This is a genomic window from Bilifractor sp. LCP21S3_F8, assembly GCF_052117805.1.
In the GTDB taxonomy this organism is placed as follows: Bacteria; Bacillota; Clostridia; order Lachnospirales; family Lachnospiraceae; genus Bilifractor.
In genome coordinates this window covers 115,344-164,965 of the sequence record NZ_JBQKIK010000004.1, presented here as the reverse complement: position 1 = coordinate 164,965, position 49,622 = coordinate 115,344, and the positions used below count along the sequence as shown (strand labels likewise).

The following is a 49,622-nucleotide window of genomic DNA, read 5'->3' as shown; positions in this document are numbered from 1 at the left end:
TATGCCGTTATAATAAGTATACACGAAATAAGGAGGTAGTATAATGGGTTTTCAGAATACAGGCTATATCTATTGTGGTGCTCCGCCTGCGGGGCATGGGGGTTTACTGTATAAGTCCAGTCGCAATGTTCTTGGCCCACAGGGAGCTTGCTCACCAGTGGGCAAGAACATTAGCGACGACAACCGGTATATTCTCTCTTATTCCAGTTCAAACGCTCCGGTATAGAGCTGGTAGTACGTTCCCCTCTGCTCGAGCAGCTGCTCGTGCGTTCCGCGCTCGATGATGTGGCCGTGATCCAGAACCATAATCGCGTCACTGTTCCGTACGGTGGAAAGTCTGTGTGCAATGACAAACACCGTCCTGCCCTTCATCAGATTATCCATTCCCTTCTGAACAAGCGCTTCTGTTCTGGTATCAATGGAGGAGGTCGCCTCGTCCAGAATCATGGCCGGCGGGTCGGCTACGGCGGCTCTCGCAATAGAAATCAGCTGTCTCTGTCCCTGTGAAAGCTGCGCCCCGTTTGCAGTGAGCATTGTATCATATCCATCCGGAAGTCTTGTGATGAAATCATCCGCGTTCGCCAGCTTTGCCGCCGCGATGCATTCTTCATCCGTGGCGTCCAGCCTTCCGTATCGAATATTTTCCATAACCGTGCCGGTGAACAAATTTACGTCCTGCAGGACGATTCCGAGAGAGTGTCGGAGATCCGGTTTACGGATTTTGTTGATGTTGATGCCGTCATACCGGATCTTGCCATCCGGAATATCATAGAAACGGTTGATCAGGTTCGTAATGGTTGTCTTACCGGCACCGGTTGCTCCTACAAACGCAATTTTCTGTCCCGGCTTCGCATAGAGCGATACATCATACAGCACCTGCTTCTCCGGCGTATATCCAAAATCCACATGCTCCAACTCAATATCACCCTTCAGCATGGTATAGGTCGTCGTACCATCCGCCTTGTGGAAATGCTTCCAGGCCCAGAGATCGGTCTTCTCCTTTGTCTCAACAAGGGAGCCGTCCTCTCCTTTTTTGCATCTGACAAGCGTCACATATCCGTCATCCTTTTCGGGTTCCTGATCAATCAGTTCAAACACACGGCCGGCGCCGGCGATACCCATGGCGATCATCGGCACCTGCATGGAAATCTGACCGATTGTCTGTGACAGCTGACGGGCCATGCCGAGATAGGAAATGATGATACCTGCCGTCATCAGTCCAAAACCGGAAAATCCGACGTTTGTGGCTCCCTCAAATACCATGATCGCGCCGACAAAGGCGATCAGCACATACATAAGGTTGCCCATATTGGACAAAATCGGCATCAGCACGTTTCCCGCCTTATTTGCCTCATTGCTGTCCTCAAAGAGCTGCTCGTTAATTTTCAGGAAATCCTTTTTGCTCTCCCCTTCATGACAGAAGACCTTAATTACCTTGGTTCCTTCCATCATTTCCTCAACAAATCCCTCTTCCTTTGCAAGTGAAATCTGCTGCCGCATCATGTATTTCGAAGAAGCGGCGGCATATTTCCGGGCCACTCGAAGCATCAGAACAATGGAAAGAGCTACCAGAAGCGACAGCCAGAAGCTATAGTACAGCATCATAAAGGCAATCGCAATAATGGTAAGAACCGATTGTGTAACCATCGGAAGGCTCTGTCCGATCAGCTGGCGGATGGCATCGGTATCATTCGTGTAGGTACTCATGATATCTCCATGCGCATGCGTGTCAAAATATTTGATTGGCAGAGACTGCATCTTATCAAACATATCATTCCGGAAGTTCATAAGCGTTCCCTGCGTCACTGTTGCCATGCTTCTCGTATAGAGAAAGGATGCGACAACTCCGGCACCGTAGATGACCGCCATCCCTATAACCGTACGGACAAGCTTTGGCCATACCGCAGTAAGTCCGGTCTTCATGCCCGGGGTGATGACATCATCAATCAGTCGCTGCAGAAAGAACGTAGCTCCGGTAGAAGAAACGCCCGCGATCACGATACAGATTATAACCAGAATCATTCTGGCCTTGTAATGGGAAAAAATATATCGAAACAGACGTCCGGCTGTTCCCTTTTTGACCGGTGTAATCTTTGCTTTTCCTCTCGGCATATCAGTTTTCCTCCTTTCTCATGGTCTGCGAATCAAAAATTTCTTTATATATTCCATTGGCTGCGATCAGCTGATCGTGACTGCCCTGCTCCACGATCCTTCCGCCGTCCAGCACAATAATGTTGTCACAATCATGAACGGAAGAAATACGCTGCGCGATGATGATTCTTGTCGTATCCGGGATTTCCTCCCGGAAAGCCTTCCGGATCAGTGCATCGGTCTTTGTATCTACCGCGGATGTGGAATCATCCAGAATCAGAATCTTCGGTTTCTTCAGAAGCGCCCGCGCAATGCAGAGTCTCTGCTTCTGTCCGCCCGATACATTTGTACCGCCCTGTTCAATATAGGTATCATACTTCTGCGGGAACTGCTGAATAAACTCATCGGCCTGCGCAAGCCTGCAGGCATGGACAATTTCCTCATCCGTCGCGTTTTTATCGCCCCAGCGCATATTGTCCTTGATGGTACCTGAGAAGAGGACATTCTTCTGAAGCACAACCGCTACCTGATTGCGCAGCGCGTCCAGATCGTACTGACGCACATCCGTTCCGCCGACCTTCACCGCTCCTTCTGTCACATCATACAGTCTGGAAATCAGCTGAATTAATGTGGTCTTTGAAGAACCCGTGCCTCCGATGATTCCCAGAGAGGAACCAGAGGGGATCTGCAGATTTACGTCAGACAGCGCAAATCTCTTGCTCCTCTCGGAATATTTGAAGGATACATTTTCAAACACAACCGATCCGTCCGCAATTTCAGTCTTTCCGTTCTCCGGTGAGGTCAAGGTGCTCTGGTATTTCAGGACCTCAACGATTCGGTTGGCAGACTCCTGCGAGATAATAATCAGGACAAAAACCATGGAAAGCATCATCATGGAAATCAGGATCTGGATTCCATATGTGATCAGCGAAGATAACTGGCCCGTACTCAGGGACGATCCCTTTGTGGTAATGATTATCCGGGCTCCGATAAAGCTGACCAGCACCATTGTGAGACTGATGCTGAAGACCATCGTCGGATTGTTCCACGCAAGAACCTTTTCAGCGAAAGTGAAATCCCTGCAGACATCCTCGGATCTCTTATGGAACTTCTCTTTTTCGTAATCCTCCCGGACAAACGATTTTACCACTCGGATTCCGCCCACATTTTCCTGCACGGAATTGTTCATGGCATCATATTTCTTGAAGATTCTTACAAAAACCGGATGAATATACAAAACAATGCCAAACAGAACTAAAGCGAGGAAAGGTATGACCGCTATAAAAATCAGGGCCATCCGGACATTGATCGTAAGAGACATCACAATCGAAAAGATGATCATCAGAGGCGTCCGCACCGCGCCGCGAATTACCATCTGAAAGGCCGTCTGCACGTTTGTAACATCTGTCGTCATACGGGTTACAAGCGAAGCTGTGGAAAACCTGTCTACATCCGCAAAGGAAAACGACTGAATGTTAAAATAGATGTCCTGCCGAAGATTTTTCGCAAAACCGGCAGATCCTTTTGCCGCCTCGATGGCTGCTCTGCGTCCGCAGTACAGGGAAGCCATTGCCAGAATAATCAGGACAATACCGTCCTGAAACACAGGCGTCAGGGAAGCGCCCTTCATGTGGTCAATCAAAGAAGCCATCACCAGCGGGATGATACATTCCAGAATAACCTCGAAGGTAACAAACAGCGGTGAAAGCAGGGAGGGAGTCTTATACTCTCTCAGACTTTTCATTAATGTTTTTAGCACCTGTAAATCCTCTCTTTCTGTATGAATATCTATTGCGAACAGAGATTCCCTTCCCTCTTTATACAGATAATGAGATCTCTGTAATTTTTACTTATTGCTGTACCTTCTCTTATGCACGGCCCTCTTCCCAGTCCTGGACATTGCGGTACATCCTTCGAAGCAGTATTTCGGCCTGCCGAATTTCTTCCTCCGTCATACCCCGAAGCAAATGATCATCCACATCCAGATGCTGCCATCGCAGACTTACCTTATGCCTGTATGCTTTTTCTGCAAAAGATACGATTTTATTCCTATGGTCCTTTGTATCAATCGATATATTCACAAATCCATTCTTCTGCATTCTCGAGACCAATCCCACCACTGTAGGATGGGAAACCTCAAGGATCCGCTCCAGTTCTCTTTGCGCGACGCTGCCCCCATGTTCGCCAATCACATGGAGAACACGCGCCTGCGAAAGCGTCAGACCCCATTCCTCAAGATTTCGATCCGCGCTTGCTCTCAGCTGCTGGTTGATTTTCATTAACAGAAGCGGTATCACAGATTCCTGCCGCTCCTCCTCACCCGCCGGACGTCCTGAATCACAAGCTTCCTCCCTTCTCCTTTTCGGCAGTCTCTCTTCCGTTACTGTTGCTTCTCTTTTTTCCATCTTTGTATACCGTAATTTCTGATTTATATTTGTTATGCTTTCCATCCTATGATTGATAGGCCAGCATATCTGCGCACAAATGTAGCGTGCTACATTTATTGTGTAGCACGCTACATTTTAGTGATTAAGGAATCGATTGTAAAGACACATTTTGCATTTCATTCGCTAAATTTTGCAGTCCCATGTGAGTCTGAGAGAACTTCCTCCTTACCGGGTCAGGCACAGACAGATAACAGCACCCATCCCGTCTGGCGAAATCCTGCAAAACGTATCCTCTGCGGATTATTCCGTTTTTACACCTTGACTCTGGTTCCCCTGCTGTCCCGCTTCATCAGACGGATTTTATTCAGAGAGATTTTCTTTCCCCGGTATTCGATATCCAGCTCTTTATGTCCGGTCACGAGATAGCCTTCCTCCACCTCGTCTCCTGCCGTAAGCTTCATGGCGCGCACCCCGAGCGCTCCCTTTTTCTTCTCCGGAATCTCTGCCATGGAAATCCTGAGGAAATAGCCGTCCCTGCTCTGCAGGACGAGATAGTCCCCGGCATCCGCATAGGCGACAAACGCCGCCCGGTCCTTGTCGTCCGCCAGCTTTGTCGCGGCGATTGAACGCCTGGTGACGTTGAATTCATTTCCGTCGGTCACCTTCGCCATGCCTCCGGCAGTCACGAAAATCAGCTTCCTGCCGATGACCTCAGTCATGGGTGCCGCGAAAATAACCTGCTCGTTTTCCGTCGAATAGTTGCAGAGATTATCGATGGGCGTTCCCTTGTCGCGGAATTTCGTAAAAGGAAGATCCTTCACCTTTATCGTGTGCATCACACCCAGGTCGGTGAAGATGCAGATCTTATCCGTATTCATGCAGTGAAACAGATACCGGCTCTCCGCGTCCGCCGACTCCTTGTTCCGCTCGTAGACTGACACGTCAATCGTCCTTGCGTAGCCGAAACGGTCCATAAGGAACACCAGCTCGGTCTCCTCCTCTTCCGGTTCCTCCGCGACCACCGTCTCCGCATTCGTGATGAAGGTTCTTCTCGGACGGCCATATTCCTTTTTGATTGCGGCCAGATCATCGAGGATCACCTCCGCCATCGTATCGTAATCGTTCAGGATCTTGTCATAACGGGCGATTTTCTCCAGTGTCTCCTCATTTTCCTTATACAATGCCTCAAGCTCCAGACCGATCAGCTTTGCCAGGCGCATATCGAGAATAGCCTGCGCCTGCCGCTGGGTGAAGCAGAGCTGACTGGCCTGCTTCTCACTGTTCTTATGACGGAAGGTAATCCCTTCCGTCACACCCATGGTCAGACAATCCTTCGCCATCTTCTGGTTTTTACTGCCGCGCAGGATCTCAATGATCAGATCGATGACGTCAACCGCCTTGATCAGTCCCTCCTGGATCTCCTTCTTCTCCATCTCCTTCGCCAGGAGCTTCCGGTACTTCCGAGTCGACAGATCAAACTGGAAATCCACGAAGTGATCGAGGATCTGCTTCAATCCCAGCGTCTCCGGCTTCCCGCCTGCGACTGCGAGCATATTGACGCCGAACGTATCCTCCAGCCTGGTTTTCTTGTAGAGAAGGTTCTTGAGCCGTTCTACGTCCGCGCCTTTTCTAAGTTCCAGTACGATCCGGATGCCGTCCTTGGAGGACTGATTTGAAATGTCGGTAATTTCCGGTGCCTGCCGGCTCTCTACCAGATCCGCCACATCCATCAGGAATTTCCCGATGTTCGCTCCGATCATGGTGTAGGGAATTTCCGTGATGACGAGGAGCTGTTTCCCGTTCTTGCCCTTCTCCACCTCGACCTTCCCGCGAATTCTGATCTTGCCGGACCCCGTCTCATATATGGACGCCAGATCCTTCTGGTTCACGACAATTCCGCCGGTCGGAAAATCCGGTCCCTTGATGTATTTCATCAGCTGTGTGCTCGTGAGCTTATTGTTCCGGATATAGGCACGGGCCGCATCGATCACTTCTCCCAGATTATGTGGAGGTATGCTGGTCGCCATGCCGACGGCAATTCCGTCAGAGCCGTTGACCAGAATGTTCGGAATGCGGACCGGGAGCACCTCCGGCTCTTTTTCGGTCTCATCGAAGTTCGGAACAAAGCTTACCACATCCTTGTCGAGATCCTTCAGATAGACCTCCTGCGCAATCTTCGCAAGACGCGCCTCCGTGTAACGCATGGCAGCTGCTCCGTCTCCCTCAATGGAGCCGAAGTTTCCGTGGCCGTCCACCAGCACCTGCCCCTTTTTGAAATCCTGTGCCATCACGACGAGTGCATCATAGATGGAACTGTCGCCGTGCGGATGATACTTACCCATGGTATCGCCGACAATACGTGCGGATTTCCGGTAAGCCCTGTCATAGTAGGTCCCGAGCTCCATCATGTCGTACAGCACCCGCCTCTGCACCGGCTTCAGGCCGTCGCGGACATCAGGCAAGGCTCTGGCGATGATGACGCTCATCGCGTAGTCGATGTAGGATTTCTGCATCAACTCCGAATATTCGGTTCTGATAATTTCTTCCATTTAATGCTTCTCTCCCTCTTAGACATCCAGCTCTGCGTCCGTCGCATGATCATAGATGAACTTCTTTCTCGGCTGAACATTTGTGCCCATAAGTATCTCCGTTGTCTCAGAAGCCATGCGCGCGTCCTCGATCTCCACCCGCCGCATCCGTCTTGTTTCCGGATTCAGTGTGGTATCCCAAAGCTGCTGGGGATCCATCTCTCCGAGACCCTTGTACCGCTGCAGCGTGAACTTCTCTCCCGCATGATTTTTCCTGTATTTTTCCAGCGCCTTGTCATCGTACAGGTACTCCCCCTCACCCTTCGAGGGAATGGTCTTGTAAAGCGGCGGCATGGCGATATAGACATGTCCCTGATAGATCAGCTCCGGCATAAAACGGTAGAACAGCGTGAGCAGCAATGTCGATATATGAGCTCCGTCAACATCCGCATCGGCCATAATGATAATTTTGTCGTAACGGAGCTTTGTAATGTCGAAGTCGTTGCCGTACCCTTCGGAAAATCCACACCCGAAGGCATTGATCATTCCCTTGATCTCCGCATTTGCCAGAACCTTGTCCATGGTTGCTTTTTCCACATTCAGGATCTTTCCGCGGATCGGGAAAATTGCCTGAAAATTCCGGTTTCTGGCCATCTTCGCGGACCCTCCGGCCGAATCTCCCTCGACGATAAAAATCTCACACTTTGATGCATCCCTGCTCTCGCAGTTCGCCAGCTTCCCGTTGGCATCGAAGGAATACTTCTGCTTCGTCAGCATATTGGTCTTGGCCTTTTCCTCGGTACGCCGGATCTTTGCCGAACGCTCGGCGCACTCCAGAATAGTCTTCAGGACCGGCAGATTGCGGTCAAAATATCGCACCACCTCATCGCCGGTAACCTTACTGACCGCCTTCGCGGCATCCGGATTATCGAGCTTCGTCTTTGTCTGTCCCTCGAACCTCGGATCCGGATGCTTGATAGAAACCACAGCAGTCATCCCGTTGCGGATGTCTGCTCCGGTGAAGTTTGCGTCCTTGTCCTTCAGAACACCCAGCTCTCTCGCATAGCTGTTCATCGTCAGCGTGAACTGCGTCTTGAATCCCGTGATATGAGTACCGCCCTCGGAGTTGAAGATGTTGTTGCAGAATCCGAGAACATTCTCCTGAAAGGCACGGATGTACTGAAAAGCAACCTCCACCTGGATTCCGTCCGCCTCTCCCTTGAAATACACCGGGTCGTGAAGCGTCTCCTCGTTCTTATTCATTTCCTTTACGAATCCGACGATTCCCTCCGGCTCGGAGAAGGTGATCTTCTCATCCTTCCCATCCCTCTTATCTTCAAATTCGATGACAAGAGCCGGGTTCAGATAGGTTGTCTCATGCAGCCGGCTCTTCAAATCCTCCGCCGAAAATCTGGTTTTCTCAAAAATCTCGCCGTCCGGAAGAAAATTAATCCGTGTCCCCGTCTCTTTCGTTTTTCCAAGCTTAGGCAATAGGCCGCTGCTGTCCAGCTCCAGCACGGGCTTTCCCTTTTCGAACCGGTCGTGCCAGATATAGCCGTCTCTGCTGATCTGCACATCCATATATACGGAAAGCGCGTTTACAACAGAGGAGCCAACGCCGTGAAGTCCGCCGGAGGTCTTGTACACCTCGTTGTCAAACTTTCCGCCGGCATGCAGAGTGGTAAGCACCAGCCGTTCCGCCGGCATTCCTTTTTCATGCATCCCGACCGGAATTCCGCGCCCGTTATCAGTTACGGTGCACGAACCGTCCGCTTCAAGCACCACACTGATTTTCGAGCAGAAGCCTGCCAGATGCTCATCCACGGAGTTATCCACGATCTCATAGATCAGATGATTCAGGCCCTTACGCCCCGTACTTCCGATATACATTCCGGGACGCATGCGGACCGCATCCAGTCCTTCGAGAACATGAATACTCGATGCATTGTAACTGTCTTTTTTTGCCATGTCATACTCCATTTCAAAATAAATCCGTTTGCTTTGCGGAAATCAGTCCGCCATCCGGTCATCTTCAAAATACATCCGCACGCTTTGCGGAAATCAGTCCGCCACCCGACCATCTTCAAAATACATCCGCGCGCTTTGCGGAAATCAGTCTGCCATCCAGTCATCCGGCAGCAGTTCACGGAACGAGAAAATAAACTCGTCCGCGATCTCCATCATCTCCGGGTGCATCCGGTAATTCGCCTTCTCGTATACGCCGATCGTGTAGAAGCCGCCGGCATTCGCACCCTTAAGGCCTTCCGCAATATCCTCAAATACCATGGTCTTCCCGGGATCGGTTCCAATCGCGGCCGCTGCTTTCAGATATATATCCGGAAATCCCTTGCCTCTTTTTACATCGTTGCCCGTACAGTAATCATCGAGGAGCCTCATCAGTCCGGTTCTCTCCAGGCATGGCCGGACCAGCGCATCATCCGAAGAAGTAGCCACAGCGATATGCAATCCGGATTCTTTCAGATATTTCACGAAGTTTAACGCGTAAGGCTTCAGGGGAAGATGGCTGCTGTACGCCTCCTGCGCCATATCCAGCCATTCGCGGACAAGCCCCTCAGGTGTGTCATTCTCCAGATGGAATCTCCGTATTGTGTACCTCGCTGCTTCAAGGGCACCGAGAGGCGTGATAGCCTTCTGATAATCATCGGGTACCTCGATACCCCTCTTCGCCAGAAAATCAACATCAATCTGATGCCACACGCCCATCGAATCCAGCAGAGTACCGTCCAGATCAAAAATCGCGCCTTCAAAATCCTGTATTCTCATGCCGTCTTCCTCATACCACCTCTGCCATTCGCATATGTCCAATTCTGAACACTAACGCTTTACAATTTGCCATGGAACCGGATTTTTGTCAACCCGGCCTCTCTTAACTTCTACTGGCTCAAAGCCGCTTTCATCTTCCACCGGCTCATCTTCCACCGGTTATCAGCCGCCTTCATTGTCCACCGGCTATAAACCGTCTTCCCACCGGATAAATGCCGCCTTCATTTTTCACCGACACGCATCCTTCCGCGCACAATGACTCCCTGCAGCCCCAGATTTCTGTCCAGGAGAACCACATCCGCCATTTTTCCCTCCTCGAGAGTACCGTAATGATCAAGAATTCCAAGAGCCTCTGCCGGATTTCTCGTCGCGCAGGTAACCGCCGTTTCCAGCGGTATTCCTGCTTCCCGCACGGCCGTACGCAGGCAATTCATAAGATTTGTCACAGAACCTGCCAGGGATCCGTCCCTTACAAGCGTTGCTCTTCTTCCTCTGACATCAACCTCCTGCCCGCCAAGCGTATACCTCCCGTCCGGCATGCCGGTTCCTCTCATGCTGTCGCTGATTAAAACCATCCGTTCCTCACCCATCATCCGAAAGGCCGCCCGGATCGCGGACGGATGGACGTGGATGCCGTCACAGATGATTTCACACATCACCTTCGGGCTGTCAAGGGCCGCCCCGATCACGCCGGGAGCGCGGTGTCCGAACGGCGGCATCGCATTATACATATGCACCAGATGATCCGCTCCCGCCCGGAACGCCGCAAGTGCTGTCTCGTAATCCGCGTCTGTATGCGCCAGCGCCACATGAACCCGGTCCTTCACCCGGCGGATGAAAGAAATGGCATCTTCTGACGCTTCCGGCGCTATCCCGATAAATTTCACCAGTCCCCCGGAAGCCTCCAGAAATCGATCGCAGACAGATGCGTCACATGGAATGATATATTTCGCGTCCTGCGCACCCCGTTTTGCAGAGCTGATAAAAGGTCCTTCCATATTTATGCCCACAAGTCTTGCTATGCCCTCGTCACAGACTTCTCTTCGATATTCTGCGGAGGTGCGCAGGATGCTGACGAGCTTCGAAACCGGAAGTGTCATCGTAGCCGGAGCAATGGCCGTCACACCGACAGACGCCTCATATTCCGCAATTCTTTTGATCGCTTCCATCGAACCGTCACAGAAATCATCTCCTCTGCATCCATGAAAATGAAGATCAATCAGGCCGGGGATCGCATAAGCTCCCCGGCCGTCAATAATATCCTGTTTCTCCCGGAAGCCCGGCTTTCCCCTCCAAATGGAGAACGCATCTTCCATGAGGTTCGGATCATCCATTTCCCCTGATCCTTCCTCTTCTTTCTGTGTATATATCCGCTCTATTTTATCATCCTTCGTGACGATGCATCCTTTACGGAAGCTCTTGTCCGGAAGGAATACCTGTATGTTCGTGATAATCATGATCTCGTTTATCTCCAGCAAAAACAGCTCCTGCTCAGAATACGTTAGATTCTCGGTGAGCAGGAGCCAGCATGATCCAGAAATACCTATTCAGCTATCTGAACATCTGCAGTCAACTGATTTACAAACATGCGACCCGATGTTTCAATATTTGTATAAAGAAAAAGCAGAACACCAAGGTGTTCTGCCGCAGTCGATAAGGGAATCGAACCCTTGTTTTCGCCGTGAGAGGGCGACGTCTTAACCGCTTGACCAATCGACCGTTTATTATAATACCAGACGCAACCGTTAAATGCAAGTTATTTTTCCATTTCGATAATCTTTATTAGTAACAGAGAAGTTCACTTTAATTTTTACGAACGCATAAGAGTTTCTCCGGATTATTTCCGATTCCATCCGGGCAAACGGCCCGCCTCTTCTTCCGCCCGGCTGAAAAAAAGCATTCCTCTCCTTCCGCGCGTGCGAAACTTTCTGTTCGAATACAACTTCCCAATGCTGCAGTTCCCCAATACGAACGAGATAAAACACGCTGCGCGAGTTTTATCTCGCTATCGCAACGCTCGCCGCACACGAATACTTCGCATTCGGCTGCGGCTCACTGTTCGCGTAAAAAAAAAGCAGAACACCGAGATGTTCTGCCAGCAGTCGATAAGGGAATCGAACCCTTGTTTTCGCCGTGAGAGGGCGACGTCTTAGCCGCTTGACCAATCGACCGAGGACTATGATAGCAGAGACCGTGAGAAAAAGCAAGCACTTTTTTCAAATTGAAGGAAGACTTTTTTCGACTCATTTTTCGACTTTTTTTCGCAAATCGAATCAGTTATACTTGTTACAGTTAACAGGAGGTTTTATATGAATAAAAAAGAAGTACTTGAAATCAGGAAACTATTTAAGCCCGACGACTGCCGGGTTGACCGGATCTGCGGCTGCTATGTGGACGGTCACAAGAATAAGATCTCGGAGATGAAGGAGGCGTTTCTCTCTCTTCCCGAGGAAGAGATCCACAAATATACAGATATCTTCAAGAAGACGCTCTCCGGACAGGTCGGAAAAAATCTGCTGAACCTCGAGTTTCCGCTCAGTGAAGAGGCGGAGGGCGGCCATCAGAAGGACCTGATGGCTCTAAGAGACAGCCGGCTGGAGGACGACGAGCTGATCTCCGCCTTTTACGACAAGATCATCAGCTCCTATCTCTACGCAGAGAACTATCTCATCCTTCTGATCCACGGAAATTACGATGTTCCAGGTCACGGAACAGATCACGAAGAGATGTTCGATGCCTCGGACTACGTATATTCCTTTATCATGTGCAGCATCTGCCCGGTGTCTCTGTCAAAGCCCGGCCTGGTGTTCGATGCTCCCACGAATTCCTTCATCGACAAGACACAGGACTGGATGGTTCAGATGCCCGAGACAGGCTTCCTCTTCCCTGCCTTTAATGACCGCAACACCGACATCCACTCCATCCTCTACTATTCAAAAAACGCAGAGCTTCTACATCCCGAGATTCCGGACGATATCCTCGGGTGCAGTCTTCCGATGACGGCCGGTGACCAGAAAGAAACCTTTGATCAGATCATTGAGGACACCTTCAGCGATCACTGTGATTTTGAGGTGGCAAAGACGGTACACCGGAATCTGAATGCGCTTCTGGAGGGAAAAAAAGACGATCCGGAGCCGACGCCTCTCGACAAGAACGAAATTCGTCACTTCCTTGAAAGCTGCGGAGCCGAGCAGGAGCAGATCGAACATTTCGAAGAAACCTACAATGACGATCCGTCCGGGGATAAGCACATCCTCGCCTCCAACATCGCCACTCCCGGCAAGTTCGAGGTGAAATCCGATGATGTGAAGATCTCCATTGATTCCTCCAGGGCAGATTTGATCGAGACCCGGATGATCGACGGCATCGAATATATTCTGATTCCGGTTACCGACAACGTTGAAGTCAATGGTATACGGATCAGTTCCGGACACATCTCCGACTCCCAAAGCGATTCCTGATCCTGCATGCCCGGGGATTCCGGCAATCCCCGGACATGTGCCGCTGCGGGCATGATGAGCATCCTTTGCCGGAGATCGTTTACAGAAAGTCCTCTTTGACGGCTTACTCGTAAATATTCTTCGTCGTAAAGACACCGCCTCTGCACGGGATTATGGGATTAGCCACCTTGCTGCCGTACTGTTTGCCCGGGAGAGCCCGGTTACTTCGCAGAACCCGAATGCTCCTTCACCAGCATCAGCCCCGTGTATGTTACCGTATCCTTCCCGTAGTAATACCCAAGGTTGTTGTCCTTGCAGACCTGGCTCACCAGAAGGCCATAGGCCTCCATGGATGAATGCGCCTTCTCCGGGAAGCGGCACGGAGAATCCGGATACGAACATTTGCGGCAGATTCTGCATCCGCCGCTTGACAGCGCCAGCACGTCAATATGCTTCTCTCTCAGCCTCTGAAGAAAATCCGAGAAATGTTCCTTCTGGGTCTTCTCTCCCTCCATCATACCCTCATAATCCATGGAATCTTCCAGCATCTGTGTTGTCTGAACCAGAACGCCCCAATCATACTCCATCATCCTTGCCTGACACTCTTCAATCGTCCCGCAGGCAGGCGGGCAGGTCCAGCTATGTCCATATGCATTGCATTTATCCGCCGCGCACATGTCACGCACTTCCTTCATGGTATGCCAGGTTGCTCTGTCCGCCAGCGCCATGTGCGAAAATCCGGCATCCTCTGCCATCTTCAGCACTTCCTTCTGAAGAGTATCTCTTATACTATCCGCTTTGCTGTTTTCCTGAACAAATTCTCTTTTTTCCTGTCCGCTGCTCTCCATCATAATTACCTCCTCGCATCAATCATATAACAGGCATCACCAGATCCACCCGATGCTCTCAACTTCTTATACAATCAATCCCAGTGCCTTTTACATTTCCATCATATAACCCGTCCCGGTGCCCTTTACGCTTTCATCATAAGATCAGCCCCAGTTTCTGAAAGGCATGCATCAGTCCGTCTTCATCTACCGGATCTGTGACGAGATCCGCCGTCTTTTTGAGCGCAGGCAGAGCGTTTCCCATCGCCACTCCCACCTGCGCATAATCCAGCATCTCAAAATCGTTCGGTCCGTCACCAAAGGCGATGGTATCTTCTCTCCGGCCCCCGTTCGCGTCAAGATACCGCTGCATGCCGAAGGCCTTGTCATATCCGTTCATCGTGATTTCGCCGTCCACCGTATCTCCGAGCTTGAAGCTCGTCTCCACAACAGTGAAATATTTGCTGAGGTCCTCCTGCATCTGCCGGATTGACCGGCCCGCACCGTAGAAAACAAATTTATTCACCTCGGGGCTATCCTTCGGCGCATCGGTAAAAGTAATTCTGCCAAGCAGCTTTGATTTTTCTTCCAGGGTCTCCTCCGTTCCGCCGAACAGCTGCAGGACCTCTTCCCTTCTGTCCCGCGGGCAATAAATTCCGGAATCTCCCTGGAGAAAATAAAGACTTCCGATCTCATCCAGATAGTCCAGAAGCATGCTTGTTTTCTCATGTTCCACATATCTGCGAAAAACAATCTCTCCCCGACTGCGCACCATGGTTCCCGCACCGCTGACGATCCCCTGAAACAAATCGCTCTCCCGGATCCACGCGTAAATCTGCGCGTATGTCCTTCCCGAGCAGATCACCATATCATGTCCACGTTTTGCCGCTTCCCGGAGGGCATATTCCGCCGATTCCGGAAGCTCTCCCCGAAAATTTGTAAGCGTTCCGTCAATGTCCAGAAACACCGTTTTCTTGTTCAACTTTTTCACCAATCCTTATATTCTCAGAGCTCATTCAGTACCCCCTGAATACCCTTTTCTCTGAAGAGTTTTTTATAGTACGCAAGCTCATCATTGATAATCTGATCGATTGCGCGCATGCTCAGGAGCTCCACCGGTGCCTTATCGTCGGTGAGCAGAAGGTCTCCCCTCCGGTATTGTCTGAGATTTCCGCAAACCTTTTTCAGCAGCGCCTTTAGATCCGGATCTCCAATCCTGTCCAGACGATCATTGAGGGTATCCATATCCAGATCCTCATTGAGTGCAAAAAGCTCGCGGTTTGTGTATCCCTTCACATCGACCGTATACACAGAAGGAAATACAGCGGAGATTGTGTCAGAGAGATAGCTGTTGATGGATTTTTCGCCCGATGCGCGCATATTCATGTTCACTACCATGACTCCGTTCGGTTTCAGATGTTCCTTTACCATGTTGAAAAATTCCACGGAGGACATCTGAAAAGGCACCGAAATATCCTGGTAGGCGTCCACCATGATTACATCATAGGTGTGCCGGTCCGCCTCCAGATACGCCCGCCCGTCGTAGGCAGCGACCTTTACGGAATCCGGCATGTCAAAATACCTGCCGGCAAGATCTGTGATTTTCTGATCGATCTCCACTCCCTGAATCTTCGCGTCCGGGAAGTAATTTGCGCACTCCTTTGCGTACGTTCCTGATCCGTTTCCAAGAATCAGGATGTCACAGGCATCGCCCGCACGCGATTCTTCCCGGTCTCCCGCATCCGATTTTGCCTGAGCTCCCGCATCGGATACTGCCTGTGCTCCCGCGTCCGATTCTGCCTGCGCTCCCGCATCGGATACTGCCCGCGCTCCCGCATCCACGTCTGCTGCCGAATCGTCACCTGACCCGCTCTCCTTATCGGAAGCCTCACTCACCTCTTCATCCGGCACGAATCCTGCCATCACAGGCGCAGCCATCGCATAATCGTAATACATTCCTGTCAGCGACCCGTCCTTTCTGCTGATCGACTGAATGCCGAAAAGGACGTTGGTTGAGAGGATTACTGTATCCTTGTCCTCCTGAACCTGCAGATAGTTGTAGATGGATTCGCCTTCGTAAGCCAGAGAATTGTTCCAGAACGCAAAATGTCCGGAATGGCCGAAGACACTGCACACCACAAACAAGATCACCGATACCAGACAACGGATTCTTCCGGTGTTGGCGCTGATGAAATAGATCATGGCAAGTGCCAGAAGAATACCCGAGAAAATCAGGAATGTCACCGACGTTCCAACCGTCGGAATTGTGATGAAGGTCGGCGTGAAGGTGCCGATGATGCTGCCCACGGTATTCGCGGCGCCGAGCCTTCCCACGGTGCTTCCGCTGTCATCCAGACTTCGGACCGCATATTTGGTAAGAGACGGCGTCACAGTACCGAGCAGAAAGCAGGGAAATACGAAAATGACCATACACGCGAGAAAGCCCGCAGCAATCAGAAGATTGCTGCTGATCGTGACGATCAGAATGCCTGTGATCAGAAGAATAATGTATTTGCCAAGTACCGGTATGGCTGCCGTCCATACCGCGGCGATCAGCAGCCGGCGATAAAGCCTGTCAGGATCCGGATTTTTGTCCGCGCTTCTGCCCCCATAGATATTTCCCAGAGCCATCGCGATCATGATCGTGGAAATGATGATGGTCCAGACGATCTGTGAGGACGAAAAATAAGGAGCCAGAAGACGGCTAGCTCCAAGCTCCACGGCCATGACAGCCATGCCCGCGAAAAATTCTGTCAGGTAAAGATATGCTTTGTTCTTGAGGATTTTTCTTTCTTTCATCTCGTCAGTTTTCCATATTTAAATCATCTGAAAATTTTACAGGGATCCGCCTGTATCTTCTCTTGACGTGTCTGTTCTTGATGTATCCGCTCCTGATGTATCCGCTCTTGACGTGTCTGTTGCTGATGCATCTGTTTTTCTTGAAAGGACTGCTTTTTTTCTGATCTCCTCGCTGAAAGTCCGATGCTTATTCTCATGCATGATCCACCGGATAATTACATCGTAGCTCTCCGGACGGTGAGGAAAATTGCAGTCGGTGCAGTCCTTGATGATTTCATTGTTCCCGCGGCTGACAAAGACAGGATTCCCCGGACATTTCTCACTGAGATAGAAGGGACAGTAGCAGAACATGCAGTTGAAGTTCTCAAGCCCTTTATGACACGGAAAGTACTGGCAATCCCGATTTTCAAAAAAACGATAGGAATTTTTCATTTAAATCTTTCTCCTTCATCTTCCTCTGTATATTCAGCATTCTTCTCAGCGGCAATTCTGCCGCGAACTGCATACAGAATTCTTCTCAGCAATACTCCTGCCGCAGATTGCATACAGAGTTCTTTTTCATGATATTCCAGCTCTGTGAAAATGTAAAGCAGATCAGCCAGAAACGCCGCAGGAGCAGATCAGCCGCGAACGACGCCAGAGCAGATCGGCCGCGAACGACGCAGGAGCAGATCGGCCGCGAACGACGCCAGAGCAGCAGGTCACAGCCTTGGAAGCGGATACAAAAAAGAAGCCGCAGGGTAATCGGCAACCGGCCGTCCCCAGGCTTCTGTTCGGTATCTCATTCCGTATCTTGTTCTTTATCACATTGTATATCTTGTTCCGTATCTCATTCTGTCAGCAACCGTCGTGACTCATCCAATTCTGATGTAAGACCCGCGCCTATGCCTTCGGCTTCTCCTTCACGAGCTTGAATCTGTTCCGGAGAAGCTGATCGACCGCATCCGCGTCCTTCCCCAGAGCAATGGAAAATTCACTGCAAACAATCGCTTCTGCTTCTCTGAGATACTTCTCATCCACCGTCGTGAATTTCCTGCCCTGCTCCAGTCTCTTCTTCCGCTTTACAAACAATGTCTTGATCATGCTGATACAGTCTCTGACATTGTTGTTGCGGATAATATCCTTGTACTGTTCTTCGCGGAACTTTTCACTCTCAACCTCGAGAAATTCGATATCGGGGATTTCATCGATGATTGCCTCCGCGGACTGACGATCCAGTATTTCACGCATCGCCACCTTATCATTGTCTACCGGGGAATAAATCGTACTCTTGTCTGAATTAACCGGTCGTAAAACGTAATACTTACGTTTTCTGTCGCAGCCCGGCATGTGTAGCCGAGTCACATCCATTACGAGGCATGGTCCATTTGATCCATAAACTACATAGTCACCTTTCTGATACATTTTTTGCCTCTTTTCTATATGTGCTTAACCTTCAGCTGCTGAAAAAAATTCACCCATTCGTCATCAATTATGAGTATATTATAGCAAAAATCCAAAAATTTTTCCATGGTGAGTTACTGCGGGATTGCGGGAGTACGAATATGCGCGGGCAGTGAGCCACATCCGCTCACACAAAGTGTGAAGCGGTGGGGCGAACGCCGCGACAGACCGACGAAGTCGGTCACCTGTTAGCGGCACGGAAGCTGCGAAGCAGCGAAGTGACGCGGGGACTTGTACAGTATGTGGCACGACTTATCGTACGGGCATTTACTGTGGTATAATAGGAACCGGCGAGGAGTGCACAATGGTAAAAGTAAAAGAACAGATTCTGAGAGAGCTGCAGCAGAATATAGGAAATCCGGTTTCCGGGCAGGATCTTGCGGACCGGTACGGTGTCTCCAGAAATGCCATCTGGAAGGCCGTCAATTCATTAAAAAGCGAAGGATATCCCATCCTCTCTGACCGGAAGAGAGGCTATTATCTGAGGGAATCCTCTGACATTGTTTCCGAGGACAGCATCCGTTCCGAGCTTCCGGATGACATGTTTCTCGCGGATGGTTCCTGCCGTATCAGGATCTGCCTCTTCCGGGAAATCGATTCCACGAATCTGGAGGCGCAGCGCATGATCGCAGATGGCTTTTCAAGCGCCGCCCTTATCATCGGTGAACGGCAGACACAGGGACGCGGACACAACGGATCCGGCTTCTACTCTCCGGCTTCTACCGGTCTCTACATGACGCTTCTTCTCCCTTTGAACCTCATTCTGACGAAGTTTCAGCTGGTAAGCCGTGCCGCCGCTGTCGCGGCTGTCGAAGCAGTGAGGGAACTGACCGGCCGGTCTCTTCAGATCCGCAAGGTAAATGATCTCTATGACGGATCTCACAAGATAGGCGGGATCCTCTGTGAAGCAACCAGCACCGATCTGGAATCCGGAAAACTTCAGGAGGTATGCATCGGCATCGGTCTAAACCTCACAACCTCGATTTTCCCGGAAAAAACGCCGGTGCAGTATGCCTCGATCGGAGGCGGCTGTACGCGCAGTCAGCTGGCCGCAAACATCACCGCAAGGCTGATGCACACGGATTTCGAACACCCGGATGGTTTTCTGCAGAAATACAAGGAATACCACCTGAGCGAAGAGGGCAATCCGGAATGAAAAGTAAAGCCGCACCGTTCCAGAGAACGATGCGGCGATGTTTTTTCTTCAAATCTCAACTTTGCTTTCCAGCGTGAAGGAGAAGGCCACGCCGTTTTTGTAGTTGGTGGCCCAGCATTTCTGCTGATGCGCATCCATGATCGCCTTCACGATGGACAGACCTATTCCGCTGCCGCCGTAGGCTCTGGTTCTTGCCTTATCCACCTTATAGAACTTCTCCCAAATTTTGTCGAGCGACTCCTCAGGTATCGGCTTCCCGCTGTTGAACACCGTGGTTGTAACGATCCCGTCCTTCTCGGTGCAGGTGATTTCTATTCTGTCGTCACCCTCCAGATGATTCAGCGCATTGGTCAGATAGTTGGTAATCACTTCCTCGATCTTGAACTCATCACCCCAGACGTAAATCGGAGCCTTCGCGTTCAGGATAATCCGCGCTTTCTTCTGCTCGATCATCAGCTTCTCATGCGCCACGGCTCCGTTTATCAGCTCGACGAGCTCAAACCGCTCCATGCTGAGCTGGTCATTGCCGTTCTCCAGCTGGTTCAGTGTCAGAAGCTGGCGCACCATATGGTTCATCTTCTTGGATTCATCGATGATGACATCGCAGTAAAAATCCCGGCTCTCCGGATCGTCATTGACATTATCCTTCAGTCCTTCCGCATATCCCTGAATCAGCGCGATCGGCGTCTTCAGTTCATGGGACACATTTCCCAGGAATTCCTTCCGCATCTCATCGATCTGAATTTTTTCCGCGATATCTCTCTCCAGTCTGGCGTTTGCGCTCTTCAGGTCGCTCACCGCCGTCTCCAGTTTATCCGACATCACGTTGAAGTTTTTCCCCAGCTCTCCGATCTCATCTTCTCCGCCGCTGGTATAATGTGCGTCAAAATCAAGATCCGCCATTCGCTTGGACAGGCTGTTCAGCTCCAGGATCGGCTCTACAATCCGCTTTGTGACAAACCAGATGCTGATCGCGCCGATGACAATTGCCAGGAAGCCAAGGTACAGATAATAGCGGACAGAGATCTGCGCGGCCTCGGCAATGCTCTGCGCCGGAGTCAGCACCAGATAGTAGTCGCCGTTTTCCAGCGTTCCATACAGCTCCAAATACTCAATGCCGGCAAAACGGTCCTGAATCCGGATGACCGAATACTTCTCCGTCTCCTTTACCTTCGCGTAATTCCCCTCTTCCTTCCCCATGATCACGCCGAAAAGGCGTCCCGACATGGTCGAGGAATTCCTTGAATTGGTATCCAGAACACGTGAAATATTCGCGTCGGTGATTCCGTACGTCAGATTGTTGATATTTGCGAATTTATTAAAGGATTCCGGCATGGTGTCGCTGTCCGCCTCATTCGCCATGTTGTAGCTGTCCACCAGCTTATTCATCTTGACGCGCATATAATACCCGTCAACAAAAAAATACTCAAACACACCGATCATCGCTATGAACATAGCCATGATCAGGATAAAAGTCAGGGCGATCCTCTTTCTCAGTGATTTCTTCATTTATTCATTGTCCACTTCAAACTTGTACCCCATGCCCCAGATGGTCTTGATATAGTTGCCCTTGCTCCCCATCTTGCTTCTCAGCTTCTTCACATGCGTATCAATCGTCCGCGCGTCACCGAAATAATCGTAGTTCCACACATTATTCAGAATCTTCTCCCGGGACAACGCAATTCCCTGATTCTCGAGAAAATATGTGAGCAGCTCAAATTCCTTGAAACTCAGCTCGATGGGCTGCCCGTTCACAGACGCCTGGTGAGCGGATTTGTTGATCTCGATTCCGCCCGCCTCCAGAATATCGTTCTGGTTCATCTTATTCGTCCTGCGGAGGATTGCCTCAACCCTTGCCACCAGAATCTTCGGACTGAAGGGCTTGGAGATATACTCGTCAACCCCCAGATCAAAGCCCAGAAGCTCGTCTCTCTCGTCGCCTCTCGCTGTCAGCATGATAATCGGAACCTTTGATTCCTTCCTGATCTCGCGGCAGACCTGCCATCCGTCCATCTTCGGCATCATGACATCCAGCAAAATCAGTGCAATATCCTTATCCTCATAAAATTTGCTCAGAGCCTCTTCCCCGTCTGCAGCCTCAATGACATTAAAATTATCTTTTACGAGGAAATCTCTGACCAGTTTCCTCATCCTTGCTTCATCATCAACTACCATTACCTTCAGTTTATCCATATCGCATCTCTCCTTACCTGATATAATTCAGGGATGGCCTTCTCATGCAATGCTGCGTATCCTTCCGCCTGTTATGATCAAATGTAACACAAACGGCGCCTGCAATGCATGTCATTCTTTTTTCAAACAAACACCAGCTTCTGATCGGCTGTTATATACTCATCGAACCCATACGATTTTAATTATAGAGAAACATTGTGTAAAAAATGTGATGAGTCGCGGGGCAAATGATCATTTGGCTTCAGCCTGTATACTTCCGGAACATTCTGAAGTCTTTTCGCGCCTGCCAGCCGATCTTCACAATTTTCTTTACGTTCATGGAATTCTTTCCTCCCTGACGCGGTCCGAATGTAATCGGAATGAACTTCACCCTTTTGTGAAAGCGGACGCCAAAGGTCGTCAGCATGACATTCGGAAGATTGTAGTTCGCCGGCATCATCGGAAGAAACTCCTCCAGATAAGCTCTTGTCATCAGACGGAACGGCGCGTTCGAATCCGGAACAGACACCCTGAAATAATACTTCAGTATCCGGCAGAGCACCTTCTCTACAAATGCCCGATTCTTCCCGTCTCCGCGCTTCGTGCGGTTCCCGAAGATGGCATCGAAGGATTCCCGCTGCTCCCAGAACGCTTCAAATTCCGCAGGATCTGTCTGCCTGTCCGAATCTGTCTGAAAAATATAATCCGCTCTCTGATCAACCGCGTACCTGTAAGCAAATAAAACGGCCGATCCATGTCCCCCGTTCGGTTTCGTCAGCGGCTGCAGAAGAGGCCGATCCACGGCAAGTTCCTGCAGAATCTCATAGGTATCGTCCCGGCTCCCGTCATTTACGATCACCAGCCGTGATTTTTGCCCCGCGCTGTGTCTTTCTACGACCGGATACCAGTCGCTCACCAGCTGCCTGATATTTTCTGACTCATTGTACGCCGGTACAACAATAAAAAGTATGTCACCCATCTTCTTTCTCCCCTTTGGTTGCAGCCCATCCTGCAGGATTTCTGCCCGCAATATTCATCGCATTAAGCTTAACGGAATCTGCCGGTCCGATCAATACCCGAATCTTCCCACGGGCAGGAATTCCGCCCCATTGCCACGGATCCGATCGTTTGCATTTTTTATGGAATCCTGTATACTGAATTACGCAAATTACGAGAAAAGCATGGCTGTCCAACACCAGCCTGCTTTAAGTATTCTGTGGTGCGGACAGAGCCCGGACCGCTGTTGTTCTTTGTTTTGTCCGGTATTTACCCTTCATTCATTACCTTCTTCTTGTTTTCGGAGCAGTCCTTATGAACGACATCAATAATTCTCACAGTGCTTTCCGTTCCGCCTTTCCCCATACCATACCGGTAATGGCGGGCTATATCTTTCTCGGGATCACCTACGGCATTCTCATGCGGACGTCTGGTTTTCCCTGGTGGTATCCGACTTTGACGGCGCTGATCGTCTATACCGGGTCTATGGAGTTCCTTCTGGTCTCCATGCTTCTGTCTGCCTTCCATCCCCTGTCCGTCTTTGTCACGGCAATCATGGTCGGTGCCCGCCACCTGTTCTACGGAATCTCCCTTCTCAAAACTTACCGGAACGTCGGCTGGAAAAAGTTTTATCTCATTTACACCACCAGTGATGAAACCTTCTCCGTTATTTATACCACTCCTGTTCCGGAAGGCGTAGACCGCGGCAGTTTTTATTTCTGGATTTCATTTCTGGATCAGATGTACTGGACGCTTGGAACAACTCTGGGAGGCCTTCTGGGAGGTCTCATTACCTTTGATGTCGAAGGTCTTGATTTTGTCATGACTGCCATGTTTGTTGTAATTCTGATGAATCAGTGGATGAAGGACGGCACGCGTATGAAAACCCTGATAAAGGATCATATTCCCGAGCTGATCGGCATCCTCGGTTCCGTGGTGGCCCTGATCATCTTTGGCGCGGATCATTTCATCATACCCGCCATGATACTCATACTGGCACTTCTCATGAGCTTCCGCAGATTTCTGGATCCGTCCGGTGCTCCTGCTGAACTGCAAAAAACAGCGGCACGTACAGACACAGCAGACACAGCAACGACAAGTATAGAAGCATCAGACGCAAGCAAAGACACAGCAAAGACAGGAATAGTCACAGCAGGCACAAGTACAGACACAGCAAAGACAGGAATAGTCACGAAGGAGGAACGCCATGACTGATATGCCGCTATACCAGCAGTTCATAACCATCGGAGTTGCCGTTCTCGGCACCGTCCTGACCCGGTTTCTCCCATATATCCTGTTCCCGGAAGGGAAAAAAATCCCCCGGGTCATCAATTATCTCGGCAAGGTGCTGGCGCCTGCCGTCTTCGGGCTTCTGGTCATCTACTGCCTGCGAAATGTGAATTTCGCCGGCGCACACCACGGGCTCCCGGAGCTTATATCCATCGCTGTAGTCATAGCGCTCTTTGTCTGGAAGAAAGGGATGATTCTTCCCATGGCCGGTGGAACCGCCTGCTACATGCTTCTGGTACATTTTGTGTTCTGACAGGGATTCTGACAGCATAATAAAAGAGCCGCAGACAGCGCGTTATAAATGAACACAGGTAAGCGAGATAAAACACGCTGCGCGAGTTTTATCTCGCTATCGCGACGCTCGCCGCACACGAATACTTCGCATTCGGCTGCGGCTCACTGTTCGCGTAAAAAAACAGCTCCGCAAATTCTTTATAGAAAATGCGAAGCTCTTCTTAAAGAAAGAGTATGAAGAAAAAGTATGCGAAGCTCTTTCGTACGGAGCAGACGAAAGAATAAAGCCCATTATGATCTAACAATTTGCAAACAAACAGAAACAAAAAATCCCGGAAACCCTTGTAAATAAAGGATCTCCGGGATTTTTTCAAGTGGACCAGGCGGGAATCGAACCCGCGTCCGAAAACCTCTCTGTCCGGCTTCTTCCATCACAGTCAGTCTATTGACATTCCCTCTGCCGTATGCCGCCTGACAGGCTTACGGTTTCAGTAGCTTCATAAAATCCGCCATACCTCAAAGCTTTGGCATGACAGTTCCCCGTCTTGGATAATGCCGAAACAGGAAGGCACGGGAACCCTCCTGCCCGACAGCTGCTTTAGTTAAGCAGCAAGCGCGTAACTATCGTTATCAGCGTTTAAATTTAATTGTCATGTTTTTACGTGGTCACGGCTTCCACGGATGGCTTCCCGAACTTCAAAATCCCCGTCGAAACCAGTACTAGCCCGTATAATAATCATACAGCTAATAACGGAACCGCCTTCCGACACGGAAAGCGTCCCTCTGGTATATGATTCAGTATTCCTTAATATACCACAGCTTATTGCCGATGTCAACGGGTTGCTCTTACAGTTTCCCCTTTCTCCGTGTTCTCAATTGCAAATAGTATAAGGTATCTTGACAGCACGGCTATGCATGATAGAATCATCAACGGCGCCCGATCAGGCCTTTTCATTCGCAATATTACACAGCTGATCTATGCGTTTTAATATATACATGGGACTGCTTGATCTATGCGTTTTAACATATGCATGGGGCTGATCCATTTGTTTCAATAATAAGCTGCCGGCGACTATAGAAGGGAAAAAATATCATGTCAGAAATCATGTCAGATACCAATACACAGATTTCCGGGGGAATCCGCCGCATGACAGAGGGAAGTCCATTCCGTCTCATCCTGCGTTTTATGATTCCGGTCCTGCTGGGACAGCTTGTACAGCAGACTTACAATATGGTTGATTCTATCATCGTCGGAAGACTTCTCGGCGCGAGCGCACTGGCGGCGGTCGGCGCCTCCTCCAGTGTCCAGTTTATGGTAATCGGATTCTGCAGCGGTGCCTGTGACGGGTTCGCCATACCGGTTGCCCAGCGTTTCGGCGCCCGCAAAATGCAGGAAATGCGCCGGTACATCTACCACACCGTGATCCTCACCATTCTCTGTGCCGCTGTACTGACGACGGCTACGGCCATTTTATGTCCGCAGATCATCCAGGTCCTGCACACGCCGGAAGGCATCCGCCGTGACGCGGATCAGTATCTGCTCATCATTTTTCTCGGCCTGCCCTTTACGTTTTTCTATAATATGCAGGCTTCGCTTCTCCGTGCAGTGGGGAACAGCCGGGAGCCGTTTCTGTTTCTTGCCATTGCCGCATCGCTGAATATCTTTCTGGATCTGTTCTGCGTAGCTGTTCTGAAATGGGGCGTTTCCGGAGCTGCTGTCGCAACCATCACCAGCCAGGCGCTCAGTGGTCTGATGTGTCTTCTGTACATTGCGCGCAGCATGAAATTGCTGCATCCTCAGAAGGAAGATCGGGTATGGAGCGGAAGATACGCCAGAAACCTGCTTGTCATGGGGCTTCCGATGGGACTGCAGTTTTCCATCACAGCAATTGGAAGCATGGTCATGCAGGCCTGCAACAACAGTCTGGGCAGTCTTTATGTCGCCGGATACACGGCGGGTGACCGGATCGAGCAGTTTGTCATGTGTCCGTATGTTGCTCTGTCTTCTTCGATCGCCACCTATGTGGGACAGAACTTTGGCGCAGGAAAATATGACCGCATACGGAAGGGTGTCCGGGAGGGTTTCCTCATGGGCCTGCTGTATGGCGTGATCTTTGGTTCACTCATGGCTTTAACCGGAAGAGAGATTGCTATGCTCTTTCTAAATAAATCCCCGGATTCTGCCCGGATACTGGATATCACAGCTCAGTTTCTGAAAACCGTGGGATTCACGTTCTGGCTGGTCACCTCTGTCAATGTATTCCGCCCCGCGATTCAGGGAATGGGACAGCCCGGCAAGGCGATCTTCTCCGGTGTCATCGAAATGATTGCCCGCACGGCTTTCGCACTCGGAACGCTCCCGGTTCTTGGATTCACTACCATCTGCTGGACCCATCAGGCAGCATGGATTACCGCTGGTCTGTACGTTCTTCTCATGTTCCGCGCAATTATCCGGAAGACATCTTCCTGACCGTCAGCCCCGCCTGTAATCGGGTCGTTCTGATGTGTCCGGATCTGTCACAGATTCCGGATCTTGAACTCGCGCTCCGTCTCGCGGCGCATGTCCTTCTTCGCGATATCCGCCCGCTTGTCATAGAGCTTCTTGCCTCGCGCAAGTCCGATCTCGACCTTGATTCTGGAATTTCTGAAATAGACCTGAAGCGGAACAAGCGTGAAGCCCTTCTGGGCAGATTTCTGCTGAAGTTTCAGAATCTCATTTTTATGCATGAGAAGTTTCTTGACGCGGAGCGGATCGCGGTTGAAAATATTTCCCTTTTCATAAGGGCTGATATGCATTCCATAGATAAAAATCTCTCCGTCCTTGATTCCTACGTAGGATTCCTTGATGGAGCATTTCCCCATACGGCAGGATTTTACCTCTGTGCCGTGCAGCTCAATGCCACACTCATACTTTTCATCGATGAAATAATCATGGTAAGCTTTTTTGTTATTCGCAATCAGCTTCGTTCCCTTTTCCTTTGCCATTTCCGTTCTCTCCCTCGTCATCATCTTCCGCAAGGACAAAATCTATCTGGCGGAGCCTTGCATCTGCCCGGACCGCCTTTACCCGGAGCTTCTGTCCGATTTCAAATATCCTTCCGCTGTTTTTCCCGGTCAGCGTCATGGCGCTCTCATCGAAGATATAGTAATCGCCCTTCAACGTTGACACATGCACCAGCCCCTCAATTGTGTCCGGACGCTGTACGTAGATTCCCCATCCGGTGACACCGGTTACCTGTGCTTCCGTCACCTCTCCGAGATGTTCGCCCATGTATCTGGCCATCTCGATTTTATTGGTCTCCCGTTCTACCTCAACGGACCGCCGCTCAAGCGCGGAGGATTTCCACGCGACATCCTGCATGATCCGGTTGTAATACGACAGTTTTCTTCCGGTCAGATTCCCGTGAAGATCATCCTTGATGATCCGGTGGATCTGAAGGTCCGGATATCGCCGGATCGGTGATGTGAAGTGGCAGTAGTACTGTGAGGCAAGACCGAAATGACCGCCGTTTTCCGGCGTGTATCTGGCCTGCTGCATGGATCTCAGAAGCATGGAGCTGACAAGCGATTCCCGGGGCGTCCCCTCTGCACGGCTGATGATCTTCTGCACTTCAGAAGGCGTGATGTGATGTCCCGCCTTTTCCGCAGAGATCCCCATGGAGCGCACCAGCTTCAGCGTATCCTCAATTTTATCCTCATCCGGGCTTTCGTGCGTCCGGTACAAAAACGGCACCTGCTTGTCAAAATACGTTTTCGCAACCACCTCGTTTGCGGTCAGCATGAACTGTTCGATCAGCTTTGTCGCAGTTGTCGGATAAGACGGACGGATCTCCACCGGGTATCCCATCCGGTCGATCCGGATTTTGGTCTCCGGAAATTCGAAATCAATCATGCCGCGATCGTGGCGCTGCTGCTCAAGTTTTGCCGCCAGGTCACGCATATCAAAAAGCATCGGAAGAACATCCGCGTATTTTTCCCTGAGCTCGGCCGGATTCTCCGTGAAGATCCGGTCCACTTCGGAATAAGTCATGCGATGCGAGCTGCAGATCACGCTTTCCACAATCCTGCTGCCGCGGATATTTCCCTGCCTGTCCATTTTCACGATGCAGGACAGCGTAAGTCTGTCCTCGCCCTCGTTCAGAGAGCAGACCCCGTTGGAAAGCTTTTCGGGCAGCATCGGAATCACACGGTCCGCGAGATAGACAGAGGTTCCTCTCTTCAGCGCTTCCTTGTCCAGCGCGCTGCCAGCCACCACATAATTTGTGACATCCGCGATATGCACACCAAGGATATACCCCGATCCGTCCCGCTCGAGCGAAACCGCGTCATCAAAATCCCGGGAATCATCTCCGTCGATCGTAATGATCTGCCGGCTCCTCAGATCGAGACGACCGGCGATGTCCCCCGGACCCGGGCAGGCGGGAAATCCGGCTGCCTGATCCAGAACCTTCTGCGGAAATTCAGCGGGAACCCCATATTCCAGCACTACCTCGGTGAGTGCTGTCGCCGGATCATCCGGATCCAGCTTGCGGATAGCGTTCCGGATCTCCGCGGTAATAACCCTTTCGCTGCGAGAGTTTCCGCCCGCCTCAGAACCCCTGCGGCTCCTCCCGCGGGATTCCCGGTCGCCATGACGGGCATCAACGCGCTTATGGCCGTTCAGATCATCGCGGCGCGAATCGGCGCCCTTATGGCCGGTCAGATCACCTTGGCGGGAACCGGACTTCTCATGACCCGCAAGAAAAGCAGACTCCCCGGATCCGTTTTTTTCTGCCTGATCGCCGGGCCTGACCATTTCATAGCGGCCCTCTTTGTCCTTTCGGATCTTGTGCTCCAGAACCAGAGCGTCAAGCGCCTCCATCATATCCTTAACCTTTGCCTTCGGTACGTCCAGAAGAAACGCGATATCCTTCGCGCGCATCGGCTTGTAATTCTTTGATCCGATCAGATCGGCAAGTACCTTCCGTTCCTTTTTTCTTGCAGCCTGTCTTCTGCCCGCGCGGCGGCTGTATGTCTTTTCTCTTCCTCGGTCCTCGGAATTTTTTATGTTTCTGTATTTTTTCATCATTACCCTTTTTAAAATAAGCTCAACCGCCTGGTCTCATTGTCTCAAAAACAAAGAAAGGCTGCTGCAATGATCTGCAACAGCCCTACTATGTCTTATTCATCAGAAGCTCATATTCAGAACAACCGCAAGTCCGACAAAGACAATCGCCATGATCCTTGTCAGACGGATCAGATTGCCCTCCTTTGAACGGCCCTTGTTCTTGCTCCAGTACGTATCAGAGGTCGTTGCCATACCGGCGATCGCGCCAAGACCTCTGTCCTTGCCCTGCTGCATGAGTACGACAATGATCAGCGCTACGGAATCTATTGCAAACAGAACTGTCAGTACAGTGCGAAGAATAACCAAAACAAACCCTCCTGTTTCTAACCAAAAAACTCACGAATATGATATTAGCATACCTATTCAGGAAATTCAACCCGCTAATTTCATGAATTACGCAGCCTGATTCATGAATTCCGCGCATTTCGGCAGCTTCTTTCTCTACAGATCCTCCAGAATGATCGTAAACGGACCGTCATTTACCAGCGAGACCTTCATATCCGCACCGAAAATACCCGTCTGAACCACCGGTACCTGTTCTCTGGCCTTCCGTATGATGTACTCGTAGAGCGCATTTGCCTTATCCGGATTTCCGGCTTCCAGGAAGCTCGGCCGGTTTCCCTTTCTGCAGTTCGCGTACAGGGTGAACTGGGATACCAGAAGCAGTTCTCCTCCGACATCCTGAAGGGAAAGGTTCGTCTTGCCCTGACTGTCCTCAAAAATACGCAGCCCGATCAGCTTCTTCAGATATTTGTCGGCGATTTCCTCCGTGTCGCTTTCGCCGACGCCGATCAGTACCAGAAATCCCTTCCCGATCTCACCGGTCGTTCTGCCGTCCACCTGAACCCTTGCCTCTGTGACTCTCTGTACCACAAATTTCATGCGCCTTCTCCCTGTTTCTCTGCCTCAGTATGCATCTGTGCCGCGTGTCTTCGCCATTCAATGAACGAGATAAAACACGCTATGCGAGTTTTATCTCGCTATCGCGGCCCTCGCCGCACACGAATACTTCGCATTCGGCTGCGGCTCACTGTTCGCGTAAATAAAGCCGTTTCCGCCGCTCTGCTGTCTCCGGAATCCCATCCGTCCGATTTTCTGTCTCTGTCTCAGGCACTTATCATGAGCACACCGTCAGTCAATTCTTCTCAGAGAACCTTTGAGAGAAAATCCTGCAGCCTTCCCGCCTTCGGATGATTGAAGATCTCATCCGGGGTTCCCTGTTCCATGATGATGCCATCCGCCACAAACATGACGCGGTCCGCCACCTCTCGGGCGAAGCCCATCTCATGCGTAACCACTGCCATCGTCATTCCGTCATCTGCCAGTTCCTTCATTACATTCAGAACCTCTCCTACCATCTCCGGATCAAGAGCAGATGTCGGCTCATCGAAAAGCATCACCTTCGGGTGCATGGCGAGTGCCCGCACAATCGCAATTCGCTGCTTCTGTCCGCCTGACAGACTGGAAGGATAGGCATCCGCCTTATCCAGAAGCCCGACCCGTTCAAGCAGCTTCTCTGCCTCGGCATCCGCCTCGGCCTGATTCATACGTCCCGTACGCACCGGAGCGAGGGTGATGTTTCTCCTGACGGTTTTGTTCGGAAAGAGATTAAAATGCTGGAATACCATTCCCATCTGCTGACGCATCTGATTGATATCCGTCTTGTCCGACGTGATGTCCGTTCCGTCAAAGATGATTTTTCCGGACGTCGGGATCTCCAGAAGATTCAGGCATCGCAGAAAAGTGGATTTTCCCGATCCGGACGGACCGATGATCACGACCTTCTCGCCCTCCGAGATATGATCCGAAATATCATTTAAAACCGTATTGTCACCGAATTTTTTGACCAGGTGCTCGACCTGGATCAGTGCTTTAGCGTCTGTCACTTTTACGCATCCTCCTCTCAAGGATTCCCAGAAGCCAGGTGAGAATCATGACAACCACCAGGTACATGAGGGCAATTCCGATTAAGGGCATAAAGGCCTGATAGGTCTTCGCCTGGATCTGCATCGCAACCTTCGTCAAATCCGTAAGTCCAATGACCGTTACCAGGGATGTATCCTTAAACAGTGTGATCAGCTCATTGCCGAGCGCAGGGAGGATATTCTTGACCGCCTGCGGGATAATGATGTCCTTCATTACCGTGGTATAGCCCATTCCAAGCGACCGTCCCGCTTCCATCTGCCCCGGATCGATGGACATGATACCGCTCCGGATGATCTCGGATACATAGGCTCCCGAGTTGATGCCAAGAGCAAGGATGGCAACTCCCACAAGGTTCCGGCTCGCCGCAAAAATAACAAATCCCATAATCAGAAGCTGAACCATCATCGGGGTTCCGCGAATCACCGTCGTGTATACCTCACAGATAATGTTCAGAACTTTCAGTCCTCCGCTGACCTTTCCGATTTTCTGCTGATCGTGCATGGTACGCACAACCGCGACCAGGATCCCGAGTATGATACCGATCGCCAGCGCGCCAAGCGTCACAATAATGGAAACCCTCAATCCATCCAGATAACGTTTCCATCTGTCAGCCGCCACAAAGCTCTGATAGAAATTGTCGCGCACACCGGCCCAAAATTCTGCCACTGCTTTTTCCTCCCGACTTGAAATTCATCATGCAACACAGAGACATGCATAATTATTCATATATTACTAAAAAAAACGGGATGGTGCAAGCCCATCCCGCCAATAATTCAATTCTGTAAGCCCGTCTGTCAATTCTCCCATCCGGACAAGCTTCTCCATGCGGGTGCTTCCCTCATTTCCGTCCGGACATTTTCTTTATCTCCGTCAGGGCAGTCTCTTCATTCTCCACATTTCCTGTCAAATGAAGGGCTGAAAGCCTCGAAATCACCGCTATCAGCCGGCAGTGGCTGCTGAGCTCGTGCTCACGGAAGCGGAGGAAGAGCTTACCGCCTCAGAGGAGGAATCTGTATTAATGTATTTGTCGATAATGGACTGTACGGTTCCGTCTGCGATCAGCTTCTTCAGAATGCTGTTGATGGCGTCACGAAGCGCAGGATTGTCCTTGCTGACTCCGATGGCGTAATCCTCGCTCACATAGTCGGTATCCAGAAGCTTCAGTCCCTTGTTCTGCGCTACAAACGCCTTCGCCGGCTCATTATCGATGATCACGGCATCGATTTTCCCACCGAGCAGAGCCTGAATCGCCATGGCTCCGTTCGTATACGCAACGACATGGTCCTCACCGAAGCCTCCGTTTTCCGGTGTATCAGAAGCATAGATATAACCGGTGGTTCCCTCCTGGCATCCGATCATCTTGTCATTGGAAAGATCATCAACCGATTTGATATCAGAATCCTCCGGAACGATGATGGACTGAACGCCCTTCGCATAGCTGTCAGTGAAATCCACGTTCTTCTTTCTCTCTTCATTAACCGTGATTCCCGCCATTGCGATATCTTCCTTGCCGGACTGAACCGATGTGATGACAGAGGAGAAATCCATATCATCGACAACCAGCTTCAGGCCAAGCTCTTTTGCGATCTCTGCAGCGATATCTACATCGATACCGGTATAGCCGCCATTATCATCCGTCGTCTCATAGGGCGGGAACGCAGCATTCGTCGCCATATGGAGCTCTCCGGAGGTGACGGTCTTGATGTCGCCGTACGAAGAGGCGCTCACAGATGCTGCCGCTTCCGTTGTACTTTCTGCTGATGATCCGGAAGCGGATGCCGCTTCCGAGGAACTGGAACTGCCTGCTGCAGAACCACATGCTGCCAGCGACAGTGTCATGCCGGCAGTCAGTAAAAGAGCCATTGCTTTTTTCATCATTTCTTCTTCCTCTCTTCCTTAAAAATCTCTACTAATTTCCTTCCTTTATAACAGAGCATACGCTGCAGTGCTTTCATATGCTGTGCTTTCATCTATGCGATAAACAGCGCTATACACAGCACTTTCATCTGCACTTTCACGCGGTGCATTGTTATCTGTTCATCTCATCGCAGGAACGATCTCTGAACGTTCAAGATTATAGCCTCTGCTGTTTCTGTAGTCAAGACTCACCTCACGCCGTCCGGCGGACACGAATTACGCATATCAAAACAGACAGCGTGACCTTCCCCTCCAGGGGTAAAGACCACGCTGTCTTTCCATCTGACTTTATACTTATGATGACGCCCGGTTTACCGTATGGAGTATACAGCGCCACATACAAACTCTTTATTTTCTGACAAGAAGAGACTTCCCGGTCATCTCCGCCGGCTTCTCCATACCCATCAGCTCAATCAGCGTCGGAACAATGTCACAGAGCGCTCCGCCTTCTCTGAGGGTGTAGGCGGGATCACAGTTCACAAGCAGGAACGGAACCGGATTTGTGGTATGAGCAGTCCACGGCTCTCCTGTAGCGGGATCCACCATCAGCTCTGCATTTCCGTGGTCTGCGGTGATGAACATCTGTCCGTCGACCTCCTTCAGAGCCTCTACTGCTCTCCCGACGCACTCATCGACCGCTTCGATCGCCTTGATCGCAGCAGCCTCGACTCCGGTATGGCCGACCATATCCGGGTTCGCGAAATTGATGATAATCACATCATACTTCTGAGAACGGATCGCCTCACAGAGCTTATCGCACACCTTCGGCGCGCTCATTTCCGGCTGAAGGTCGTAGGTAGCTACCTTCGGAGAAGGGATCAGGAAACGATCCTCTCCTTCATTCGGCTCCTCAACGCCTCCGTTAAAGAAGAAGGTGACATGCGCGTATTTCTCAGTTTCAGCGATTCTGGCCTGCTTCATCCCCTTCTTCGCGAGCCACTCCCCGAACGTATTTGTGAGTTTCTCGTTCTTAAAAGCAATGTACTTGTTCGGGATGGTCTCATCATAATCCTTGAAGCACACAAAGGTAAGATTCTCGATTCTCTTTCTCTCAAACCCCTTGAAATCCGGGTCGCAGAAGGCTCTCGTAAGCTCTCTCGCGCGGTCGGGGCGGAAGTTGAAGAAGATCACACTGTCCCCTTCCTTTACCGTTGCAACAGGAGTCCCGTCTTCGTTCTTCATGACCGTTGGAATCACAAACTCATCCGTGATCTCCTTGTCATAGGAAGCCTGCATCGCGCGAAGCGGATCTGTTCCGCCATCGACGCCCTCTCCCTTTGTCAGAGCGTCATATGCCTTCTCCACGCGATCCCAGTTCGTATCACGGTCCATCGCATAGTAACGTCCGGAAATGACACCGATCCTTCCGACTCCGATCTCTCTCATCTTGTCCATCAATTGACGAATATATTCGATTCCTGAGGTCGGCGGCGTGTCACGTCCGTCCAGGAAACAATGCACATAAACCCGGTCAAAATTTTCCTTCTTGCACAGCTCAAGGAGCGCATACAGATGTGTAATATGGCTGTGCACACCGCCATCGGAAAGAAGGCCCCAGAGATGAAGATCTCCGTTGTTCTTCTTTGCGTTGCTGATCGCAAGCAGAAGCTCCTCGTTCCGGAAGAAATCGCCGTCATTAATTGCCTTTGTGATCCGGGTCAGATCCTGATACACAATACGGCCGGCACCCATATTCATATGTCCAACCTCGGAATTTCCCATCTGTCCGTCCGGAAGCCCTACATAATGGCCGCTTGCCTGTCCCTGAACATACGGGCACTGGCTCTTCAGCTGATCCATCACCGGTGTTCTCGCCTCACAGATCGCATTGTGCTCGCAAACCGGATTCTCACCGTAGCCATCGAGGATCATCAGAACAGTAGGTTTCTTTGCCATAATTCATTTCTCCTTATATCTTATCTATCTGTTATCTATCTGTCAGCGCTTTGCCGACTGGTTCATTCTGCCAGTCCCATCCAGGCTGTCTCACCGTCAAACAGTCTGTCATTACGTCAATGCTTATCATACTAATACTGTCCGAAAAAAACAAGCAGATATTTGCCGGACAAAAGCCAATATGTTATACTTCATGACAGACTCATGATTCTGCCTGTCGGGCGCATCATCTGGCCCGGCAGACGCGCACACCTGTGATGCCAGCGTCCCGCTGAATCCCGGAATGAGATGAAAGCGGTCCAGCAGCATCTTCCTATGATATCCACCGGATATCAGTGAGGCATCCGAGTCCAAAAAAGTTCTTGCTTAATGCTTTAAAATCCCGAGACCTTAAAATCCCGGGCCTTTATACCCCGAAGCTGCAGCCTTTAAAATTTTAATTCCGAAGAAAGTCAGGAGTTTTACCTATGCTGGAATCCGGTACATCACTGTATAAGCTTATCATACTGTTCATGCTCGGAAAGGTCACCTTTCCGCTCACCAACGCCCAGATCTCCGATCTGATCCTGAGCCGCAAATATACCTCCTATTTTCATCTTCAGGAGGTCCTGTCCGAAATGATTGATACCGGTCTCCTCGAAATCGAGACCACCAATCACACGACCTATTACCGCATGACCGATCAGGGGAAACAGACACTGGAATACTTCAGAAATGAAATCCCGCCGGAAATTCGCCGGGAAATCGCCAATTATCTGGTTCTGCACTCCTATGAGATGCGCAACGAATCATCGACTCTTGCCGATTATTTCCGCAATTCCAACCAGGACTATACCGTGAACTGTATGGTCAAGGAAGGAAAACAGACGCTCATCGAGCTGAAGTTCACGGTTCCCACCGAGGAGGCCGCACGGACGCTTTCGGAAAACTGGAAGAAGAAGAGCCAGGAAACCTACGCGGCGATCATGAAGATTCTTATGTGACTCCGATGTCCAGCATGAGGATACGCATGTGACACCGGCGGTCATCATAAAGATTCTCATGTGACACCGGTGATCATCATGAAGATTCTCATGTGACGCCGATATGGAGGGAAATCCGGAGATCCCGGTTACTTCAGATTTTTCTCCCGTCCGATTTTTTCAAAATACTCTCTGATCTTCTCTTCATAACCGTTTCCGGTCGGATGATAGAATACCGCATCCTTTATCTCGTCCGGCAGGTATTGCTGTTCTACATAGTGGTTCGGATAGTCGTGCGCATATTTGTAACCGATGCCATGGCCGAGCTGCTCATGGCTTTTATAATGTGCGTCCTGCAGATGAACGGGCACCGTCGTCTGCTTCTTCCGCACTGATTCCATCGCCTCGAAAACCGCCTCTGTGCAGGCATTGCTTTTCGGCGCTCCGGCCACATAAATCGCAGCCTGGGCGAGGATGAGCTGGGATTCCGGCATCCCCACACGTTCCACCTCCTGCGCCGCAGACGCAGCCACTACCATGGCCATGGGATCCGCATTGCCGACATCCTCCGATGCGCAGATCATGATTCTTCTCGCGATGAATTTTACATCCTCCCCCGCGTAGAGCATTTTTGCAAGATAGTAAACGGCAGCGTCCGGATCCGATCCCCTCATGCTTTTAATAAAGGCAGATATCGTGTCGTAATGCTGGTCTCCCGCCTTGTCATAGCGAACCACTCTCTTCTGAATGCACTGCGAGGCAGTCTCCAGATCGATGTGGATTTTCCCGTCCTCCGGCGACGGCTCAGTCGTCAGAATTCCCAGTTCTATCGCATTCAGCGCCTCTCTGGCGTCACCGCCCGCAATGTCCGCGAGGAACTCACAGGCGTCCGGCTCCAGAACGGCATGATAACTGCCCATTCCTTTGACCGGATCGGTCACCGCTCTGTTCAGAAGCTCGCGGATGTTCTCCGTCGACAGCGGCTTCAGCTCAAAGACCACAGACCTTGAGATCAGGGCAGAATTCACCTCAAAATAGGGATTCTCCGTCGTGGCGCCGATCAGAATAACCGTGCCGTCCTCTACATACGGAAGAAGGTAGTCCTGCTGCCCCTTGTTGAACCGGTGAATCTCATCGATGAACAGAATCGTCTTTCTGCCGTACATTCCCCGGCGATCCTGTGCCGCCCGTATCGCGTCTTCCATATCTTTCTTCCCGGACGCGGTCGCATTCAGCTGCACAAACTCCGCGCTCGTCGTATTCGCAATGACATGGGCAAGCGTTGTTTTTCCCGTTCCGGGCGGTCCGTATAAAATCAGCGAGCTCAGCTTGTCCGCCATGATGGCGCGGTAGAGAAGCTTTCCCTTCCCGATGATATGTTCCTGACCCACCACCTCGTCCAGCCGTTCCGGCCTCATCCGGGATGCCAGAGGCGCTTCCTTCTCCATGTTTTTTTCCTTCATGTAATCGAACAGATCCATTCTTATCCCTCAGCTGTTTTCACGATAAATGTACCATTGCTGCTGTATACGACCTCGCCAAGCTCTGCGATGCCCTCCGTATTCACGGTTCCGTACTTCGCGTATTCCTCGCTTCCCACGAAAATATAAGAGACTCCATACTTTTCAATCAGGCTTCGGACCTCTTCTGCGTCATCTGAGGTATAAATCGTCTTGATATCCGCGGACCTCTGATTCAGGTCCTCCGGATCGCTCCGCCACAGCCATTCATGGACATACCAGCCGAGCACGGTCGGAAGTCCGGTCATCGCCGATACCCGGCACGCGGTGCTGTAGCTGTCTCCGTCCGCTTCCAGGACGACCGGCTGCCCCGGAACGTTCTCATTCAGCCACCGGATTGCTCCCGCGTCAGCCGGATAGGCGCTCTCCAGAAATGATGTGGCATCCAGACCCTGATAATTATCATAATGGAAAATATTTCCGGTAAACTGACGCACCGATACAGGGAAGTACCCGAGCGTCAGTCCGAAAAACGCCGCAGCAGCAATTCCTGCAATCCGGCGCAGCCTCTGTCTGGAAGCCAGAAAACAGATGACGGCATACGCCATCATCATCCCGTAGAGTATAAACGCCTGATAGGTCATCTTGAACATCGTATTGGACCTCGGATATCCGCTGGACTCGTAGATGTCCCTGACATACACGATTTCCGGCACGAGCACAAGACCGAAGGCACACAGTCCGAGAATCAGCGCGAAATGATCCGGCAGCGGCGTTGTTCGAAAATACCCGGTTTTTTCACCGGTGTCCTCCGCGGCCCCTTCTCTTCCGTTCCTGCCTCCACTGATCGCACCCGGCATTTTTTTCCTGTAATTCCCGACTACAGTGACAATCAGCAGCAGAAAGACTACAAAGGGGAATCCCCACAGAATCAGCAGCTGATACAGCGGCGTATGGGTCCGGCAGAACGCCACGCCGGAAACCGGCGACTGGAACTGAAGACGGAAGGGAAGCGAGGTCACCGTTGATAACACTGCCAGCACTGCGGTGTGATACACGACCGATACAGTCCTTTTCTTCCGGCTCCGGCAGCTGCTGTTCAGAGCGCGGAAGATTATGCAGAAAAAGGCAACGGTAAAATATATGACATAATCCCAGAAATTCGTCCACTGGAACATGCCGATCAGGGCTGATGCCGACAGAAATCTCGCGTCCGGGAGATATCTTCTCTCCCGTCCAGTACAGTTCTCCCGTCCGGCCCGTCCGGTGCAGTCCTCCCGTCCGATGCAGATCCAGGCATAGAGGAGCGCCACCACCGTCAGCACAAAAATGATGTTGCACATGTGCGCGTGAACGTCTCCGAGAACGAATGAGTAGGAGGGAAACTCGTGAATGGTCCGGTCAGCGGTATTCACCGGATTGTATCCGATGTAGCGCGTTGAGTCGGCAAACCAGTAATAATCCCTGCCATCCGGCATCGGGAGTCCGAGCGGCTTCCCGAAAATTCCGTATATCACATAGTGGCCGTTTCCGGCAAGTGAAACCGCCGCGCCGCCGATCAGACCTCCTGCCGCAGCCCACGCTCCGGCATGCGGACGATCCTCCATGCGGTCAAACACCATCTGGCGCACGATGGAGAACGGAAGCACAAATCCAAGGGCGGCGATCATCGCGCGGTAAACATTGTAGGCATAAGAAACGCCGACGCCGCACATTTTTCCCAGATAGACACCGAAATACTGCCCGCCGTAATAATAGTTGATGGCATCTGTTCCATACCAGATGTCTTTCGCGGGGAGGGATGTACTTCGATACATTGCGGCCATAAAGCCGTAATCCATGAACTTCTCCGTTCCGCTTGCCTGCGGCCGGAAGCCGATGAGATAAGCCCAGAACACGAAGAGTCCGAAGAACAGCACCTCCTCCGCAATGATCAGATTAATGTCCATCTTTTTCTTCACAGGCTTCAGCATGAACAGTACCCAGCACACGCCGATAAAGATCAGCGTGACAACCAGCGCCCTGCGGCCGGTAAACCGGAGAATATCCGCAAGCCCGAGAACCCAGACCGCATATCCGCCTGCCGCGAGCCCGATCACCCTGGAGAACAGCCATCCACCGTCACGAAATGCCGCGAACAGAATTCTGGTCAGCGGAAAAAATCCGGCCCCGATGATCAGAAGCAGCAGATACCACCTGAAAAACGGAAAAAAGCTGCTGCCAAGAAGCGCGCCCGCCGCCGCAAGCATAAGGAAAAAGACGGCAAAGAAGCCGATCGACGAGTTTTTCATCTTCGTAAACAATCTGTGGTCCTCCGGAAAATATTTTTCAGAATATGATCACTCTGGAATTGTTCAAACGAGATAAAACACGCTGCGCGAGTTTTATCTCGCTATCGCGACGCTCGCCGCACACGAATACTTCGCATTCGGCTGCGGCTCACTGTTCGCGTAAAAAAACAAGAGCTGCCCGACGTGCGTCAGCACTTCGGACAGTTCTATTGTATCGCGAACGGATAGCTGTTTCAACAATGCGCGCCGCCGTCCAGAAGCTCCGGCGGGTATATTCCATCCTCCGTCATCTTCTTCAGCGCGGCGGTCACCACCGGCTTATCCTCCTTATAGGTCACGCCGTACCACTTGTCCGGCGTCGTCATTACCTTCACCGCCGCCTTGTCTTCGGCCAGAAGATCCGCGACAACCGAGGGAAGGAAATACTCTCCCTTCAGCGGATTCTCCTTCAATGTCCGGTCAAGGAACGCCGGGAAACGCGCGAGGAGCTCATTCATGATGCTGTAGTTGAAGCCCCACATATTCATGGAGACCACCGTGTCATCCGCAAGGGGTGTCCAGGTCTTCCCGTCATCCTCGGTGTATTCGATCCCGGACGAATGCTTCTCGATTCGTGTGCGCTCGTGAATCCCCACGAGCTCCTCCCGGTCATTCACCTCACAGATTCCGCGGGAGACATATCCGTTTTCTGTCACAGTATTCTTCAGCTGATATCCGACCATCGCGTAGCGGTACTTCGTATCATCGCCGTTGTTCGCCAGGTAATCATACATCTTACGAAACGCGTCTCTCCCGTAATAGTCATCCGCGTTGATCACCGCGAACGGAGATCCGTGAACCGCAAAAAAACATGACAGAACGGCGTGTCCCGTCCCCCAGGGTTTCACACGCCCCTCCGGCACATGATAGCCCGCCGGCAGATCGTTCAGTCTCTGGAAGGCATAGCTGACCTTCACCCTGCTGCTGATCCGGTCTCCGATTCTCTCCTGGAAGATCTGCTTATTTTCCTCCTTGATGACGAAAATAATTTCCCGGAAACCAGCCTGTACCGCATCATAAATTGAATAATCAATGATCAGATGTCCCCTCTCATCCATAGGGTCCATCTGCTTCAAGCCGCCGTACCGGCTGCCCATACCCGCTGCCATAATGACCAGGACCGGGTGGTTGTTATTCTCCATCTCCTCCACCTCTTTCTATCATTCTTCTATCATCTTCTGCGAAGAATCTTTTTAACTCACAACGCCTTTTTCTCATTAACTCTTTCTGCAAAATCTATCAATCAGAACTGTCAACGAGATAAAACACGCTGTGCGAGTTTTATCTCGCTATCGTGACGCTCGCCGCACACGAATACTTCGCATTCGGCTGCGGCTCACTGTTCGCGTAAATCAGAGCTGTGCAATTCACGCCATGAGAATCAGTTATCTTCCTCTGTCAGCGTATATACCGAGCGCTTTCTCGCGTCCGCATCCGCTGCCAGATACTCATCATACGTTGTCACCTTATCGATCAGCGTCCCGTCATGCCGGAATTCCATGATGCGGTTTGCCGTCGTCTGCACAAACTGATGGTCGTGACAGGTAAACAGCAGCACACCCGGGAACTTGATCAGACCGTTATTCAGCGCCTGAATCGACTCCATATCCAGATGGTTGGTCGGCTGATCCAGAACGAGCACATTCGCGCCCGAAATCATCATCTTCGACAGAAGGCATCTGACCTTCTCGCCTCCGGACAGAACCCTTACCTTCTTGACACCGTCATCTCCGGCGAAGAGCATTCTTCCGAGGAATCCGCGCACATAGGTTGCGTCCTTGATCTCCGAATACTGGGTCAGCCACTCCGCGATCGTCAGATCGGAGTCGAATTCCTCCGTATAGTCCTTCGGGAAAAATGCCTGTGACGTGGTTACGCCCCACTTATAATATCCCTCGTCCGCCTCATCTTCACCGGCAATGATCTTGAACAGCTCCGTCGCGGCCTGCTCGTTGGAGCCGACAAAAGCGACCTTATCTTCTCTTCTGAGCGTGAACGAGACATCGTCCAGTACCTTCACACCGTCGATGGTCTTGCTGATGTTGTGAACCTCCAGAACCTCATTCCCGATCTCTCGGTTCGGACGGAAATCAATATAGGGATATTTCCGGCTGGATGGCTTGATGTCGTCCAGCTGAATCTTCTCCAGCGCCTTCTTACGGGAAGTCGCCTGCTTCGATTTCGAGGCATTCGCCGCAAATCGGGAAATAAATTCCTGCAGCTCCTTGATCTTCTCTTCCTTTTTCTTGTTCGCTTCCTTCTTCTGCTGCAGCAGGAGGTTGCTGGACTCGAACCAGAAATCGTAGTTTCCGGCATAGAGCTGAATCTTGCCGTAATCGATATCCGCGATGTTTGTGCAGACCTTATTCAGGAAATACCGGTCATGAGACACAACGATGACGGTATTCTCGAAATTGATCAGGAACTCCTCCAGCCAGTCGATAGCGTCCAGATCCAGATGGTTCGTCGGCTCATCGAGAAGCAGAATATCCGGGTTCCCGAAAAGGGCGCGCGCCAGAAGCACCTTTACCTTCTGCGGGCCGTCCAGCGTTCCCATCTGCGCGTAATGGAGATCCGTCTCGATTCCGAGTCCGTTCAGCAGCTGCTCTGCGTCTGTCTCCGCGTCCCATCCGTTCATCTCGGCAAACTCCGCCTCAAGCTCACTGGCCTTGATGCCGTCTTCATCCGTGAAATCCGGCTTCGCGTATAGCGCGTCCTTCTCCTTCATGATCTCATAAAGTCTTCCGTTTCCCTGGATGACCGTATCGAGAACCGGCTGATCGTCATACTTAAAGTGATCCTGCTCCAGGAAAGAAAGCCTCTGTCCCGGCGTAATCGTGACGTCCCCGTTCGTCGGCTCCAGCTGACCGGAGAGAATCTTCAGAAATGTCGATTTTCCGGCACCGTTAGCGCCGATTACCCCATAACAGTTGCCTTCCGTAAACTTGATGTTTACGTTCTCGAAAAGAGCCTTCTTCCCCACTCTCAGTGTTACGTTGTTCGCAGCTATCATATCAAATTCCTTTCTATTGGACTGTTATACCCAGCGTCAGTCGCTACACATCATAACGTATTCCGTTCCTTTTCACAAGTCAATCCTGTCTTACGAATCGCTGGCTATCCTGTCTTATGAATCGCTGGTCAGTGAAAAGAACCAGTCAAGCCGGTTCCGTTTCTCCGCCAGCTCATTGTACTGCAGGCACTCGTACTGCCACTCATCCATCAGATCCTTCTCACTTCCGCCGGACCAGGTATGCCAGTTTCCGTCTGCATCCTCATAGCCCATGTGATTCAGCGCCGGTATTCTGGTCATAAGATCTTTCAAATAATAATTGTAGTCTGTCATCTTCAGACCGGTCTGTCCCAGAAGCAGGGTACTAAGGTAGTTCGTGCTTGTCACCACATTCTGTTCCTCCGGGATATCATAATTCGCCCAGATCAGGAAAGGTGTCGCATAATAGTGCTCCTGCTGTTCAAGATCAAGAGAGTTATAATTCTCACCGGACACATATTCCGTAAACGAATCCGGCATGGTCGGATAATGATCACCAAACATAACAATCAGCGTAGGCTCATCATAGTCCTTGAAATAGTCGATCAGATACTCCAGTGCGTCGTCGCTCAGTTTTTCCAGTGAGAGGAACCGGCTCACGACATCATTCTCATACCCGTCAACGGTAATGGTTTCATCGACATCGTCTGTCGTATACCCGCCGTGGTTCTGCATGGTGATATCAAAAAGGAAGAACGGGTTTCCCGCCTTATTTTCCTCGTTGACTACCTGGATGATCTTCTTGTAATTCGACATATCGCTGATGTGGCTGTGAACATATTCCACATCGTCCTCATCGGTAAAATCATCCTGCGTGTAGAAACGGTCAAATCCCAGGAGACGATACGCGGTCTCACGATTCCAGTTGCTTCCCTTGTACGGATGCATGGCCGCTGTTTTATATCCCTGTGCCTCCAGGGTAGAGACAATCGAGTACTGATCATGCGTGAAATAGCTCACATACGGAACCATGGCAGGAAATCTCTTCACGGAATTTCCGGTCAGGAATTCGTACTCCGTCTTTGCCGTTCCGCCACCGGTGATGCACACCAGCGTATGTCCCTTTATTGTATTCTCTTTCAATGAGTCATAAAACGGCATCACAGGCTCATTCGTCTTCAGATCTCCGATATAGCTGTAATCCGCCCAGGACTCATTCATGATGGCAATGATATTCACCGGCTTTACCGCAGAAGCATCCTCTGTCCCTGCGGCTGTTCCGTCCCCGGAATTCGAACTCTTTGCCGAATCCGAGCTCTTTGCGGAATCTGCGCTGCTCCCCGAATCAGAACTCTTCGCGGAATCCGAATTGTTCCCGGAAGCATCGCTTTCCCCGGCCGTTTCCTCCTCCGCGCTGTTCTTCTCCGTCTTTACAAAATCCTCCGCGATCTTCTCTGTTCCGCTCACAGTATAGCCCTCCGGCGGACTAAGTCTCATATATTTCGCGACACAGAAAAACCCAACGGTTGTTCCATACTCGGTATAGGTCTTGATCGGCGCGAACAGATCCGTCAGGATTCCAAGACCTCCGTTCCAGTTCACATTCAGATAGAAAAAATACATGCCAAACATGAACACCGCGATCCCGACGCGCATAAGAATCTTCCCGATGATTCCTCTGCGGATCAGAACATAGTTCCGCATGTGAAGCAGGAGTCCCAGAACACAGAAGTACATCACGAGATCAAGCACGATCCCTCTCGTCAGCGTATACGTATAGGATCCGGAAACCGTCGCCGCCGTCGAGAGCGAGAAGAAATCGATCAGCTGCAGAGGCTCTCCCCGGAACAGATAGACAAAATAAAAGGCAATGCTGATAAACGACCAGATGGACAAGACCAGCATCAGAGAGCGCTTGAGCGAATTCAGCCAGAAGAATGCGATCAGGTTCATGATCAGGATGCCCGCGATATTCAGAAGCCTGTACTTCCATTCCATCGCGACCAGCTCCGTGTTGTTGATATACTCAATGATAAAAAAGCACCAGACATCCACGGCGAGCATGATTCCAAAATGCCAGGGCCAGATCTGGAGACTTGCCTCCTTTCCCTTCTCATCCACCCTGTCCAGGGGATGCAGGACGAAGGTACAGATCAGGGCGGACGCCGCCACGGCGGCGATCAATCCCGCAAAAAGTATTTCACCGGAGCGCATCTCTATCTTTACGCTGCCGATCAGGGCACTGCGCTGCGTCATCAGAAAAATGAACACGCAGATCCAGTAAATCGCCCAGAATATTTTGTAGCCGACGGACCACTCACGGCCCCGATATCGAATCTCCATCTGAATAAATACCCGCTTTCCCGTCAAAAATATCTGTGTAATACATGCAGATACAGCTACTTCGAGACTGCGCCGCACACCCAAATATTTTACATTTTTTGGAATGGATTTGCAAACCCGCGGCGCCATAATTCACGGAATTCACAGTTTTCTCATAAAGCCTCCGCCTCTCCCTCGCAATCCAACAAAATCAGTCATAATTTTATCACGTAAGGCTGTGGTTTGCTTGCACATTTCATTTCTCCGTGCTATCATAATTGTGTGAAACGGTGGGGCGAACTCCGCGACAGACCAACGAAGCAGGTCACCTGTCAGCGGCATGGGAACGGTGAACCAGCGATGTGACACGGGGACTTATACCGTTTGTGACGCTCCGCTTGCGGGGCATGTTGGTTCAGAAAAAGAAAGGACAGCAGCATGGAACATTTCCATATTCTCACGGATATCTATTTTGGCGAGAAATCACTCGACCGCCTGAGCCAGATCGACAGTCAGAAGGTCTTTATCGTAACCGACCCCTTCATCGTTAAGAGCGACGCGATCCGCAACATCGTAAAGCCTTTGTCGAAGGGCGGCATTGCATATGAAGTATTTACCGAGGTCGTTCCGGATCCTCCCATCTCTAAAGTCGTTGCCGGCGTCAGAGCCTACCTGGAATCCGGCTGTGATACGATCGTGGGCGTCGGCGGAGGATCAGCCATGGACCTCTCCAAGTCCATCCGCAAAATGTCGGAGAGCATGAATGGCGGAACACACATCCGCCTGATCTGTATTCCGACGACGAGCGGCACCGGAAGCGAGGTAACCTCTTTTGCCGTCATCAGCGATCCGGATCATCAGAGAAAAATTCCACTTGTCTCAGAGGATATGTCTCCGGACGAGGCGATTCTCGACGCGGTTCTGGTGCGGAGCGTGCCCGCATCCGTAACGGCGGACACCGGGATGGATGTGCTCACCCACGCGGTCGAAGCCTATGTCAGCACAAAGCACAACGACTTTTCCGGCGCGCTTGCAGAAAAAGCCGTTGAGATCGTAGGTCAGTACCTCTTCCGCTCCTATTCGGACAACAATGACACCCACGCCCGGGAGAAGATGCACACGGCCGCGACACTGGCGGGACTTGCCTTTAACTCCGCCTCTCTCGGTCTGAACCACGGGATGGCGCATCAGCTCGGCGCGCATTTTCATATTCCGCACGGACGCGCCAATGCCATGCTGCTTCCGATCGTCACGGAATACAATGCCGGTGTATCCAACCTCACAAGGAACAGGGATCTGTCTGATGATCCCGTCGTGGAACGTTACTGCAACATCGCCACGATGCTCGGTCTTTCCAGCTTCAACCCGGTCATGACCATTCACTCTCTGTGCAATTACATGAGATACATGTCGGAGAGCATGGGAATTCCTCAGCATCTCTCCGAGATCCTGGATATTTCAAAGGAAGAATATGAGACACATCTCGACAGTATGGCCGAGGCTGCCCTGAACGACTCCTGCACGGAAACCAATCCGAGACAGCCGCTTAAGCCTGAAGTCATTGAGCTCTACCGGAAGCTCTGGTAATCCATGAGCAACTGATTGCAAGAAACTGCCGCATAAAACAGATGCCCTCTTCCGGTGTCTGTATTATGCGGCAGTTTTTGATTTCTTTTTCCGGATCACTTTTCAATCTTATGTATGAACAGCCCGCTTCTGAGCTTCGGCTCGAACCAGGTGGATTTTGGCGGCATCAGAAGCCCCGCGTCCGCCACAGCAAATAGCTCGCTGATTGAGGTCGGATACAGGGCAAAAGCTGCCTCACAATCTTCATGACATCTTCGCTCCAGCTCTCTGAGCCCCCGGATTCCTCCGACAAAATCAATTCTCGCGTCCGTTCTCGGGTCCTGTATATTCCAGATCGGTCCCAGAGCTTCCCTCTGCAGATACTCCACATCCAGACAGCCTATCGGATCTGTCTTCAGAAGATGTTTCCGTGTCTGCAGGCGGTACCATTTTCCCTCCAGGTACAGACCCATCTCACCCTTCTTGGCAGGCCGGTACGGAGATTCCGGCGCCTCTGCGATCCGGAAGACCTCATCCAGCTTCTCCAGAATCTCATCCGGCTCATATCCGTTCAGATCCTTCAGCACCCGGTTATAATCCATGATCTGAAGCTCATCATCCGGGAACAGCACGGAAAGGAAATAGTTAAACTCCTCTCTTCCGGTATAATCCGGATGCTCCTTCCGTCTCTTCAGTGATACAGAAACAGCGGAAGCCGCCCTGTGATGTCCGTCGGCGATATAAGTGTGATCAAGTGCTGCAAACGCTTTCGTCAGCGCCGCGATCTGGTCATCCCTGTCGATTCTCCACACCCTGTGAATCACACCGTCCTCAGCAACGAAATCCAGCACCGGCGCCTTCATGCTCTCCTGCGCGATCAGCTTTTTGATCTCCGGATGGGACCGGTAGGCGAGGAAAATCGGTCCGGTCTGCGCGCTGCACGCATCGATATGATCAAAGCGGTCCTTTTCCTTGTCTTTTCTGGTGTTCTCGTGCTTTCGAATCACATTGTTCAGATAATCGTCTACCGAAGAACACGCTACCAGTCCCTTCTGACTCCTTCCGTTCATGATCAGCTCCCAGATATAGAAGCAGGGCCTGCTGTCCTCCTCGAATATGCCTCTTTCCTGCCACTCGCGAAGCATGGAAGCGGCCTTCGCATAGACACAGGGCGCATAGATGTCCTGTTCCTCCGGGAACTGTGTCTCAGCGCGGTCTATGGCGAGAAAAGACAGCGGGTTCTTCTCCACAACCTCTCTTGCCTCCTCCCGGTTATATACATCATAGGGCAGAGCCGCCACAAGTGCTGCCTTCTCTTTCACCGGTGTCAATGCCCGGAACGGTCTGATTACTGCCATTCTTACTCCTCCTGTAAACAGCTCCCGCTGCAAATATTCCCATTTCCTGAATACGTTCGCTCACAAGCATATCTCTTTCCTGAATACGTTCGCTCATAAGCGCAGAAACCCCGGAAATTGCTTTCCGGGGTTCCATCCTTTTTGTGCCACTTATCTTGTGATGACTCTTGCCTTCAGCACACCGTCGGTGGCCTCAATCTTCGTCATCACCTGTTCGTTCACCGGCGACTCAAGATCGATGACCGTATAAGCGAAATCACCGCGGCTCTTGTTCGCCATGTTCGCAATATTAAATCCCTCATCCGAGAGGATTCTCGTAAATCTGCGGATCATGTCCTTCACATTTCTGTGGCAGATGCACAGACGCGCCGCATCACGCAGAATGCCATTGTTCATGTTCGGATAATTCACAGAATGGCTGATATTTCCGTTCTCAATGAAATCTCTGAGCTCCTTGACCGCCATCTCCGCGCAGTTGTCCTCAGCTTCCTCAGTGGAAGCTCCGAGATGAGGGGTAATAATGGTGTTCGGCGCACTGATGATCTTGTCATTGGCAAAATCCGTCATGTATCTTCTGACCTTGCCGCTTTTCAGGGCATCGACCATCGCATCCTCGTCCACCAGAATATCACGCGCGTAGTTCATGACTACAACGCCCGGCTTCATCATCTCAATTGCCTCACGGCTGATCATGCCTCTGGTGCTGTCGGTTGCCGGCACATGAACAGTGATGAAATCGCATTCCTTATAGATCTCGTTAACATCCTGGATGTGGCGAATCGTTCTCGAAAGGTTCCATGCGGCATCGACCGACAGGAAAGGATCATAGCCATAGACATCCATCCCGAGGTGCGTCGCCGCGTTCGCGACGAGCTGCCCGATCGCGCCAAGTCCGATGATTCCCAGTTTCTTTCCGCTGATCTCGGTTCCGGCGAACTGCTTTTTGGCCTTTTCCGCGTCCTTGCCGATATTTTCATCGTCGTGATTTGCTCTTACCCACTCGATGCCGCCGATAATATCACGGGATGCCAGAAGCATTGACGCAATGACCAGTTCCTTTACGGCATTCGCGTTGGCTCCGGGAGTGTTGAACACAACAATTCCCTTCTCTGCGCATTTCTCAAGCGGAATGTTGTTGACACCGGCACCCGCGCGGGCGATTGCCAGAAGCTTGCCTCCAAACTCCATATCATGCATTTTTGCGCTTCTGACCAGAACGGCATCTGCGTCTTCGAACCGGTCTGTCTCCCTGTACTGGTCGCTGAATCGCTGAAGACCGACTTTTGAAATATTATTCAAACAATTGTACTGGTACATTATTTCAGATTCTCCTTCTCAAACTCACCCATGAATTTCACGAGAGCCTCAACACCCGCGTATGGCATCGCATTGTAAATGGAAGCGCGCATTCCGCCGACAGTACGATGGCCCTTCAGGTTCTCCAGTCCGGCCTCCTTCGCCTCGGCGACAAACTTTGCATCCAGATCTTTATCTCCGGTTACAAACGGAACGTTCATCAGAGACCGGTCCTCTTTCCGAACTGTGCCCTTGAACAGCTTTGACTGATCGAGATAATCATAGAGGAGTTTTGCCTTCTTTTCATTGCGCTCGTTCATCGCCTCAAGTCCGCCGTTTTTCT

General features: G+C 51.1%; 38 protein-coding genes, 2 tRNA genes and 1 other RNA gene (1 of these 41 only partly in view). 7 read left to right on the top strand and 34 right to left on the bottom strand.

Going from position 1 to position 49,622, the window contains the following annotated elements; all coding sequences use genetic code 11:
• Positions 1 to 198: 198 nt before the first annotated feature.
• The 9 genes from ACTQ3A_RS03660 to ACTQ3A_RS03620 all read right to left on the bottom strand — a co-directional run bounded on the left by ACTQ3A_RS03660 (position 199) and on the right by ACTQ3A_RS03620 (position 11,961).
• Positions 199 to 2,112, bottom strand: coding sequence for an ABC transporter ATP-binding protein (locus tag ACTQ3A_RS03660; protein ID WP_441101211.1), 1,914 nt, complete (start codon positions 2,110 to 2,112; stop codon positions 199 to 201).
• Between the two features lies 1 nt (position 2,113).
• On the bottom strand, positions 2,114 to 3,835 hold the full coding sequence (locus ACTQ3A_RS03655) for an ABC transporter ATP-binding protein (RefSeq protein ID WP_441495244.1): 1,722 nt from the start codon (positions 3,833 to 3,835) through the stop codon (positions 2,114 to 2,116).
• Between the two features lie 124 nt (positions 3,836 to 3,959).
• The gene (locus tag ACTQ3A_RS03650) at positions 3,960 to 4,496 is read right to left on the bottom strand and encodes a MarR family winged helix-turn-helix transcriptional regulator (protein WP_441101209.1); all 537 of its coding nucleotides are present in this window, start codon (positions 4,494 to 4,496) and stop codon (positions 3,960 to 3,962) included.
• 293 nt (positions 4,497 to 4,789) lie between these two features.
• Positions 4,790 to 7,027 carry a DNA gyrase/topoisomerase IV subunit A gene (locus ACTQ3A_RS03645; protein ID WP_441101208.1) on the bottom strand — a complete coding sequence of 746 codons (2,238 nt, stop codon included), beginning with the start codon at positions 7,025 to 7,027 and terminating at the stop codon, positions 4,790 to 4,792.
• An 18-nt stretch (positions 7,028 to 7,045) separates the two neighbouring features.
• Positions 7,046 to 8,974 (bottom strand): DNA gyrase/topoisomerase IV subunit B, encoded by a 1,929-nt coding sequence (locus ACTQ3A_RS03640; RefSeq protein WP_441101207.1) that lies wholly within the window; start codon positions 8,972 to 8,974, stop codon positions 7,046 to 7,048.
• Positions 8,975 to 9,118: 144 nt separating this feature from the next.
• Positions 9,119 to 9,790 (bottom strand): HAD family hydrolase, encoded by a 672-nt coding sequence (locus ACTQ3A_RS03635; protein WP_441494067.1) that lies wholly within the window; start codon positions 9,788 to 9,790, stop codon positions 9,119 to 9,121.
• Between the two features lie 221 nt (positions 9,791 to 10,011).
• On the bottom strand, positions 10,012 to 11,247 hold the full coding sequence (gene nagA / locus ACTQ3A_RS03630; RefSeq protein ID WP_441494074.1) for an N-acetylglucosamine-6-phosphate deacetylase: 1,236 nt from the start codon (positions 11,245 to 11,247) through the stop codon (positions 10,012 to 10,014).
• 190 nt (positions 11,248 to 11,437) lie between these two features.
• Positions 11,438 to 11,509: transfer RNA gene (locus ACTQ3A_RS03625), tRNA-Glu, on the bottom strand.
• Positions 11,510 to 11,889: 380 nt separating this feature from the next.
• A tRNA-Glu gene (locus ACTQ3A_RS03620) sits at positions 11,890 to 11,961 on the bottom strand.
• 138 nt (positions 11,962 to 12,099) lie between these two features.
• Here ACTQ3A_RS03620 and ACTQ3A_RS03615 point away from each other — a divergent pair.
• Positions 12,100 to 13,251, top strand: coding sequence for a DUF4317 domain-containing protein (locus ACTQ3A_RS03615; protein WP_441494066.1), 1,152 nt, complete (start codon positions 12,100 to 12,102; stop codon positions 13,249 to 13,251).
• Positions 13,252 to 13,451: 200 nt separating this feature from the next.
• On the opposite strand, the gene ACTQ3A_RS03610 is transcribed toward ACTQ3A_RS03615, so the two are convergent.
• The 5 genes from ACTQ3A_RS03610 to ACTQ3A_RS03590 form a co-directional block, all read right to left on the bottom strand.
• Entirely contained in the window at positions 13,452 to 14,081 is a 630-nt protein-coding gene (locus tag ACTQ3A_RS03610; protein ID WP_441101204.1) for a DUF2284 domain-containing protein, read from the bottom strand.
• Positions 14,082 to 14,214: 133 nt separating this feature from the next.
• Positions 14,215 to 15,039 carry a Cof-type HAD-IIB family hydrolase gene (locus tag ACTQ3A_RS03605; protein WP_441495243.1) on the bottom strand — a complete coding sequence of 275 codons (825 nt, stop codon included), beginning with the start codon at positions 15,037 to 15,039 and terminating at the stop codon, positions 14,215 to 14,217.
• 23 nt (positions 15,040 to 15,062) lie between these two features.
• Positions 15,063 to 16,856 (bottom strand): fused MFS/spermidine synthase, encoded by a 1,794-nt coding sequence (locus ACTQ3A_RS03600; protein ID WP_441101203.1) that lies wholly within the window; start codon positions 16,854 to 16,856, stop codon positions 15,063 to 15,065.
• Positions 16,857 to 16,892: 36 nt separating this feature from the next.
• Positions 16,893 to 17,288 (bottom strand): cysteine-rich small domain-containing protein, encoded by a 396-nt coding sequence (locus ACTQ3A_RS03595; protein ID WP_441101202.1) that lies wholly within the window; start codon positions 17,286 to 17,288, stop codon positions 16,893 to 16,895.
• Positions 17,289 to 17,738: 450 nt separating this feature from the next.
• On the bottom strand, positions 17,739 to 18,260 hold the full coding sequence (locus ACTQ3A_RS03590; protein ID WP_441101201.1) for a CarD family transcriptional regulator: 522 nt from the start codon (positions 18,258 to 18,260) through the stop codon (positions 17,739 to 17,741).
• 343 nt (positions 18,261 to 18,603) lie between these two features.
• Here ACTQ3A_RS03590 and ACTQ3A_RS03585 point away from each other — a divergent pair, with 343 nt between their 5' ends.
• Complete coding sequence (locus ACTQ3A_RS03585) at positions 18,604 to 19,455, top strand: biotin--[acetyl-CoA-carboxylase] ligase (protein WP_441101200.1); 852 nt, start codon at positions 18,604 to 18,606, stop codon at positions 19,453 to 19,455.
• 48 nt (positions 19,456 to 19,503) lie between these two features.
• Here the strand turns inward: ACTQ3A_RS03585 and ACTQ3A_RS03580 are convergent, their stop codons facing one another.
• From ACTQ3A_RS03580 to ACTQ3A_RS03570, 3 genes are all read right to left on the bottom strand, one after another.
• On the bottom strand, positions 19,504 to 20,964 hold the full coding sequence (locus tag ACTQ3A_RS03580; protein WP_441101199.1) for an ATP-binding protein: 1,461 nt from the start codon (positions 20,962 to 20,964) through the stop codon (positions 19,504 to 19,506).
• Positions 20,965 to 21,648 carry a response regulator transcription factor gene (locus ACTQ3A_RS03575; RefSeq protein WP_441101198.1) on the bottom strand — a complete coding sequence of 228 codons (684 nt, stop codon included), beginning with the start codon at positions 21,646 to 21,648 and terminating at the stop codon, positions 20,965 to 20,967.
• Between the two features lie 241 nt (positions 21,649 to 21,889).
• Positions 21,890 to 22,606, bottom strand: coding sequence for a glycosyltransferase family 2 protein (locus ACTQ3A_RS03570; protein WP_441494065.1), 717 nt, complete (start codon positions 22,604 to 22,606; stop codon positions 21,890 to 21,892).
• Positions 22,607 to 22,938: 332 nt separating this feature from the next.
• On the opposite strand from ACTQ3A_RS03570, the gene ACTQ3A_RS03565 reads away from it, so the two are divergent.
• Both ACTQ3A_RS03565 and ACTQ3A_RS03560 read left to right on the top strand, forming a co-directional pair.
• A complete protein-coding gene (locus tag ACTQ3A_RS03565; protein ID WP_441494064.1) occupies positions 22,939 to 23,838 on the top strand; it encodes an AzlC family ABC transporter permease in 900 nt (299 codons plus the stop codon).
• Positions 23,831 to 24,166: a branched-chain amino acid transporter permease gene (locus ACTQ3A_RS03560; protein ID WP_441101196.1), complete on the top strand. Its 336-nt coding sequence runs from the start codon at positions 23,831 to 23,833 to the stop codon at positions 24,164 to 24,166. Before ACTQ3A_RS03565 ends, ACTQ3A_RS03560 begins: the two co-directional genes overlap by 8 nt.
• 353 nt (positions 24,167 to 24,519) lie before the next feature.
• Here the strand turns inward: ACTQ3A_RS03560 and ssrA are convergent.
• Positions 24,520 to 24,874, bottom strand: a transfer-messenger RNA (tmRNA) gene (gene ssrA / locus ACTQ3A_RS03555).
• A gap of 366 nt (positions 24,875 to 25,240) precedes the next feature.
• Here ssrA and ACTQ3A_RS03550 point away from each other — a divergent pair.
• On the top strand, positions 25,241 to 26,617 hold the full coding sequence (locus tag ACTQ3A_RS03550; protein ID WP_441494063.1) for an MATE family efflux transporter: 1,377 nt from the start codon (positions 25,241 to 25,243) through the stop codon (positions 26,615 to 26,617).
• Between the two features lie 47 nt (positions 26,618 to 26,664).
• Here the strand turns inward: ACTQ3A_RS03550 and smpB are convergent, their stop codons facing one another.
• The 8 genes from smpB to gpmI all read right to left on the bottom strand — a co-directional run bounded on the left by smpB (position 26,665) and on the right by gpmI (position 34,993).
• On the bottom strand, positions 26,665 to 27,132 hold the full coding sequence (smpB, locus tag ACTQ3A_RS03545; protein ID WP_441494062.1) for an SsrA-binding protein SmpB: 468 nt from the start codon (positions 27,130 to 27,132) through the stop codon (positions 26,665 to 26,667).
• Positions 27,095 to 29,212 (bottom strand): ribonuclease R, encoded by a 2,118-nt coding sequence (gene rnr / locus ACTQ3A_RS03540; protein WP_441494061.1) that lies wholly within the window; start codon positions 29,210 to 29,212, stop codon positions 27,095 to 27,097. The genes smpB and rnr overlap by 38 nt, the downstream gene beginning before the upstream one ends.
• Before the next feature lie 102 nt (positions 29,213 to 29,314).
• Complete coding sequence (gene secG / locus ACTQ3A_RS03535) at positions 29,315 to 29,560, bottom strand: preprotein translocase subunit SecG (protein ID WP_441101192.1); 246 nt, start codon at positions 29,558 to 29,560, stop codon at positions 29,315 to 29,317.
• Positions 29,561 to 29,695: 135 nt separating this feature from the next.
• A complete protein-coding gene (dtd, locus tag ACTQ3A_RS03530; RefSeq protein ID WP_441101191.1) occupies positions 29,696 to 30,136 on the bottom strand; it encodes a D-aminoacyl-tRNA deacylase in 441 nt (146 codons plus the stop codon).
• A gap of 263 nt (positions 30,137 to 30,399) precedes the next feature.
• Positions 30,400 to 31,140 (bottom strand): amino acid ABC transporter ATP-binding protein, encoded by a 741-nt coding sequence (locus tag ACTQ3A_RS03525; RefSeq protein ID WP_441101190.1) that lies wholly within the window; start codon positions 31,138 to 31,140, stop codon positions 30,400 to 30,402.
• Positions 31,127 to 31,846, bottom strand: coding sequence for an amino acid ABC transporter permease (locus ACTQ3A_RS03520; protein WP_441101189.1), 720 nt, complete (start codon positions 31,844 to 31,846; stop codon positions 31,127 to 31,129). Before ACTQ3A_RS03520 ends, ACTQ3A_RS03525 begins: the two co-directional genes overlap by 14 nt.
• A 273-nt stretch (positions 31,847 to 32,119) precedes the next feature.
• Positions 32,120 to 33,058 (bottom strand): ABC transporter substrate-binding protein, encoded by a 939-nt coding sequence (locus ACTQ3A_RS03515; protein WP_441494060.1) that lies wholly within the window; start codon positions 33,056 to 33,058, stop codon positions 32,120 to 32,122.
• A 387-nt stretch (positions 33,059 to 33,445) separates the two neighbouring features.
• On the bottom strand, positions 33,446 to 34,993 hold the full coding sequence (gpmI, locus tag ACTQ3A_RS03510) for a 2,3-bisphosphoglycerate-independent phosphoglycerate mutase (RefSeq protein WP_441494059.1): 1,548 nt from the start codon (positions 34,991 to 34,993) through the stop codon (positions 33,446 to 33,448).
• Between the two features lie 467 nt (positions 34,994 to 35,460).
• On the opposite strand from gpmI, the gene ACTQ3A_RS03505 reads away from it, so the two are divergent.
• Positions 35,461 to 35,976 (top strand): DUF4364 family protein, encoded by a 516-nt coding sequence (locus ACTQ3A_RS03505; protein WP_441101186.1) that lies wholly within the window; start codon positions 35,461 to 35,463, stop codon positions 35,974 to 35,976.
• Positions 35,977 to 36,104: 128 nt separating this feature from the next.
• On the opposite strand, the gene ACTQ3A_RS03500 is transcribed toward ACTQ3A_RS03505, so the two are convergent.
• From ACTQ3A_RS03500 to ACTQ3A_RS03480, 5 genes are all read right to left on the bottom strand, one after another.
• Positions 36,105 to 37,436, bottom strand: a complete 1,332-nt coding sequence (locus tag ACTQ3A_RS03500; RefSeq protein ID WP_441101185.1) for a replication-associated recombination protein A — start codon at positions 37,434 to 37,436, stop codon at positions 36,105 to 36,107.
• A 2-nt stretch (positions 37,437 to 37,438) separates the two neighbouring features.
• Entirely contained in the window at positions 37,439 to 39,718 is a 2,280-nt protein-coding gene (locus ACTQ3A_RS03495) for a DUF2298 domain-containing protein (protein ID WP_441494058.1), read from the bottom strand.
• 221 nt (positions 39,719 to 39,939) lie between these two features.
• Positions 39,940 to 40,887, bottom strand: a complete 948-nt coding sequence (locus tag ACTQ3A_RS03490) for a sugar phosphate nucleotidyltransferase (protein ID WP_441494057.1) — start codon at positions 40,885 to 40,887, stop codon at positions 39,940 to 39,942.
• 239 nt (positions 40,888 to 41,126) lie between these two features.
• Entirely contained in the window at positions 41,127 to 42,758 is a 1,632-nt protein-coding gene (locus ACTQ3A_RS03485; RefSeq protein ID WP_441101182.1) for an ABC-F family ATP-binding cassette domain-containing protein, read from the bottom strand.
• A 114-nt stretch (positions 42,759 to 42,872) separates the two neighbouring features.
• On the bottom strand, positions 42,873 to 45,080 hold the full coding sequence (locus ACTQ3A_RS03480; protein ID WP_441494056.1) for an LTA synthase family protein: 2,208 nt from the start codon (positions 45,078 to 45,080) through the stop codon (positions 42,873 to 42,875).
• Between the two features lie 417 nt (positions 45,081 to 45,497).
• Between ACTQ3A_RS03480 and ACTQ3A_RS03475 the strand changes: the two genes are divergently transcribed.
• A complete protein-coding gene (locus ACTQ3A_RS03475) occupies positions 45,498 to 46,646 on the top strand; it encodes a 1-propanol dehydrogenase PduQ (protein WP_441494055.1) in 1,149 nt (382 codons plus the stop codon).
• Positions 46,647 to 46,741: 95 nt separating this feature from the next.
• Here ACTQ3A_RS03475 and ACTQ3A_RS03470 read toward each other — a convergent pair whose 3' ends face one another.
• The 3 genes from ACTQ3A_RS03470 to serC form a co-directional block, all read right to left on the bottom strand.
• Positions 46,742 to 47,983: a DUF1015 domain-containing protein gene (locus tag ACTQ3A_RS03470; RefSeq protein ID WP_441494054.1), complete on the bottom strand. Its 1,242-nt coding sequence runs from the start codon at positions 47,981 to 47,983 to the stop codon at positions 46,742 to 46,744.
• 150 nt (positions 47,984 to 48,133) lie between these two features.
• Complete coding sequence (locus tag ACTQ3A_RS03465) at positions 48,134 to 49,300, bottom strand: phosphoglycerate dehydrogenase (RefSeq protein ID WP_441494053.1); 1,167 nt, start codon at positions 49,298 to 49,300, stop codon at positions 48,134 to 48,136.
• Positions 49,300 to 49,622 carry the final stretch of a 3-phosphoserine/phosphohydroxythreonine transaminase gene (serC, locus tag ACTQ3A_RS03460; RefSeq protein ID WP_441100889.1) on the bottom strand. 763 nt of this gene lie beyond the right edge of the window, so the window shows 323 of its 1,086 coding nt (coding positions 764-1,086); its start codon lies off the right edge, out of view; it ends in the stop codon at positions 49,300 to 49,302. The genes ACTQ3A_RS03465 and serC overlap by 1 nt, the downstream gene beginning before the upstream one ends.

Coding starts and splice junctions, on each gene's coding strand:
- ACTQ3A_RS03660 (WP_441101211.1), bottom strand. CDS start 2,112: ATGCCGAGAGGAAAAGCAAAGATTACACCGGTCAAAAAGGGAACAGCC.
- ACTQ3A_RS03655 (WP_441495244.1), bottom strand. CDS start 3,835: ATGAAAAGTCTGAGAGAGTATAAGACTCCCTCCCTGCTTTCACCGCTG.
- ACTQ3A_RS03650 (WP_441101209.1), bottom strand. CDS start 4,496: ATGGAAAAAAGAGAAGCAACAGTAACGGAAGAGAGACTGCCGAAAAGG.
- ACTQ3A_RS03645 (WP_441101208.1), bottom strand. CDS start 7,027: ATGGAAGAAATTATCAGAACCGAATATTCGGAGTTGATGCAGAAATCC.
- ACTQ3A_RS03640 (WP_441101207.1), bottom strand. CDS start 8,974: ATGGCAAAAAAAGACAGTTACAATGCATCGAGTATTCATGTTCTCGAA.
- ACTQ3A_RS03635 (WP_441494067.1), bottom strand. CDS start 9,790: ATGAGAATACAGGATTTTGAAGGCGCGATTTTTGATCTGGACGGTACT.
- nagA (WP_441494074.1), bottom strand. CDS start 11,247: ATGATTATCACGAACATACAGGTATTCCTTCCGGACAAGAGCTTCCGT.
- ACTQ3A_RS03615 (WP_441494066.1), top strand. CDS start 12,100: ATGAATAAAAAAGAAGTACTTGAAATCAGGAAACTATTTAAGCCCGAC.
- ACTQ3A_RS03610 (WP_441101204.1), bottom strand. CDS start 14,081: ATGATGGAGAGCAGCGGACAGGAAAAAAGAGAATTTGTTCAGGAAAAC.
- ACTQ3A_RS03600 (WP_441101203.1), bottom strand. CDS start 16,856: ATGAAAGAAAGAAAAATCCTCAAGAACAAAGCATATCTTTACCTGACA.
- ACTQ3A_RS03595 (WP_441101202.1), bottom strand. CDS start 17,288: ATGAAAAATTCCTATCGTTTTTTTGAAAATCGGGATTGCCAGTACTTT.
- ACTQ3A_RS03590 (WP_441101201.1), bottom strand. CDS start 18,260: ATGTATCAGAAAGGTGACTATGTAGTTTATGGATCAAATGGACCATGC.
- ACTQ3A_RS03585 (WP_441101200.1), top strand. CDS start 18,604: ATGGTAAAAGTAAAAGAACAGATTCTGAGAGAGCTGCAGCAGAATATA.
- ACTQ3A_RS03580 (WP_441101199.1), bottom strand. CDS start 20,964: ATGAAGAAATCACTGAGAAAGAGGATCGCCCTGACTTTTATCCTGATC.
- ACTQ3A_RS03575 (WP_441101198.1), bottom strand. CDS start 21,648: ATGGATAAACTGAAGGTAATGGTAGTTGATGATGAAGCAAGGATGAGG.
- ACTQ3A_RS03570 (WP_441494065.1), bottom strand. CDS start 22,606: ATGGGTGACATACTTTTTATTGTTGTACCGGCGTACAATGAGTCAGAA.
- ACTQ3A_RS03565 (WP_441494064.1), top strand. CDS start 22,939: ATGAACGACATCAATAATTCTCACAGTGCTTTCCGTTCCGCCTTTCCC.
- ACTQ3A_RS03560 (WP_441101196.1), top strand. CDS start 23,831: ATGACTGATATGCCGCTATACCAGCAGTTCATAACCATCGGAGTTGCC.
- ACTQ3A_RS03550 (WP_441494063.1), top strand. CDS start 25,241: ATGTCAGAAATCATGTCAGATACCAATACACAGATTTCCGGGGGAATC.
- smpB (WP_441494062.1), bottom strand. CDS start 27,132: ATGGCAAAGGAAAAGGGAACGAAGCTGATTGCGAATAACAAAAAAGCT.
- rnr (WP_441494061.1), bottom strand. CDS start 29,212: ATGAAAAAATACAGAAACATAAAAAATTCCGAGGACCGAGGAAGAGAA.
- dtd (WP_441101191.1), bottom strand. CDS start 30,136: ATGAAATTTGTGGTACAGAGAGTCACAGAGGCAAGGGTTCAGGTGGAC.
- ACTQ3A_RS03515 (WP_441494060.1), bottom strand. CDS start 33,058: ATGATGAAAAAAGCAATGGCTCTTTTACTGACTGCCGGCATGACACTG.
- gpmI (WP_441494059.1), bottom strand. CDS start 34,993: ATGGCAAAGAAACCTACTGTTCTGATGATCCTCGATGGCTACGGTGAG.
- ACTQ3A_RS03505 (WP_441101186.1), top strand. CDS start 35,461: ATGCTGGAATCCGGTACATCACTGTATAAGCTTATCATACTGTTCATG.
- ACTQ3A_RS03500 (WP_441101185.1), bottom strand. CDS start 37,436: ATGGATCTGTTCGATTACATGAAGGAAAAAAACATGGAGAAGGAAGCG.
- ACTQ3A_RS03490 (WP_441494057.1), bottom strand. CDS start 40,887: ATGGAGAATAACAACCACCCGGTCCTGGTCATTATGGCAGCGGGTATG.
- ACTQ3A_RS03485 (WP_441101182.1), bottom strand. CDS start 42,758: ATGATAGCTGCGAACAACGTAACACTGAGAGTGGGGAAGAAGGCTCTT.
- ACTQ3A_RS03480 (WP_441494056.1), bottom strand. CDS start 45,080: ATGGAGATTCGATATCGGGGCCGTGAGTGGTCCGTCGGCTACAAAATA.
- ACTQ3A_RS03475 (WP_441494055.1), top strand. CDS start 45,498: ATGGAACATTTCCATATTCTCACGGATATCTATTTTGGCGAGAAATCA.
- ACTQ3A_RS03470 (WP_441494054.1), bottom strand. CDS start 47,983: ATGGCAGTAATCAGACCGTTCCGGGCATTGACACCGGTGAAAGAGAAG.
- ACTQ3A_RS03465 (WP_441494053.1), bottom strand. CDS start 49,300: ATGTACCAGTACAATTGTTTGAATAATATTTCAAAAGTCGGTCTTCAG.